The 57,671-nt window shown below is 37.5% G+C and carries 50 protein-coding genes and 1 pseudogene (2 of these 51 running past the window's edge); 12 read left to right on the top strand and 39 right to left on the bottom strand.

Annotated features, from left to right (window positions below; all coding sequences use genetic code 11):
• The 3 genes from IGJ39_RS11880 to IGJ39_RS11890 form a co-directional block, all read right to left on the bottom strand.
• Nucleotides 1-558, bottom strand: partial view of an ABC transporter ATP-binding protein gene (locus tag IGJ39_RS11880; protein ID WP_104775730.1) — the 5' portion only. Its footprint begins 483 nt before the window's first position; 558 of the gene's 1,041 nt are visible here — the first part of the coding sequence; it begins with the start codon at nucleotides 556-558; the stop codon falls past the left edge of the window.
• A 61-nt stretch (nucleotides 559-619) separates the two neighbouring features.
• Complete coding sequence (locus tag IGJ39_RS11885; RefSeq protein WP_010734275.1) at nucleotides 620-1,399, bottom strand: ABC transporter permease; 780 nt, start codon at nucleotides 1,397-1,399, stop codon at nucleotides 620-622.
• Nucleotides 1,392-2,228, bottom strand: a complete 837-nt coding sequence (locus tag IGJ39_RS11890) for an ABC transporter permease (RefSeq protein ID WP_438764810.1) — start codon at nucleotides 2,226-2,228, stop codon at nucleotides 1,392-1,394. The genes IGJ39_RS11885 and IGJ39_RS11890 overlap by 8 nt, the downstream gene beginning before the upstream one ends.
• 632 nt (nucleotides 2,229-2,860) lie before the next feature.
• On the opposite strand from IGJ39_RS11890, the gene IGJ39_RS11895 reads away from it, so the two are divergent.
• From IGJ39_RS11895 to IGJ39_RS11905, 3 genes are all read left to right on the top strand, one after another.
• Nucleotides 2,861-3,247: a hypothetical protein gene (locus IGJ39_RS11895; RefSeq protein WP_410300884.1), complete on the top strand. Its 387-nt coding sequence runs from the start codon at nucleotides 2,861-2,863 to the stop codon at nucleotides 3,245-3,247.
• 211 nt (nucleotides 3,248-3,458) lie between these two features.
• Nucleotides 3,459-4,310, top strand: a complete 852-nt coding sequence (locus tag IGJ39_RS11900; protein ID WP_438764812.1) for a hypothetical protein — start codon at nucleotides 3,459-3,461, stop codon at nucleotides 4,308-4,310.
• 1,334 nt (nucleotides 4,311-5,644) lie between these two features.
• Nucleotides 5,645-6,280 (top strand): ATP-binding cassette domain-containing protein, encoded by a 636-nt coding sequence (locus IGJ39_RS11905; RefSeq protein WP_019722312.1) that lies wholly within the window; start codon nucleotides 5,645-5,647, stop codon nucleotides 6,278-6,280.
• 87 nt (nucleotides 6,281-6,367) lie between these two features.
• Here the strand turns inward: IGJ39_RS11905 and IGJ39_RS11910 are convergent, their stop codons facing one another.
• Complete coding sequence (locus IGJ39_RS11910) at nucleotides 6,368-7,216, bottom strand: alpha/beta fold hydrolase (protein ID WP_438765042.1); 849 nt, start codon at nucleotides 7,214-7,216, stop codon at nucleotides 6,368-6,370.
• A 125-nt stretch (nucleotides 7,217-7,341) separates the two neighbouring features.
• Nucleotides 7,342-7,887 carry a transcription termination/antitermination protein NusG gene (nusG, locus tag IGJ39_RS11915; RefSeq protein ID WP_010734272.1) on the bottom strand — a complete coding sequence of 182 codons (546 nt, stop codon included), beginning with the start codon at nucleotides 7,885-7,887 and terminating at the stop codon, nucleotides 7,342-7,344.
• A 373-nt stretch (nucleotides 7,888-8,260) separates the two neighbouring features.
• On the opposite strand from nusG, the gene IGJ39_RS11920 reads away from it, so the two are divergent.
• Nucleotides 8,261-8,422 carry a hypothetical protein gene (locus IGJ39_RS11920; protein ID WP_181055182.1) on the top strand — a complete coding sequence of 54 codons (162 nt, stop codon included), beginning with the start codon at nucleotides 8,261-8,263 and terminating at the stop codon, nucleotides 8,420-8,422.
• A gap of 143 nt (nucleotides 8,423-8,565) precedes the next feature.
• Here IGJ39_RS11920 and IGJ39_RS11925 read toward each other — a convergent pair whose 3' ends face one another.
• The 3 genes from IGJ39_RS11925 to rpmG all read right to left on the bottom strand — a co-directional run bounded on the left by IGJ39_RS11925 (nucleotide 8,566) and on the right by rpmG (nucleotide 9,975).
• Nucleotides 8,566-9,459, bottom strand: coding sequence for a helix-turn-helix domain-containing protein (locus IGJ39_RS11925; RefSeq protein WP_438764815.1), 894 nt, complete (start codon nucleotides 9,457-9,459; stop codon nucleotides 8,566-8,568).
• Between the two features lie 175 nt (nucleotides 9,460-9,634).
• Nucleotides 9,635-9,805 carry a preprotein translocase subunit SecE gene (gene secE, locus IGJ39_RS11930; protein WP_438764817.1) on the bottom strand — a complete coding sequence of 57 codons (171 nt, stop codon included), beginning with the start codon at nucleotides 9,803-9,805 and terminating at the stop codon, nucleotides 9,635-9,637.
• A 17-nt stretch (nucleotides 9,806-9,822) separates the two neighbouring features.
• A complete protein-coding gene (gene rpmG / locus IGJ39_RS11935) occupies nucleotides 9,823-9,975 on the bottom strand; it encodes a 50S ribosomal protein L33 (protein ID WP_005878997.1) in 153 nt (50 codons plus the stop codon).
• A gap of 158 nt (nucleotides 9,976-10,133) precedes the next feature.
• Here rpmG and cbpA point away from each other — a divergent pair, with 158 nt between their 5' ends.
• Nucleotides 10,134-10,778: a cyclic di-AMP binding protein CbpA gene (cbpA, locus tag IGJ39_RS11940; protein WP_010734268.1), complete on the top strand. Its 645-nt coding sequence runs from the start codon at nucleotides 10,134-10,136 to the stop codon at nucleotides 10,776-10,778.
• Between the two features lie 124 nt (nucleotides 10,779-10,902).
• On the opposite strand, the gene IGJ39_RS11945 is transcribed toward cbpA, so the two are convergent.
• Nucleotides 10,903-11,406 (bottom strand): QueT transporter family protein, encoded by a 504-nt coding sequence (locus tag IGJ39_RS11945; RefSeq protein WP_019722317.1) that lies wholly within the window; start codon nucleotides 11,404-11,406, stop codon nucleotides 10,903-10,905.
• Nucleotides 11,407-12,108: 702 nt separating this feature from the next.
• On the opposite strand from IGJ39_RS11945, the gene IGJ39_RS11950 reads away from it, so the two are divergent.
• Nucleotides 12,109-13,113: a diacylglycerol/lipid kinase family protein gene (locus tag IGJ39_RS11950; RefSeq protein WP_438764819.1), complete on the top strand. Its 1,005-nt coding sequence runs from the start codon at nucleotides 12,109-12,111 to the stop codon at nucleotides 13,111-13,113.
• Between the two features lie 342 nt (nucleotides 13,114-13,455).
• Here the strand turns inward: IGJ39_RS11950 and recD2 are convergent.
• The 4 genes and pseudogenes from recD2 to IGJ39_RS11970 all read right to left on the bottom strand — a co-directional run.
• Nucleotides 13,456-15,778 (bottom strand): annotated as a pseudogene (recD2, locus tag IGJ39_RS11955) (SF1B family DNA helicase RecD2); the annotation flags it as partial.
• An 18-nt stretch (nucleotides 15,779-15,796) separates the two neighbouring features.
• Nucleotides 15,797-16,450 (bottom strand): histidine phosphatase family protein, encoded by a 654-nt coding sequence (locus IGJ39_RS11960; protein ID WP_438764821.1) that lies wholly within the window; start codon nucleotides 16,448-16,450, stop codon nucleotides 15,797-15,799.
• 326 nt (nucleotides 16,451-16,776) lie between these two features.
• Nucleotides 16,777-17,280 carry a tRNA (cytidine(34)-2'-O)-methyltransferase gene (locus IGJ39_RS11965; protein WP_010734263.1) on the bottom strand — a complete coding sequence of 168 codons (504 nt, stop codon included), beginning with the start codon at nucleotides 17,278-17,280 and terminating at the stop codon, nucleotides 16,777-16,779.
• Between the two features lie 229 nt (nucleotides 17,281-17,509).
• Nucleotides 17,510-18,367, bottom strand: coding sequence for a methyltransferase domain-containing protein (locus IGJ39_RS11970; RefSeq protein ID WP_041684305.1), 858 nt, complete (start codon nucleotides 18,365-18,367; stop codon nucleotides 17,510-17,512).
• A gap of 193 nt (nucleotides 18,368-18,560) precedes the next feature.
• Here IGJ39_RS11970 and IGJ39_RS11975 point away from each other — a divergent pair, with 193 nt between their 5' ends.
• Nucleotides 18,561-19,202 (top strand): copper homeostasis protein CutC, encoded by a 642-nt coding sequence (locus tag IGJ39_RS11975; protein WP_438764823.1) that lies wholly within the window; start codon nucleotides 18,561-18,563, stop codon nucleotides 19,200-19,202.
• Nucleotides 19,203-19,267: 65 nt separating this feature from the next.
• Here IGJ39_RS11975 and mgtE read toward each other — a convergent pair whose 3' ends face one another.
• From mgtE to IGJ39_RS11995, 4 genes are read right to left on the bottom strand one after another with little or no spacing between them, the layout of a single operon-like run.
• Nucleotides 19,268-20,629, bottom strand: coding sequence for a magnesium transporter (gene mgtE / locus IGJ39_RS11980; protein ID WP_010734260.1), 1,362 nt, complete (start codon nucleotides 20,627-20,629; stop codon nucleotides 19,268-19,270).
• 17 nt (nucleotides 20,630-20,646) lie between these two features.
• Nucleotides 20,647-21,546: an RluA family pseudouridine synthase gene (locus IGJ39_RS11985; protein ID WP_438764825.1), complete on the bottom strand. Its 900-nt coding sequence runs from the start codon at nucleotides 21,544-21,546 to the stop codon at nucleotides 20,647-20,649.
• A 2-nt stretch (nucleotides 21,547-21,548) separates the two neighbouring features.
• Nucleotides 21,549-22,346, bottom strand: coding sequence for an NAD kinase (locus IGJ39_RS11990; RefSeq protein ID WP_010734258.1), 798 nt, complete (start codon nucleotides 22,344-22,346; stop codon nucleotides 21,549-21,551).
• Entirely contained in the window at nucleotides 22,324-23,028 is a 705-nt protein-coding gene (locus IGJ39_RS11995; protein WP_019722324.1) for a GTP pyrophosphokinase, read from the bottom strand. Before IGJ39_RS11995 ends, IGJ39_RS11990 begins: the two co-directional genes overlap by 23 nt.
• A 130-nt stretch (nucleotides 23,029-23,158) precedes the next feature.
• On the opposite strand from IGJ39_RS11995, the gene IGJ39_RS12000 reads away from it, so the two are divergent.
• Together IGJ39_RS12000 and IGJ39_RS12005 are read left to right on the top strand one after the other, a co-directional pair.
• Nucleotides 23,159-23,734 carry a CYTH domain-containing protein gene (locus IGJ39_RS12000; RefSeq protein WP_438764827.1) on the top strand — a complete coding sequence of 192 codons (576 nt, stop codon included), beginning with the start codon at nucleotides 23,159-23,161 and terminating at the stop codon, nucleotides 23,732-23,734.
• A 114-nt stretch (nucleotides 23,735-23,848) separates the two neighbouring features.
• The gene (locus IGJ39_RS12005) at nucleotides 23,849-24,517 is read left to right on the top strand and encodes a DsbA family protein (protein ID WP_065096657.1); all 669 of its coding nucleotides are present in this window, start codon (nucleotides 23,849-23,851) and stop codon (nucleotides 24,515-24,517) included.
• A 100-nt stretch (nucleotides 24,518-24,617) separates the two neighbouring features.
• On the opposite strand, the gene IGJ39_RS12010 is transcribed toward IGJ39_RS12005, so the two are convergent.
• The 14 genes from IGJ39_RS12010 to spxA all read right to left on the bottom strand — a co-directional run bounded on the left by IGJ39_RS12010 (nucleotide 24,618) and on the right by spxA (nucleotide 41,327).
• On the bottom strand, nucleotides 24,618-25,217 hold the full coding sequence (locus IGJ39_RS12010) for an RICIN domain-containing protein (RefSeq protein WP_195273336.1): 600 nt from the start codon (nucleotides 25,215-25,217) through the stop codon (nucleotides 24,618-24,620).
• A gap of 74 nt (nucleotides 25,218-25,291) precedes the next feature.
• Nucleotides 25,292-25,885: an RICIN domain-containing protein gene (locus IGJ39_RS12015; protein ID WP_065096655.1), complete on the bottom strand. Its 594-nt coding sequence runs from the start codon at nucleotides 25,883-25,885 to the stop codon at nucleotides 25,292-25,294.
• 360 nt (nucleotides 25,886-26,245) lie between these two features.
• Nucleotides 26,246-26,527 (bottom strand): hypothetical protein, encoded by a 282-nt coding sequence (locus IGJ39_RS12020; RefSeq protein WP_438764830.1) that lies wholly within the window; start codon nucleotides 26,525-26,527, stop codon nucleotides 26,246-26,248.
• A gap of 353 nt (nucleotides 26,528-26,880) precedes the next feature.
• Nucleotides 26,881-27,828, bottom strand: coding sequence for a transketolase family protein (locus IGJ39_RS12025; RefSeq protein ID WP_438764832.1), 948 nt, complete (start codon nucleotides 27,826-27,828; stop codon nucleotides 26,881-26,883).
• A gap of 3 nt (nucleotides 27,829-27,831) precedes the next feature.
• Nucleotides 27,832-28,689, bottom strand: a complete 858-nt coding sequence (locus IGJ39_RS12030) for a transketolase (protein WP_438764834.1) — start codon at nucleotides 28,687-28,689, stop codon at nucleotides 27,832-27,834.
• Between the two features lie 12 nt (nucleotides 28,690-28,701).
• Nucleotides 28,702-30,066: a PTS ascorbate transporter subunit IIC gene (locus tag IGJ39_RS12035; RefSeq protein WP_104775740.1), complete on the bottom strand. Its 1,365-nt coding sequence runs from the start codon at nucleotides 30,064-30,066 to the stop codon at nucleotides 28,702-28,704.
• Between the two features lie 27 nt (nucleotides 30,067-30,093).
• Nucleotides 30,094-30,375 (bottom strand): PTS sugar transporter subunit IIB, encoded by a 282-nt coding sequence (locus IGJ39_RS12040; protein ID WP_010734248.1) that lies wholly within the window; start codon nucleotides 30,373-30,375, stop codon nucleotides 30,094-30,096.
• Entirely contained in the window at nucleotides 30,372-32,411 is a 2,040-nt protein-coding gene (locus IGJ39_RS12045; RefSeq protein ID WP_438764836.1) for a BglG family transcription antiterminator, read from the bottom strand. The genes IGJ39_RS12040 and IGJ39_RS12045 overlap by 4 nt, the downstream gene beginning before the upstream one ends.
• A gap of 295 nt (nucleotides 32,412-32,706) precedes the next feature.
• Nucleotides 32,707-34,179, bottom strand: coding sequence for a ribosomal protection-like ABC-F family protein (gene abc-f / locus IGJ39_RS12050; protein ID WP_019724354.1), 1,473 nt, complete (start codon nucleotides 34,177-34,179; stop codon nucleotides 32,707-32,709).
• 376 nt (nucleotides 34,180-34,555) lie between these two features.
• Nucleotides 34,556-35,584 carry a zinc-binding dehydrogenase gene (locus IGJ39_RS12055; RefSeq protein WP_019724355.1) on the bottom strand — a complete coding sequence of 343 codons (1,029 nt, stop codon included), beginning with the start codon at nucleotides 35,582-35,584 and terminating at the stop codon, nucleotides 34,556-34,558.
• A 1,472-nt stretch (nucleotides 35,585-37,056) separates the two neighbouring features.
• Nucleotides 37,057-38,868 (bottom strand): oligoendopeptidase F, encoded by a 1,812-nt coding sequence (pepF, locus tag IGJ39_RS12060; RefSeq protein WP_019723014.1) that lies wholly within the window; start codon nucleotides 38,866-38,868, stop codon nucleotides 37,057-37,059.
• Between the two features lie 130 nt (nucleotides 38,869-38,998).
• Complete coding sequence (locus IGJ39_RS12065; RefSeq protein ID WP_019723015.1) at nucleotides 38,999-39,994, bottom strand: competence protein CoiA; 996 nt, start codon at nucleotides 39,992-39,994, stop codon at nucleotides 38,999-39,001.
• 121 nt (nucleotides 39,995-40,115) lie between these two features.
• Nucleotides 40,116-40,766 carry an adaptor protein MecA gene (locus IGJ39_RS12070; protein WP_010734242.1) on the bottom strand — a complete coding sequence of 217 codons (651 nt, stop codon included), beginning with the start codon at nucleotides 40,764-40,766 and terminating at the stop codon, nucleotides 40,116-40,118.
• A 162-nt stretch (nucleotides 40,767-40,928) separates the two neighbouring features.
• Nucleotides 40,929-41,327 carry a transcriptional regulator SpxA gene (gene spxA / locus IGJ39_RS12075; RefSeq protein ID WP_019723016.1) on the bottom strand — a complete coding sequence of 133 codons (399 nt, stop codon included), beginning with the start codon at nucleotides 41,325-41,327 and terminating at the stop codon, nucleotides 40,929-40,931.
• A gap of 753 nt (nucleotides 41,328-42,080) precedes the next feature.
• On the opposite strand from spxA, the gene IGJ39_RS12080 reads away from it, so the two are divergent.
• Nucleotides 42,081-42,803, top strand: a complete 723-nt coding sequence (locus IGJ39_RS12080; RefSeq protein ID WP_010734240.1) for an HAD family hydrolase — start codon at nucleotides 42,081-42,083, stop codon at nucleotides 42,801-42,803.
• 136 nt (nucleotides 42,804-42,939) lie between these two features.
• Here the strand turns inward: IGJ39_RS12080 and IGJ39_RS12085 are convergent, their stop codons facing one another.
• From IGJ39_RS12085 to IGJ39_RS12100, 4 genes are all read right to left on the bottom strand, one after another.
• A complete protein-coding gene (locus IGJ39_RS12085) occupies nucleotides 42,940-46,134 on the bottom strand; it encodes a DEAD/DEAH box helicase (RefSeq protein WP_019723017.1) in 3,195 nt (1,064 codons plus the stop codon).
• Nucleotides 46,135-46,152: 18 nt separating this feature from the next.
• Entirely contained in the window at nucleotides 46,153-49,284 is a 3,132-nt protein-coding gene (locus IGJ39_RS12090) for an AAA family ATPase (RefSeq protein ID WP_019723018.1), read from the bottom strand.
• Between the two features lie 6 nt (nucleotides 49,285-49,290).
• Entirely contained in the window at nucleotides 49,291-50,409 is a 1,119-nt protein-coding gene (locus IGJ39_RS12095; protein ID WP_019723019.1) for an exonuclease SbcCD subunit D, read from the bottom strand.
• Between the two features lie 163 nt (nucleotides 50,410-50,572).
• On the bottom strand, nucleotides 50,573-51,208 hold the full coding sequence (locus IGJ39_RS12100) for a lysophospholipid acyltransferase family protein (protein ID WP_010734236.1): 636 nt from the start codon (nucleotides 51,206-51,208) through the stop codon (nucleotides 50,573-50,575).
• A 131-nt stretch (nucleotides 51,209-51,339) separates the two neighbouring features.
• On the opposite strand from IGJ39_RS12100, the gene IGJ39_RS12105 reads away from it, so the two are divergent.
• Nucleotides 51,340-52,074 (top strand): tRNA1(Val) (adenine(37)-N6)-methyltransferase, encoded by a 735-nt coding sequence (locus IGJ39_RS12105; protein ID WP_019723020.1) that lies wholly within the window; start codon nucleotides 51,340-51,342, stop codon nucleotides 52,072-52,074.
• Entirely contained in the window at nucleotides 52,064-52,351 is a 288-nt protein-coding gene (locus IGJ39_RS12110) for a GIY-YIG nuclease family protein (RefSeq protein WP_019723021.1), read from the top strand. The genes IGJ39_RS12105 and IGJ39_RS12110 overlap by 11 nt, the downstream gene beginning before the upstream one ends.
• Nucleotides 52,352-52,472: 121 nt before the next feature.
• On the opposite strand, the gene IGJ39_RS12115 is transcribed toward IGJ39_RS12110, so the two are convergent.
• From IGJ39_RS12115 to aspS, 4 genes are all read right to left on the bottom strand, one after another.
• Nucleotides 52,473-54,404 (bottom strand): acyltransferase family protein, encoded by a 1,932-nt coding sequence (locus IGJ39_RS12115; RefSeq protein WP_195475558.1) that lies wholly within the window; start codon nucleotides 54,402-54,404, stop codon nucleotides 52,473-52,475.
• A 314-nt stretch (nucleotides 54,405-54,718) separates the two neighbouring features.
• On the bottom strand, nucleotides 54,719-54,901 hold the full coding sequence (locus IGJ39_RS12120; protein ID WP_019723871.1) for a hypothetical protein: 183 nt from the start codon (nucleotides 54,899-54,901) through the stop codon (nucleotides 54,719-54,721).
• Between the two features lie 184 nt (nucleotides 54,902-55,085).
• Nucleotides 55,086-55,961: a YitT family protein gene (locus tag IGJ39_RS12125; RefSeq protein WP_019723872.1), complete on the bottom strand. Its 876-nt coding sequence runs from the start codon at nucleotides 55,959-55,961 to the stop codon at nucleotides 55,086-55,088.
• A 207-nt stretch (nucleotides 55,962-56,168) separates the two neighbouring features.
• On the bottom strand, nucleotides 56,169-57,671 hold the 3' portion of the coding sequence (gene aspS, locus IGJ39_RS12130; protein ID WP_019723873.1) for an aspartate--tRNA ligase. Its footprint extends 264 nt past the window's final position; the window shows 1,503 of its 1,767 coding nt (coding positions 265-1,767); the start codon falls outside the window, past its right edge; the stop codon is at nucleotides 56,169-56,171.

The raw sequence follows: 57,671 nt of genomic DNA on the forward strand, positions 1-57,671 counted from the left end.
GATACCAAGTTGTTGTTGGATACGTTTGATCTCGATCCGCATTTGGACACGTAGTTTCGCATCTAGATTACTTAATGGTTCGTCTAGGAGTAGTAACTTAGGTTCAATAACCAATGCTCGAGCCAAAGCCACTCGTTGACGTTGCCCACCTGACAGTTGTTTCGGGTAACGATCACCCAACTGTTCCAAGCCACAGATTGCTAACATATCTGCTACTTTCTTGGCGATATCCGTTTTATTTTCTTTGCGCAATTTCAAACCGAAAGCGACATTCTCAGCAATCGTCAAGTGAGGAAACAGCGCATAGCTCTGAAATACCATACCAAAATTACGTTTATGCACAGGAACTTTCACTAATTCTTGATCTTCCAAAACAAAAGAGCCATCGTTCGGCGAAATCAATCCAGCAATCACACGTAGCGTCGTTGTTTTACCGCAACCACTAGGTCCTAGCAAAGAAACTAGCTCTCCTTTTTCCATTGAAATAGACAAATCTTCTAATATATTTTGTTTTCCGTCATAACTCACACGGATATTGTTCAAATTTACAAAACTCACGGTTCTCCCCCTCATAGTTTCCAGTCATTCTCTAGTACTGTTCGATTTCTTCATTCAACAGTTAAGCGATCGAAGCCAATCCTAACGTTTTCTCAATAATAAACATCAAGAAAACGGTTAATACCATGATCATCACTGAAATCGCCGACACAGTCGGATCATACGTATATTCAATGTAGCTCAATAATGAAGTGGGCAACATCGTTACTCCTGGTCCAGATAAAAACATTGAAACTGGTACATTATTGAATGAGTTGACAAAAGCCAGCATAAACGCCGCAAATATTCCAGAAGAAACATTTGGTAAGACGACTTGCATAAAAGCGCGGGTTTTTGTACAACCCAACGTCCAAGCAACTTCTTCTATTGAAAAATCTAATTGCTCCATACTTGAACCTACGACGCGAATGATATACGGGAGGCTGATCAAAAAATGACCAATCAACAAAGCTTGGATCACCGGCAAGTTAAACTTGATCACGATGTATTGGAACAAGGAGTAGCCGACAACGATACCCGGAATCATCGTTGGTGACAAAAAGAAATTTTTAAAAAGCTGTTTACTCTTCATGTGGTAACGAGAAAGTGCGTAAGAAGTCGGCACGCCTACTAATAAAGCTAACAGAGTAGCCCCTACGCCAATACTTAAACTCAATTTAAAGCTATTCATAAATGTTTCAGAACTTAGTGCTTTCTTGTACCATTCTAATGAGAATCCATCAATCGGAAATTGTATCGTCGATGATTGTCCAAAAGACGTTACAACAATAATCACTAATGGTAAAAACAAAAACGCAAAAACTAATACTGCGATGATCGTCATCCCTTTTTGCTTACGCATGATTCATTCCCCTCCGATCTAAACGTGCAGCAATCATATTCAATCCTTTATTCACGATCAGAGTCGTGATGATCATGATCAATGCAATGACACTTGCTGAAGTCCAATCACCTAAAGTCGATGCTTTCTGGTATAAGAAAGTCGCCATCATCATATTTTGGTTCCCACCTAAAAGTTGTGGTGTCGTATAAGCCGTCAACGTGCCTGTAAATACTAAAATACTGCCAACGATCACTCCAGGTATACAAAGCGGCATGACAATTTTATAGAACGTTTTAAACGGACTCGCACCTAACGTTTCGGCAGCTTCCAGTGTTTCTTTCTCAATATTTTCCATCACGCCAACAAGTGTCATGACCATGGTAGGTAAGAATAAATAGACAGACCCGATAATAATTGCAAACTCCGTATATAGTAAGGCGATGGGTTGTTCGATCAGTCCTATGCGAATCAAGAAATTATTGATTACTCCTGTCCTTCCTAAAATGTTGATCCAAGCAAAACTACGGATGACTGAATTGGTCAATAATGGAAACATCGTCATTGCCATCAATAAACTTTTCCACTTTTTACCCACACCTGCAATAAAATAAGCAGTTGGAATACCTAAAACGGCAGAAATCAACGTCACAATGACAGAAACGCGAATTGTTCGAAGAAAAATCTTCAAATTGAAATCATCTGTCAAAAAACTGGTGTAAGCACTTAGACTAGCACCTGTTTCAGTAAAAATAGTTGGCCATATAATATTGACCAATGGCAAAATCATAAAAAATAGTAATAAGATCGTTCCTGGCGCAATGATCAAATACGGAACATTCTTCCTCATTGTTCTCCCCCTCATTCGTGTTCTGTCCCATTATAAGAAAAAATACGAACATTTTCAAGAAAACTTTGTAATATATTCAGAAAAAAACTCAAGTTATATGAAATAACTCATGGAAAACCTGTCTTTATCCGTTTTATTCAAAAACATTCACACTCACTTTACTTGTTTTTTAGTAGTTCATGTTTATTAGACGAACGATTATTATCAAATAATGCGAATTAACTATCAAAAGCGTCGAGAAATACCTCTCAACTGAAAGAGAAAATCAACTTTCCATAAAACCAAAAAGAGCAATTACCGAACATTCATCTAAAAACGTTCGTTAATTGCTCTTTTTATTCGACTCAACTATTCCATAAAAAATGACTAACTTCTCGATCCACTTCTGTCCCAATCTCGTGAGGCATGTCATTAATCATTTGAGCTATTCATTATTCCAGAATTTTAAATTCATTTATAAAACAACAACCAGATTTACCAATAGCGATCCATTAAAACTAACATATCAATAATAAACACATGTTATAACGATTAAAAAAAACAAAAAAACATAATGGAAAGGTTTACATTTTTATATTGATATGATATATTTTTTTTGGATATATCCTAAAAAATAACTGGAGGTCAAGAACATGATTCTATCAAAGAAAAAACAACTATTACTAGTCACAATGACAAGTATTTTAGGAATTTTGCTTTTAGGTGGTACAAAACGAGTTGAAGCTGAATCTTTTGGAGGAACAACTGCATATACGTATACAGCAGTATCCGCAAATGTAACCAAAACTTCATCAAGTGCTACTACATACGTTAATTGGAATAGTTCCAACCAAAAAAGTCACAAACAATGGTTCGCTCTTTATCAGAATGGATCAAGAAAAGGACAAGGATTATTTAATTATCTTACAAATTCTGCATTTCCTGGGAATGGTTCAGCAGGTTCAACTGTCCATTTAGCTTCACAAAGAGAAAACATCATTGACCCTACAACTTACATTTCAGGAACATGGACCCCTTAAAGATGATGGTAAAGAATCCGTGCCAAAATAACTTCGCTATTTTTTTCTCTTAGGATCAAATAAATAGCGAGAATAGAGATGCCTTCTTTAAATAAGGCGTAATCTCAGACATTCAAAGAGAAATTTTTGGAGATTACGTCCTATTTATAGAGGCTGAACACTTTTACACCGTCTTCTTGTCACATACCGATTGAAAAAAGGAGATGTATGTTTGAATAATTTTTGGAGATTAAATAAATACCACATTTCACTTAGTTTAGTCATATTTTTCATAATGGTATTCTCTATTTTAAATGAATATATTTCAAATGCCTTTCTTTATGTAACAAACTTAGGATTTAGACAAGAAATGAATCAAGGTCAAGCCTTTATTAATGTTTTTGATTTCTTTTGGACAAGTTTAACAGAGTCTGTTTGGTCTTTTGATTATAGCTTGATTTTTGGAACGAATTTATTTCAAATGTTCATCCCTTTAGTAGCTTCTATTGGAACAGCAATATTTGCTCAAAAATGGCAAACTATTTATAAATTTGAAATTTATCATGTTTTAAATTTTAGAAATTTTGTTTATAAGAAAATATTATCAACGGCTACAAAAATAGCATTGGCAACATTTTTTGGTTTCTTTATCTATTACTTATTTTGCTTTATTGCATTACATGATTCTATCAACGATACTGTGACACGTCCAATGTTTGAAGATATTTTCGGATCCAATTTTTATGTCAATCATAGGTTTTTGCAGTCTTTTCTAGAAGGAGTTGTTCGTTTTTTCTGGATTCCATTTATATATACTATCTTCGGTACTTCTATCTCATTGATCGTTTCAGAAGCAAAAATATATTTATTAGCAGCACCTTTATATTACTATAGCATGTCGGCTATCGGTACAGGGATGACAGCTTTTTCTGAAGATATTTCGTTGTATTTTAATCCTACAGTGATTATGGCGTCTGGTGATTATTATACATTTAACACATATCTTCTGTTGCTTGCAAACTCTATCCCATTATTTATTGGTATAGTATTGATTTACGGAAGGAGTCAGAATGTTGAATTATAAGTTTTTGATTTATCCGACTATTTCTTCTTTAATAATAATTTTATTTGTCAGTTTTATGCCTAAAACCATCATCACTACAGGATGGATTTTTTCTAATTTCCTATCAATGTCAGTAATACTTACGATATCCTTTTTTTATTTATTTGAAAAACATAGTTTTATTCAAATGGAAGTGGTGAAATGCGAGAGTATTTTTCGTTTTTTTCGGTATAAGTTGGCTGTATTATTTAATCGTAATGTCATTTACACGGCGATACTCTCTATCACATTTACAACATTAAGTTACATTAAAGTTGGCAATGCGGACTTCAAAATAATTTCAATCTATTCTCTTGCGTTGATCTTATTATTATCCTTATCAGGGTATCTTATGTTAGTAACATCCTTTTCCTTCAAAAATATATGGGCACCGTACATTACTATTATTATGATATATAGTTTTTATTTTTATGCGTTTGTAAATATAAATTTATCCCCCTACTTTAACCCTTTTATTTCGTACATAACAAGTTTCAGCGAATTTCAAGGATATGGAACTGAACCTACCTATTTTAGTCATTTTGGAATAATTGGTTTTCTATTCTCAAATTTACTTTTTTGGGGACTTGGACATCTTATTTTTCATATCAAAGTTCGGAAGATCGATCTATGACAAAAAAAATAGTATGTTATACAATTGTTTATTCATTAGAAGTGATCTATATTATCTATATTTTTTCTAGCAATATCGCTTTACAGGAAGTATTCAGCATGATTACTTTTAATTCATCTGTCTATAAGAAGTTCTTGATCGAATTAATAAATCCTAAACTCATTGTTTTTTATCTTTTAGTGAATATATTTACCTTATTATTCACTATAGATAATTTGACATCTTCAGCTTCGATGTATTCCATGATTTTATATAGAAATAAAAAATCAGGATTTTTTTTACTAAGGATAAAACATATTTTTTCTGTACTTTTATTAAATAGCGCAATTCAATTTATAAGCTTTTTTAGTACTTTATTTTTTTGGGGATATATATATGGCCTATCTTCAGACATCAATATTGTAACTTTTACTATCCTATTTTTTAAATATTTCACTATACTATTTATATTCCTAATTTACTATGATTACTTTAAGCTAAAATCAAATAATATATTTATTCTTCCAGTGTCAACTTTTTTATTATTATCAGTTTTGATAGTAGATTTACTTTTAAATTTTGGATTGATTAGTATCTCAGATAGTATAATAGAAAATTTATTGTACTTGCTTTGTGATTTAACGATACTAGGTATTTCTATGACGATTTTGAATCTTAGATTTAAGAAAAGAGATGAATTTTATTGATTGAATTAATTAATCTGGGAAAACAGTATAAGCAAAAAATTTTATTTCAAGATGTGAATGTTATCTTCAATGAAGGAAAAAAATCTTTTATTAAAGGAATAAATGGTTCAGGAAAAAGTGTACTTATGAAGCTCATTGTAGGATACTCTACCCCAACAAAGGGGATGGTCAAAGTTGCTGGAAAAATAATAGGCGTAGATCAAGATTTTATACCTGATGCTGGAGTTTTCATTAACGCACCTGATTTTATTAAAAGTTGGACTGGTGCAGAAAATTTGTTGTATTTAGCAAATATCCGCAAAGTAGCTAATGAAAAAAAAATTCGTTTTTTAGCAAGTCAATTGAATCTAGAAAAAGATCTGAATAAAAAGTATAAACATTATTCACTTGGTATGAAACAAAAATTAAGAATCATTCAAGCGCTTATGGATGAACCTACCTATTTAATTCTAGACGAACCTTTTGATGCTCTTGATAAAAACAGTCGAGAAAATGTGTTGAATTTGTTAGATAATTACCTTAGTGAAAATGCTCAAAGAATTCTAATTTTTTCTAGTCATAACGATATGATGGAAGACTTTGCGGATCATATCTACGAACTTGAAAATCAAACGCTACTTCAAATAAAATGAAGAAATAAATTTATATAGCATACTCCCTATTGGATTTAAAAAAATCTGATATTATTAGTGGATCATCTGAATTCAGCCTTTTCTTCTTCAATCAATACCCCAAAGAAATCGACTAACTTCTCGATCCACTTCTTCATTTTCATGAAGCATACTATGTGAAGCACCTTCACCCTCTTCGACCTTTTCCATTACAGGGTTACCATGTTGTTTCAATAAGGCATAAACTGCCAATGCACTATTCAGCGGAACAGTTCCGTCACTTAGCTCTACTTCACTCAACTGCCCTGCAACTAATAAAAATTGTGTGTCGGTAGGGAGATTTCCTATCATTGTTTGATAATCTTGATACCTTGAAGACACCACTGTTGGCCCATTTTCGAGTAAATCAGCTAAATTCTGACCGCTATCATCCACAAAATCATTGAAAGGTGCGCCTAGTGCTACAAACTTTTCAACTTGCGGTAAAGTTGTTTCTTGGCCATACGTGACTAGATAACGGAGGCCGCTGACTCCACCCATTGAATGTCCGACAATGTTTACCTTGTTGATTTGATCAGTTGTCTGCAAATAAACCAGACATGCACGAATCCATTCTGCTTGGTTCCACTCATTATTTTCATTGTCTTCGAAAAGTACTTGGATCATCGGATTGGTTGTTTCTTTTGATAAAGCACCTTGGGCTTGAACGTTTCCATTGATATCTACAATCAATGTCAATTCTTGCTGCCCTTTGCTTTCCGTTTCTAACCGATCGATCATTCCTTTGAACGAATTCACTGTCCCTTTATATCCGTGAACAAATAAGGTAGGTATAGTTCCTTTTTCCACTGGTTTCACTTGGCTTGTCACCGTTGTTTCCGTGGAGGCAGTTTCTTTTTGGCTCTTGTTTTCTTGCGTTTGGCAACCAGATAGGATTAGCAGTACCAGCAACACCATGCGACTTAGCACCCGATTAAAATTTACTTTATTTTGTTTTATCACTTTTCTCACTCCTTTCATTTAAAACAAAAAAGAGCTGAGATGACTAGGCATCCCAACTCCTCCATTATTCTGATCACTGTTTAGTCGATCTTGTCTACTTGATCAAAATCAAGCTCTGTACTTGTTTCACGACCGAACATGTCAATGTTTACTTTTAGTTTTTCTTTTTCTTCATCGACTTCTGTCACTTGACCTTCTAATCCAGCAAAAGCTCCTTCGATGATCTTAACAACTTCGCCAACTTCTACTTTCAGTTCGTTTTGACGTAAACTCATACCGATTGAACGTAAGATATGATTTACTTCTTCCGGTAATAAAGGTGCAGGCTTACTTCCTGCTCCGTGAGAACCAACAAAACCTGTAACGCCCGGTGTATTACGGACAACATACCATGAAGCATCTGACATGATCATTTCTACTAAGACATATCCAGGGAATGTTTTATGAACGATTTCTTTTTCTTTCCCATTTTTTACTTCAGTTTCTGTTTCTTCAGGAACAACGACACGGAAAATAAAATCAGCCATTTTCATACTTTGCGCACGTGACTCGATATTTGCTTTTACTTTGTTTTCGTATCCAGAGTATGTATGCAATACATACCAATTTTTTTCAAAAGATTCCATTGAAGGCTCCTCATTTCATTTGTAAAATAAAAAAACCTCAGTTCCCCGAAGCTTTTCCTCTCTTTGATTATAGCACCGTTTGATGGTTTTTACTAGTGACTTATTTTTTGTACTCAAGTGATCGTAAAATTGTTATTTATTCTTATTTTGACAAAAAACTTATATGATCAACTGTTTTTTTAAGAATAATTTTAAACAAAAAAACTCATTTTATAAAGAGAGGGCAATAAAAATATTTTTGTTTTTTGTTATTCTATAAAAAGACCTATGAAAATACATACCCAAGTCAATATTATTTATTCCTACAACGTACAATTATAGTCGTAAGGAATCTTATTGAGCTTTATAGAAATTTACGAGAGGAGGTATCCCGATGGAAACAATAAGACAACTCATTGCAACGATTTTTGATTGGTTAGATTCTCTCGCACTGATTCTCTCCTGTATCACTGTTTTCTTTTTAAGCTTAAAAGTCTCGTCCTTGGAAAAAGAAGTAAAGATACTAAAGGATACTTATGAAAACCATTCCAAATAATAGTCACATTGCATGATTCAAATCAGTACATATCTACATTTCCAGATAGTCCGAACAGTTCAAACTCTCCCTTAATAAGCCAACAAAAAACGAAAAGATAGCAAACTTTTTGGTTTTTGTTGGCTTCTAAGAAATTTTTTACCTCATATGTTAAAAATATGTTCAATCTCGTATTGTGCTTCAAATCTATGTAAATCAGCTAAAAATTCATTCTTCAACTTGCTCGTTCCAATCAATTCTAATCCCTTAATAAAATCCTTTATTTTTTTCCTGACAGCCTCTCCTTCGATGTGCGCAAGTAAAAGTTGATAAAACCGGTGATATATTTCAGTTTCTCGCTGAAAAATAATTCTGCGTCGAGTCTCAAATAGTTTTTCCAAATAATACTTAGCTAATTTTAGCTCTTCTCTTTCAATCATCAGTAAAAACACATTATTATAAATACCTGATAATATAGAATGGAAAACCTCAAAATCTCCTTTTTTCATCACATTTTTTTCTACTTCTTTCAACCGCTGCTTGATGTAACTTGTTTCAAATAAATAGAGGAGAGAGGCAAAGGTAGTCATTTCAAATCTTCCCCACTCATCGATTTTTTCCAGATAATCGGATAATCTTTCGAGATAACTCGTATCTTTTTTATTTAATTTTTTTATCCCATCGATCTGCTCATACCACTTGTAAGTTTTAACAACAAGATAATTTCTCATGACGACTAAATCATCTGAGTGTTCTAATTCTTGTGCTAGTTTTTTTAATTGATAACTAATTGCACCGTTACGTTGTTCTAAATTACGGAACATTTTTTTTAAACTCATATTTTTATTAGAGACCCTGTCACCATCAAGATAAAACATGAATTCATCGATCGTCATATTCAATCGTTCTAATAATTCTAAAAAGACTAATAATGGTAAATGATTTTTCCCATTCTCATATTTAGCTAACGTTTCCCGCGAAACAATTCCATGGGCTAATTTTTTTTGAGAGAGGCCTCTATCCACACGCATTTTTTTTAATAATTCATGAACTTCCATCGTTCCCTCCTTACTTATCAATTAATGGATTAGTTGTTTGTTAAATTATTCACAATAAATTCTTTCTATTGCCACACCTTTTATTTTAATAACTAAGTGACATATAAAAAAATAGAGCTTCCAATTGATTGATAATCATGGATAGCTCGCCTTTTATTTAGATAAACTTATTGAATTATTTCAAGATCCATGCAAACAGACTTTGAATCGCTGTATCCATCACGAAAAACATTAGTCCGAAGATGATCGATGTTTCGAGAACGACTAGTGTATCTTTACGTAATTGTTTTTTACTTGACCAAGTTACTTGTTTCATTTCATCTTTTACACTTTTAAGAAATTTCATCGTACGCCTCCTCCTTGTTATTTTGTCTCTTTATGTAATGTGTATTGATTACAATATTTACAAAATTTGTTGATTTCCAAACGCTCGCCGCTTTTTCCTTCACTAATCGACTTAGTATAGTTTCGAGAACCACAAACGGAACATGCTAATGCCGCTTTTTTCTTTGCCATCCGTTTCCCCTCCTCACTGAAAACCAAATTTATACCATACTACATTATCATGTAAATTATTTTATGTCAATTAGTGATCGTACGCTCTACTGTTTTTATTTTAGTTATGATATGATTACTTAAAGGATTTTAAAAATGAACAATCTGGAGGTATGACTATGCTATTAAAAACTCTTGTTTACAAGAAAAAAGATTTGACTACCGTCTCTGAGACAAGCAACTTGGAAGAAGCACTAGAAATTTTAGAAACATCCGGTTACCGTTGTGTACCGATTCTTGATACTTCCGGGAATATTTTCCGTGGGAATATTTATAAAATGCACATCTATCGTCACAAAGCAAATGGCGGCGATATGACTTTACCAGTCACTCATCTATTGAAAAACGCAACAAAATTCATTTATTTAGATACTTCTTTCTTTAAAGTATTCTTTACGATCAAAGAGCTTCCATACATTGCTGTACTTGATAGCCAAAACCATTTCTATGGGATTTTGACACACAGTACCTTACTTGGTATGTTGTCTCAGTCTTGGAGCGTAGAACAAGGAAGCTACGTCTTGACGATTGCTTCGACAGGTAAACAAGGTGACTTAGCGGCGATTTCAAAGATCATCGCAAAATATAGTAGCATTGCTAGTTGTATCACTTTGGATATCGAAAAAGATGAATACATCCGTCGTACCTTGATCACTCTACCAGCTCATACAGAAAAAAGTGTCTGTGATTCGATCGTCAATCACTTAGAAAAGAAAAATTACAAAGTGATCGAAATTGAAAATTTACAAGATACTGATAAATAAAAACCTATTTAGTGGTTGATATTTACTAACTATTTTTCGAAAAATCATATTTCAAAAAAGCCAGAAATCCCAAAATCATTTAAGAGTTTTGGAGTTCCTGGCTTTTTTACTCGATTAAAAACAATCATACACGATCGTTGAATTTCACTGCTTGGTCTAAATAATACATCAATGGCGCAGAAACAGCCATCACGATAAATTCACTTAACGCAAGTGTACCATACGTTGTCCAAAACGCTTGACCGCCAGTTGGTACTAACATATAAGCAATCATAAACATACTGATTGTAAAGAACGCTGTATTTAATGCTAAGCGCACTTTGACATTTTTCACTTTATTTTGGATAAGTGCCGTTAGTCCTAATGCAAGTAGTGTTTGACCACCACCGAAAATCACATCCATGACACCAAAACCATAAATGGCATTATAAACGATCACGCCACCTAAGACACCCCATAATAATTTTCGATTGAATACAACTAAATGATTCAAACTTTCTGAAATACGAAATTGGATTGGCCCCGAAGACACAGGTGCTACCAAAATCGTTAACGCTAGATATAAGGCCATGATCAGCCCATTAATAACGACTACCATCAGTCGTTGCCTACTCTTTGTTCTCTCCATATTCTATTCCTCATTTCTCCTAGTTTTGTTAATGCGGGATGGTCGACGAACCGCAAGGCGTATTATAACATAACAATTCTAGATTACAACCTTCCCTCTATACACCCATTTCAGCATTTTTACCTTAACCTGAAAAGATTGTTATAAAAAATAAAAGAAATAAAAACAAGTAAGATACCTTGAGTAGTTAGCGCAAGACCTTATTGAACAGCATCCTTGAGAGATTGAGGCTTGATAGATAAAGGAATCGCACTCTTCTTATCAAAAAAATGAGTATCGCTGTTGACTAATACTCCCCAGACAATTCTTTGTTTCTATCTTTTACCTACGTTTTTTCGTTTGTTCTTTATTGTATTTTCTAACTTAACTTCTTTTTCATTTTCCCAAACCTCTGCTATAATAACCAAGATTGTAATTCTTTTGACAATAATGACGAGATGCTTTGTTGAACCTTCAGTGGTTGACTCTATTATTCAACCACTGCTTACTCAGGGTGAGACGATTTAGTAAAGCATCGTTGATCTATTTACATGACTAAAACCACAAGTATTCACAGCTGTTGATTAAATCTGACACTGCTTGCTCTCCTTTTGACTATGTCGTCTTGCTATCGTATGTTAATGAGAACTCATGAAGGAGCCCGACAAGACTTGTTATCTCAACTCAAGTACGCGATACTTTGGTGCATTCCAGGAGGAAAAAATGAATTTTCATTATCACCTATTAATCAACCAAGCTGCTGGTAGCGGAAACGGAAAGAAAACAGCGGATAAGATTTTACCAATTTTGGATCAAAAGAATCTTTCCTATACGGTTCACTATAGTGAATACAAAGGACACGATACACTTATAGCCGAACGCTTAGCCAAAGAAACCCTCATTGAATGGGGAGAGGATATAAATGCTGATACTATCGGATGGTACCCACTTCTCATCGTTATTGGTGGAGATGGTACACTACATCAAGTTCTAAATACGTTTCATCATTTATGCGTCTCGTTTCCTGTCGGTTTCATACCAGCTGGTTCAGGCAATGACTTTGCTCGTGGGATTGGGTTAAGTAGAGATCCAGAAAAAGCTTTAGAAACGATTTTAGCAACCAAAGAACCACAAAAAATAAATGTGTTGCATTATGAAGAAAAAGTAAACGATCGCGAAGGGCTGGCACTCAATAATTTTGGGATTGGTTTAGATGCAGCAATCGTTCATACTACGAATCATTCCAATGCAAAAAAACGATTGAATAAGTATAATTTAGGCTCGCTTTCTTATATTTTTTCTTTACTATATGTTCTTTTCTCACAAAAAGGCTTTCCGATTCTTGTAGATATTGGTGGGAAACGTGTGAATTTTAAAAAAGCCTTTCTATGTACGGCAACTAATCATCCTTATTTTGGTGGAGGAGTATCGATTGTTCCTACTGCAGATGTGACCAAGCCAACTATCGACTTCGTGGTTGTCGAACGAGTAAATCTATTTAAAATCGTTTGGTTGCTTCTTTTATTATTACAGAAGAAACAAATGCACTCGAAGTATTTCCATCACTATACAACAAGCAAACTTCGAATTGTTTCTACTATTCCCCAATATGGTCAAGAAGATGGGGAAGATTTAGAAAAACAATCGTTTGATTTACAACTAACAAATAACACACAGTTATTGTGGTGTGAAAAAATAGTAATGAGGGAGGAACAGCCAATCTCTTGATCCATGTATGCTTTTCTGGTGGATCGTCTACCTTTCCAATGAAAAGCCACCCGAAACGCTAGCGTTTTGGGTGGCTTTTTTTGGCTGATGCTTCATACTTCCAACTGATGTTGCCTGTTTATGGTCGGATGTTTTCCATACCAATCATTGGATCAATCCATTGCTGTTCCACAGCTTCGGTTGTGAGAATGTAATTATCAGGTAATTTTGGCGTTTCAGCTTCTTTCACTTCATTTTTTTCTTCTTCGATGGCAAAAAGCGAAACTTCCTGCGCTTGGTCAGTTGCCTCTTTACGGTCCTCTATTTGTTTTGTTGGCTCAGACACTTGTTCAATGGCTGCCGAATACGTTCCTTCTTCAAATGGATCATCACCTGTCAAGGAATCTTCATAAGCGGTTAATTTCGTACGCAGATTAAGAGTCATTTCATTATCTTCGATCCGCTTCTTCAGTGTCGTCAATCGAACAGCGGATTCGTTTTTTGCACATGTCAAATATGCTTGCTCTTCCCCTAACAAAATCAATAATTCCTTACTACGAGTAACCGCTGTATACAACAGATTCCTTTGGAGCATTCGTTGGTATTGATGAACCATCGGCAAAATCACCATCTTAAACTCGCTACCTTGGGATTTATGGATCGAGCAACAATAAGACAGGGTGATCTTATTCCATTCATTTCGTTTGTAACTCACTTCATTGGCATCAAATTGGATGACGAGTTCGTCCACCTTATCTTCCGAATCTTTTGCTAAAACAATTCCCGTGATTACCCCCATGTCACCATTGAACACATTTAATTCTGGCGTATTGACCAAATGGAGTACTTTATCCCCGATTCGATAAACTGTATCATTCCAGTGAACTTCTTTCCGATTCCCACCGCCTGGATTGAAAATATTTTGCATCATTTTATTCAAGGCATCGATACCAGCTGCACCGCGATACATCGGTGCCAACACCTGAATATCTTGTGCAGTAAATCCTTTGTTTTTCGCCTTTTCCACGATTTTAGAAATCAATGGTTCGATTTGATACGCATCACTTGCAAAGAAAGAGCGATCCTTTTGATTTTTCGTAAAATCTGCTGGCAATCTTCCTTCTTTGATCTCATGAGCCAAAGGAATGATACTTGAGCCATCGCCTTGACGATAGATCTGATTCAATTCGATTTTAGGGATTTGATCGATTTCTAATAGATCATGCAAGACTTGCCCAGGACCTACTGATGGTAGCTGATCCTTGTCCCCTACTAAGATCACTTGCATATTCGTAGGGATCGCCTTGAACAGTGTATTGGCCAACCATGTATCAACCATCGACATTTCATCGACGATCAATAAGCCACCGTCTAATTCCTTCGTACTGATTGAAGGGGTTTTCTCACGACCATTCAAACCTAAAAGCCGGTGGATCGTACTAGCTGGCAAGCCAGTCGTTTCATTCATCCGTTTAGCAGCCCGTCCTGTAGGTGCAGCTAAGAGGATCGGAAAAATCTCTTGTGTATATTTCGTCGGATCAAGATCTAAGCCGTTTAACTCTGCAAACAGATGAACGATGCCATTGATCACTGTAGTTTTTCCAGTTCCTGGACCACCAGTCAAGATAAATAGTGGTGAGCGAATCGCTTCAGAAATCGCTTCTTCTTGTGAATCCCCATACTGGATACCAAACATTTTCTCAATTCGTCGAATATTCTTTTTAATTTCTTTTGGTTCGTACTTGATTTCCTTTTTTCGACTCAACAAGCGTTGGATCGAATTGCCAATCCCCCATTCAGAAAAATACAAACTATTTTCATATAGATTCGTTTCTTCTTGTTGGATCTTTCCCTCTTCCACTAACTGAATAATGACAGTCGCTACTTGATCCGGTTCGATTTCGATTGGACGACTTGATTCCAAGATTTTGATCGTCTGCTGCAATAAAGATTCAGCAGGCACATAGGTATCACCGGTTTGGATCGCCTGTTGGAAAATCTGGTGCAAGATCGCTGCTCTGATGCGTCGTGGCGAGTCAGCAGCAATGCCGATCTGTTCCGCTAAGTTATCTGCACGTTTAAAGCCGATTCCTTCAATCTCTTCGACTAATTGGTAAGGATTTTCTTGAATGATATCCAACGCTTCATTTTTGTAAGCTTGATAGATACTAAAGGCTAATTGACTCCCAAATCCGTAACGGTTCAACCCCATGATCACTTGATCCATTCCATGATTCAAACGGATCGTTTCAGCAATCATTTCTCTTTTTGGCTTCGTTAAACCTGAAATCTGTTGCAATTGCGCAGGATCTTCGATGATTTTTTCAATCGCATCTTCACCAAGCAGTTCCACGATTTTCTCTGCGGTTTTTTTTCCGATACCGGGAAACTTGTCACTTGATAGGTAGTTGACGATCCCGTTGGCTGTCGTCGGCTTTTCCTGTTCGTAACGCTCTACCTTCAACTGTCTGCCATATTTAGGATGATCAACTAGCTCACCATAAAAACGATACACTTCGTTCTCTTGGATATCGCCAAAACTACCAGTTGCGACAATTTCTTTTTCCCGATAATCAACACTTGTTTCACTGACTTGGATGAGCAATACTTTATAAAAATTACTAGGATTTTGAAAAAAGATAGCGGCAACTGTGCCGACAAAATAAGGCATTTCTTCTGGCTCCATCGAGGCCGCCTCCTTTATTTATAGTAAAGGCTCTGGCTGTCCATTACCTAAAAAATCCACCTGATTCCATACTTTAAGGTCATATGGTAACAGATTGTTTGGTTCTCCTGTTTCTAAAATCGTCAAGCTACTATTGAATAACCCCCCCATTTCTCGTAACTGACTTAATTCTTTACCAGTCATCCACTGGATCGCAGCAGTTAAAGAGGCACCATGCCCTACAAATAGAATAGGCCCTTGATGTTGACAGACTGCATCCGCAACAACGGCTTCGATCCGCGTGATTGCTTCGGTGATCGGCTCTCCTTCAAAAGGTGTTGGATCATATTTATCTAAATGATTTCGTAAATTAGGTAAGTTCTCTGGAAATTTTTTGTACATCTCTTCGATCGACTGTCCTTCCAGTTTTCCTAAACCTAATTCTCTTAATTTATCTGTATAAATGATCTCTGTCGGATGGTACAATTCTTGATTGATCCCTTTTGCTGTATCTTTTGCACGTTTTGCTGTACTGCAATAAATAGCTTCAAAAGGAACAGACTTGACCATTTGGCCGAATGTCTTGATCTCCTCATAGCTTTGAGGTAACAACGGTGAGTCTCCTTGGCTTCCTTGAAAGCGTCTTTCAAGATTCCATTCCGTTTTACCATGTCTTGTAAAGTATAGTTCCATAGATGTTAGACTCCTCACTCCGTACTTGTATATATATACTATCATATAGGATTTTCCCGTTGGACCGTGTAGAAAAGCTTGTTTCTAAAAAATAGAGGCTTTCGCCAATTGAATATCGCTAAAAATCGACTGTAAAAAAACTGTGCTATCCTTTATGTAGTCTTGTTTTCGATCAGCGATGTTCACGAAATATACTTCATCCACACCCTCGATCAAGGAAATGCAAAAGGAAGCTCCTACTCCATCAAAACGAAGGTTGAGCAGCAAGAGAAACTATTTTCTCAACTTCGTCTTCTCAATAGGAGCGAAACCTCTCTTTACAACCTTTAGTCTAGCTTATCATTTTCGTAATGATGTGTTAACTCTAAATTTGGGAAACCTTGTTGACGCAATGCCTCATACACGATCATTGCCGCTGTATTCGATAGATTCAATGAACGGACGTGTGTATCATTCATAGGGATACGTAAGCATTTTTCTTCATGCTCGCGCATAAAGGGTTCCGGTAATCCAGTTGTTTCTTTCCCAAACAAAAAGAAATGCTCTTCGCCATCTGCAAAGTTTTCATCACTGTATACTTTATTCGCAAATTTGGAGATCAAATGTAACTTTCTATCGCCTAAGTAAGCCATAAATGCTGGTAGATCTGCATGATACGTGATATCCACATCATGCCAATAATCAAGCCCCGCTCGTTTCAGCTGTTTATCATCTGTTGAAAATCCTAGTGGTTCGATCAAGTGTAACGGTGTGTTGGTCGCTGCACATGTTCGTGCAATGTTTCCTGTGTTTGCTGGAATCAAAGGTTCAAATAAAACGATGTGGTTCATACTATTCATCCTCTCATGTATATGTGAAATCCATTTTAGACTAAATCTTGATTTTTGCATAAAAAAAAACGTATCAACTCGGTGTCAGTCACTGCGAGTCGTTACGTTAGTGAAGCTCTTTTCACTATCTTTTATCAGAACAGGAACCTGATAAAAACCAATGAAAAAACAACTTGTTGCTACTATATCACCATTAAACGCTTTTTGCAACCTTAACTCTATAATATTCTTATTGGAATCGTTTTCTCTTATTTCCTTTTAACAATTCTACGTCAATTGTAATTTTTCTAAGGGGTTCTTCCATCAGAGCCTCTTTTATTTCTTTTGCTACTTGCCATTCTAATGGCGACATTGCCAAGAGATCACGGCGATTTTCTTCAGGAATCGTAAATTCATACGTCACACGTTGACGTTCCACTGACGCCATTGATTCCATGAATTTGTCAACAACACGTTCGTTAGAATAATGATGTTTTTCTGGCTGATCTGGATAAAAAGCTTGGCGTAATTCTTTTAAATAGCCTGATTGTGGAACGACTTTTAATACCATACCGTCATCTGCAAGTACTCGCTGAAACTCTTGATAGTGAGAAGGCGAGAAAATATTCAATATCGTCGAAAATTGTTGATCCGCAAAAGGCAAATTCGTTAAATCCGCGACACACCAAAATGCTTGCATCGGCTGTTCAGTGGCTGCATAGACACCTTCTTTCGCGATATCAAAGCCAATTGCTTGTTTTAATGGTTGTAATTGATCGATGGCCGCCAAAAAGCTCCCTTCTCCACAACCGACATCTAGGACAGTCGCATCACTTGGTAGATGCTTAGCTAACTGTTCGATCAATGGTTGATACATACCTGATTGGATCATTCGTCTTCTTGGAGCAAACATACCTTGATCATATTCGGTTTTGATTGCGTGAGATAAAAAATACAACGTTCCCTTTTTAGATAAATCAAAACGATGATTCTTTTGGCAAATAAGCCCATTCGTGGTCGATAAAAAGGATGCTTGACATAACGGGCAACGGAACATTTGGGCATTCTCTGATAAAAATAGTCGACTCTGGTCTATTTTCTTTAACATAGTGATTATTCATTCCTTTAAAATACGTAGTGAGATAGTCATATAAAGATAAAAAACTTTCTTTAAAAACATTCGTTATCCGATGTTGCCTATCATGCTATCCCCTTCATCTTACCGTTTGAAGAGCGCTTTAGCAACTGTAAAAACTATGGTATAATTTCAACAAAAGTAGACATTATAAAGGAGCAAGAATATGATCAAAGAATTTTGTGCGGAGAATTATACATCGATCCCGTTAGCCATCGCAAATGGAGCCAATCGGATTGAATTATGTGACAACCTAGCAGTAGGTGGCACTACACCAAGTACTGGTGTCATTGAAGAAGTATTGAGCTACGCTAATGAAAAAAGTGTACCTGTGATGACGATCATCCGACCACGTGGTGGCGATTTTGTTTATAATGATATCGAATTGAAAATCATGCACACTGACTTGATTGAAGCCAAAAAACTAGGAACTGATGGTGTAGTGATCGGTTGCTTGACTCCTTCTGGTTGGTTAGATGAAGAAGCACTGGAAGTCTTGATCGACTCCGCAGAAGGCTTACAGATCACCTTCCACATGGCGTTTGATGCGATTCCTCAAGAACGTCAATACGAAGCCATCGATTGGTTGGTTGAACATGGCGTTCATCGTATCTTGACACATGGCGGTGTTGCCGATACAAACATCGAAGACAATTTTGCGCACTTAAAACAGTTGATCGCTCATGCAGACGGACGAATCATCATTTTACCTGGTGGTGGTATTACTTCAGATAATGCACAAGTAGTTGCGGATGCTTTAGACGTACACGAAGTCCACGGTACCAAAATCGTTCCTTTATCTGAATAAACAAAAATAAGCGAAACGACTCTTGTCTGAGATAAGAATCGTTTCGCTTATTTTACTCTATTTTCTTACATAAAATACCCCATAAACAACGAAGCGATATTGAAATAGATCAATACACTGGTCAAGTCACTCAAGGTCGTAATAAATGGCCCACTTGCAACGGCAGGGTCAAAGCCTAAACGATCCATCAACATCGGGATCAAACTTCCCGCAAGATTTGCCACTGTGATCGCAAATAGCATCGCAATACCGATAACAAAGCCTAGAATAAAGTTCTGTTTCCAAAATCCTACGATCAAGAAGATCGTTAGACCAGTTACAGCACCAGTCACTAAACCTGTCAGCACTTCTGCCACGATCAAGCGAACAAATCCTTGGTCTTTTTCATCTGAAATCGCTAAGCGACGTACAGCGACCGCTAACGATTGTGTACCGGCGTTTCCAGCCGTCCCTGTGATCAAAGAAATAAAGACAGCTAAAATACTTGCTTCACTGACCAATTCTTCATAATGACTGATCAAAGAGGCAGTCGACATACCTAAAAATAATAAAGTGATCAACCAAGGTAAGCGTCGAGAAGCTGATTTCACTGGATTCTCATTGATTTCTTCGACGTTGACCCCCGCTAGTCCAGAATAGTCACTCGCTGCTTCATCATCGATAACGTCGATGATATCATCAACAGTCACGATCCCTAATAAATGATCATCATAATCCGTGACAGGCAACGCAAGAAAGTCGTAGTCACGGAAAGTTTGCGCCACGTCTTCTTGGTCGTCGCCTACGTGAACAGACAGTACCCGTTCACTCATCAAATCAGAGATCATCGCATCATCATCATTGACGATCAAATCACGCAACGAGATAACCCCAACAAGTTGATTGTCCTGATTGACTACATAAATGTAATAGATCGTTTCTGCCACATCTGCTTCATTTTTCAAGACATACATCGCCGAACGAACGGTTTGGTTCGCAACGATCGAAATAAATTCGGTCGTCATGATCGCCCCAGCCGTTTCATCTTCATAATGCAAGAGGTCTTTGATCTCGCTCGCATCTTCTGCTGCCATCAAGCTAAGATATTTCGCCACTTGTTTCTTATCTAATGTATTCAACAAATCGACCGCGTTATCGGTATACATCTCTGAGAGCATTTCCGCAGCATAACTAGGACGCATTTCTGCTAAATATTCCTTCATATATTCGTTATCTTCTTCAATGACATCGAACATATCCGCCAATTCCTTTGGCGAAAGATAGGTATAAATCTGTTGACGATCTGCTTCCTTAAGGGATTGATAGAATTGCCCCTGTTCGTAGATATGCATCTCCAAGAAGTTATTTCTAAAATCTTGAATATTGTTTTCTCTTAGATCTTGAGCTAACTGGGCAAATCTTTCCTCTAATTCTTGATTTTCGTCCAAACCAATCTCACCTCACCTTAATCTTCAAATCGTTTCACTATTGTTGCCATATCTTTTGCTAAAGGCTGTTTGAATGCTAATAATTTTTCTGTAAACGGATGATAGAACTGTAAGTCATAACAATGCAACGCCTGTCTAGCTATGTCTTGATCCATCCTTCCCCCATACATGTCATCGCCTAAAAGAGGACACCCGATCGCAGAAAAATGCACTCTGATCTGATGCGTGCGCCCCGTATGCAATTGGATATCAACGAGTGCAATCTCTGCTGATCTGTTTTCTAACCAGTATTCCGTTTGCGCACTTTTCCCCGTAGAAGAAACTTTACGTTTTAATAATGATGTCATATCACGAGCAATTGGTAAATCGATCTGCCCATGCGCTTTCAACGTAGCCACATCGCCACTGACCAAGGCTTGATATTTTTTGACGAACTTCTTTTCGCGAAGTTGTACGTCCAATTTGGCATGCGCAAAACCATGCTTTGCAAAAAGCATCAATCCTGAAGTATCTCGATCTAGTCTAGTCACTACGTGGATCACCTGATTTTCATAGTCTTGTTGTTTATAATAAGCTTTCACTCGATTCGCCATCGTACCATTAGGATGGTATTGTGCCGGTATCGAGGATACTCCAGCTGGTTTATTGACGACTAAGAGATGTTCATCTTCATAAACGATCTCGATCGGTGTTTCGTCTAAAAGAACCGTTTCATGCTCGCCTTCTGCTGGAATCACAATGGTTACCTTATCATTTTGAGCCAAAGAAAACAAGACGTTCTCAACCTGTTCATTGACCATGATCGTGCCGCCTTGAAACTTGATTTTTGCTAGTAGCCCTTTGGAGATCCCTTTTTCTTTTAAAAAATATTTTACTTGTTGCGCTTGCTCTTTTTCATAGATCCATGTAAACTCCATTGCTAAACCTCACCAATAAAGGCATCTTTCACACGGTGCCAAAAATGCATATGTCGATAAGAAGCAAAGTGGATTCTTTCTTCTGCAATCCGATAATAAATGGCTCGTATATTATTTTTTGAAACGTCCAATTGATCAATCGTCACCAAATAATCTGCGGTATTCTCTAAACGAATTTCCACCCATTCATCTTGAGCAATGACCATCGGCGCACCTAGCGTACGAAAAACACGGTTATTCAATGAAGCAATCTCTGCTAATTGAAATGCATTGATACTTGGATGGATCACAGCCCCACCAACACTCTTATTATAAGCAGTCGATCCGGTAGGCGTAGATAATGCCAAACCATCACCACGGAAGCTTTCAAATAGTTCGTTTTTGATATACACATCTGCTACCATCGTTCGGTTAGAACGCTTGATTGTCGACTCGTTCAAAGCAAAAAAATGTTGATCAGGCTTATCATCTAAATAGCTGATTCGAACGTCCAGCAACGGGTAGCTGACACTTTGCTCACGATTAGTTTTCAGGCTATCGACTAGTTCTTCTAATTCATAGTCCCGCCAGTCCGTATAAAAGCCTAGATGCCCTGTATGGACGCCTAAAAAACGCACATCGTTCAAAGCATGGCTAAATTGATGGAACGCTGCTAATAGCGTCCCATCCCCACCAACTGAAATCACTAACTCTGGCTGTTGATCGTCGATTTTGATATTTGCTTGAGCCAAAAGATTTTTCAATCGTTCGGTGACTGCTAATGTTTTTGGTTCCTTGTTATGAACGATCGCTACCTTCATCTTTTGCCTCCTCATGTTTATTCTCTTGATTGATCAATGAGCGATAATAGGCATCTTCAGATTTGCCTCTGCCATGTGAGAATAACCGTTGTGCTTCTTGGATTTCTTCACGGATATTCGACATTTCTTCGTCGAGTTGATACGCGGCTTCCGCTGCACGTTGTAATCGTTCACTCATTTCTTCCGGAAATACACCTTGATATTTATAATTCAACGAATGTTCGATCGTTGCCCAAAAGTTCATCGCTAACGTTCGAATTTGAATTTCTGCTAAGATTTTCTTTTCACCACTGATCAATTGGACTGGATATTCGATCACTAAATGATACGAGCGATACCCACTCGCTTTTTTATTGGTGATATAATCTCGCTCTTGTAATACTTTCATGTCTTTTCGGTTACGGATGATCTCAACCACCTGATGGATATCTTCTACAAATTGACACATGATTCTTAGCCCAGCAATGTCTGACATTTCTTCCTCTAAACGCGCCATTGGGATATGACGCAATTGAGACTTGGTAACGATGCTTTCTACCGGTTTGACCCGCCCCGTCACAAACTCGATTGGGACATGGCGATTTTGTTCTCTAAATTGTTTACGTATTCCTCTTAGTTTTACTTTTAATTCTGATACTGTTTGTTCGTAAGGTGCTAAAAACTCTTCCCAGTCTCGTTCCATAATCTATACCTCTACTTTGTTAACATTCATAGATATTCTAACATATAAACATAGTTTTTTTGCACCTTCTGTCTTTGAAGTTGACCAAAAACAAAAAATTAGGCAAAATAAAAGAAAAGGGGCGAAGCCAATGACTGAAATGTTAGAGATCGAATTTAAAACATTGCTAACTAAGGAAGATTACACGCGTTTGCTTTCGCACTATCAACTTACAACGGAATCCTTCCATATCCAAACCAATATTTATTATGACACGCCTGATTTCCAATTAAAACAGCGTGGTTGTGGGTTACGTATCCGCTTATTAGATACCTATGCGGAGTACACATTAAAAACACCAACTACAGAAGGAAAATTGGAAACAACAGACACCTATACGCTCCAAGAAGCCACTAAAATGATCGAGGATCAGACGCTACCACGAACGGGTGCTGTTTTTCAAAAACTTCATGAGCTATCAATTGATTCCAAGCAATTATTCAAAATTGGCGAACTGACGACTAAGCGTGTTGAATTTCCTATTGGTGAAGGCTTGTTAGCCATTGACGAAAGTTTGGGGGAACACCTTCACGACTATGAATTAGAATTAGAAGTCACTGATGCTGCCAGTGGAAAAGTAGCATTTGAGCGCTTCCTTCAACGTCAAGGAATTCCTTATCATCCTTCAAAAAATAAAATCCAACGAATGTTTGAGGCCAAAAATTAGAACTCTATCATTTTCATAAGGCTCATGAGTTCATTTTTTCGGGATTTTCTGGTAAGTTATACGTTGTGAATATTATTCATGATTTGCATAGAATCTAATTTGGGGGAGATTCGTATGATCGAAATCTATTTTTTTGTTAATCCATTGGGGAAAAACTGCTTTCATTTAGAGCAACAGCTCGTTCAATTTATTGATGAGGAATATGGAGAGAAGCCGAAAGACAAAGTACAATTTCGTTTTCTACCACTAGTTAACTTGCAGACAATCGGGGATGTCATGCAGACTAACGGGATTTCTCAAACTAATCTTGAAGAGCGCAACAAACTATTTTCCATTACTTATTCAGCCGCATTAGATTGCAAAGCTGCGCATTTTCAAGGAAAGAAAAAAGGAAGACAATTTCTTAGCCGTTTACAAGAAGCAGTCAGTTGTAAAAAAATTCCATATTCTCAACAGCTTTCTGAATCGATTTTTTCAGAAATTGGAGATCTAAATATGTTCAAAGAAGATCGCCAATCTGAATTTGTCAAAGAAGCATTTTTCTCAGACCAAAAAATGGCCCGTGAAATGGGAATAAAGAAACATCCATCTGCTGTTGTTTATAATTATAATCGTGAACAAAATTTTGGAGTATTAGTTGAAGGCATGAACAGTGTTCGCCAAATTATGGCGATCTGTCAAGGAAAAGAAGACAGCTATCAGCTGTTTGAAAGCCATCCATTGCAAGCAACGAATCCACAACTTCATTCCGGAAATAGCCATTTATCTTTGCTTTCAAATTAAATCATAGATGTGTGTATCACACAAAATAAAAAGACACAAAACAAGGTAAACTGTTTTATGTCTTTTTTACTATTTTTTTAAATCAAATATATGTTTATGGTTAAACATTTCCTACAACATGAATACGGAACCTTTGACTTGATGTACCACGTCCCTCTCCTTCGGTAGCAACTAATTTCTGACCTTGTGAAGGAGTGCCATTTTCAATATCCAGTACTTTACCTGTTTCAATATTTTGTAATACAAAAAGTCCATCACCTAAAAGATCATCTACACCTACTTTATACAATCGCCAATTTGAATTTAGACCTGTCGTTGCAATTCTTGGATTTCCTTTGCTATCAAAAGATTTTTCAGATACAGATAAGGATGCTGATTTGATAAATCCGTTGAACTGATGAGCATCAGTTGAGAGAGTGTACGTCTCAGTAGCAAAATTATAAAACATATTCCATTTTTGATTCCATGAGGTAGCATTACTGTACATAATCACTTGGTCTAAATTACTTTGATCCCAATCCAATACCCTCCCTCTATTCATTTCACTTTGAATCGTTACAACTTTGTTGTTAAAGTAGTTAGCAACATTAGATCCTGGTATATTTTCTTCTATGCCTGCCGAGACAGTCTGACTTCCTCCGATTACTCCTAATGTCGTTATTACAAACGCTCCTACCATTAATTTTGTGAACACTTTCATTTTTTATTCCCCTTTTTGTTTTTTGTCTTTTTTTTGTTTTTCTTCAATTTAAATGAAATAAAGCTAGCTAAGGATCAAAGGTTGCCCACTACTCTAAGAACAAATCGTTGACTAGCAGTTCCAGTACCTTGTCCTTCACGTGCCACTAGGCCTTTCGTGTCGTACGGGCTACCATTTTCCAGATCTAATACTTTACCTGATTCAGCATTTTTTAAAACATAAACACCCGCACCCACAGCATCGCCTACTCTGTAAAGTTTCCAATTTACTTTTAATCCAGTCGTAGCAATCTTTGGATTTCCTTTACTGTCAAAAACTTTGTCAGATACAGCCAATTCTGCTGATCTGATATAGCCATTGATCTGGTGAGGATCAGTTGAGATAGTATATGTATCAGCACTAGAATCATAAAACATATTCCATTTTTGATTCCATGAGCCAGTATTATTGTACATGATTACTTGGTCAAGATTAGATTGATCCCAATCCAACGCCCTGTCCAAATCCATTGCACTTTCAATTCTCACCACTTTATTTTTAAAGGCGTCCGCAACATTAGAACCTGGTATGGTTTGATCCAAATCTGCCGAGACTGTTTGACTTCCTCCGACTACTCCTAATGCCGTTGCTACAAATGCTCCTACCATTAATTTTGTGAACACTTTCATTTTTTGTTCTCCTTTTTGTTTTTTGTTTGATACAAATCGATTTGTTGAACACAGTATGCCATGTTTTTATTTAGTAAATTTATTTTGAGTGGTAATACAACACTATTTATTTTTTATTTAATAAGTGCGTTAATTATAATAAAAAGCGCTTGTTTTATAGGCTATTTTTGCTTTTTCACGCACAATAAAAAGTAAATTTACTATGAATCTTTTTATGTTTTTTTATTTTTATTATTAAACATAAAAATATATTGTTTGCCAACTGTATAAAAAAGAGAATCGTCGGCTATTTGAAACACCTACAATTCTCTAATTACTTCTATTAAGTTATAAATAATACACACTGCCGGACTAACTTCCTTAAACAGCAGAATGACTCGACTTTCTTTTTTTATTCACAACAACGAGTAAAAGCAAGCAGATAAGAAGACTAATGATTCTCAGTGCAGGAGTAAATAATAGGAAGATCATCAAATTGGCAAACCCTTGAACGACGGCAGAATCCGATTGATACAATTGATCCAATGGCTCTGCAAACACGCTCACATGCTTATAAACATACGCAGTAAATAAATACATAGCAACACCTAATCCTACTATAAGGATATTTTTTGTTGATTTCGACAATTTCTGTTCCTCCATCTAATATTTATTGATCGGGTTTCTCTTTTTGTTTCCATAATCGGTCAATAAAATTTTTTTATGCTCTAACCAGAAATCCATTTTACCTCTAAATAACAAAATCAAAAAATATATGTACATGTTTCGTTCTAATTAGAAAACCTATAGTTGGTAATGAATCATCTCCTTATCCTCGTCCTTTATTGTTAATCAACACCCCTTCATCTCCTCACATTTATAACATAAGACAACATGTTTATCCTATACAAATCCATTGTACTACTAATGGATCGTCAACTCAAAAAAGGAGTAAAAAAGGGTTGCCCCTTCGTTACTCCTTTTCGATTGCAAATAATCGTAGTCAATACGCTGACTTATTCCATCATTTGCTTTTTAATCCCCGCAACATCCAACCCAAATTCTTGTTGTAAGAAATCTGGTGTGCCAACTTGACCAAAACGTTCATTGACACCGATTCGTTTCAGAGGAACGCCAATCCCTTCTTCTGCAAGAACTTCAGCGACTGAACTACCTAAGCCGCCAGTGATCGAATGATTCTCGATGGTTATGATTTTTTTCTTGCCAATTGCTTCACTGCGGATCAACTCTCGATCAATCGGTTTGATGGTAAACATATCGATCACTTCACAGCTGATTCCTTCTTCCATCAATTGTTCGGCGACTTGTAATGTTTCAGAAACGAGTTGCCCTGTTGCAATCAGCAGATAATCCGTCCCTTTACGCAAAACGTTTCCTTTGCCTAATACAAATGTGGAACCTTTCTCATAAACAGGCGTGACGCCTTTACGATTTCCTCGTACATAATGGATTCCTGACATTTGATGAAATTCTTTGATGATCCATGCCATTTGTACGTCATCTGCCGCATCACATACTACGGAATGAGGGATGGCTTTCATTAAGGCCACGTCCTCCCAAGTCGTATGAGTTCCCCCATTGTGCCCTGCAGCAAATCCCGGATCTGAACCATAAATATTGATGGTATTCTCGCCGTAGCCACCTGAAATAAACAGTTGATCAAATACCCGGCGTGTCGCAAATGGACCAAAAGTATGGATAAATGGTGTGTACCCCGTCAAACTTAATCCTGCTGCGACGCCAACCATATTTGCTTCGGCAATCCCCATATTGATAAAGCGGTCAGGGTGTTCCTTTCCAATCGCTGTCCAACCACTTGCAGAACCTAGATCAGCATCTAACGCAATAACTTTCTCGTCTTTTTCCATCAATTCATTGATGGTTTCCACGACACAAGTTCGTAATTCTTTTTCGATCGCTGTCGATTTAGTTAAATGGAACATCCCTTATCGCATCCTCTCGATTTTTTCTTCTAATGTTCGGATTGCTTGATCTGCTGCTTGATTGACTTGTTCCGTATTGAATTTTACGGAATGATTCGCGTCTAAAGTTTCAAAATATGGAACCCCTTGTCCCTTCACGCTATCAAGTACAAGACAGACTGCTTGATCAGTCACTTCTTTACATTTGGTGATTGCAGCATCAATCGCTTGTATATCGGAACCTTTTACTTTTAAGCTATAGAAACCGAATGCTTCCATTTTTTTCTGTAAATCGAACGGGTCAAGGATGTCCTTTGTTTCTCCATCTAATTGCTTTTTATTATCATCGATGATCACGATACAATGATTTAATTTAAAATGAGCAATATATTGGAATGCTTCCCAACACTGGCCTTCATTCAACTCTCCATCTCCCACGATCAAGTACACATAGTTGTCTTTGTTAGCCTGCTTAAAACCTGTAGCGATCCCCGCAGCTATTGAAGTCCCTTGACCTAAAGAACCTGTAGTTGCATCAACACCAGGTGTTTTTTGGCGATCCGGATGAGAAGGCAGTCTTGTTCCACCTTCATTGATCGTCAGTAACCATTCTTTGTCAAAATAACCAACATTTGCTAAAGCACTGTATAACCCAGCTCCTGCGTGTCCTTTAGATAAGACCAACCGATCGCGTTCTTCCCATTGTGGATTTTTAGGATCGACCTTCATCTGCTTACCGTATAAGACGGCTAACAACTCAACGATCGAAAATGAACCACCTAAATGCCCTTGCCCCATATGTTTGATACTGATCAATGTATCTAATCGTATTTTAGTTGCTAATAATTCCAGTTCTTTTAGCTGCTCTTCCTTGATGGTCAAAATGATACCCCCTTACTCTGCGACTGTATCTGATTTTTTACTTTTCTTTAAAAGTGTCAAACCGATCAAAACAGCAAGTACAGCGACCACACCAGAAATAACTGCAATTTGTCCGCCCATATTTGCTAAGTTTCCTAAAAAGATTCCTGAAACACCATAATCTGTATCTGAGAAAGTCGAACCTTGGAACCCAAGATCGCCCATTACTGGCATCAACAAGATCGGCATGAAGCTAATGATGATCCCGTGGATAAAGGAACCGATGACCGCGCCACGTACGCCCCCAGTGGCATTTCCATAAACACCGGCTGTCGCGCCACAGAAGAAATGAGGAACTACGCCAGGAATGATCACTGTTGTCCCTGTAAAGACCATGATCACTAAACTAACTAATCCACCAACAAAACTTGTTAAAAAGCCAATCAATACGGCATTTGGTGCATAAGGGAACACGATTGGACAATCCAACGCTGGAATCGAATTCGGTACTAATTTTTCAGAAATTCCTTTAAATGCAGGAACGATTTCAGCTAAAATCAAACGTACACCGGCTAAGATCACAAAAACGCCTGCGGCAAATGAACCCGCTTGTTGTAACGCATAAATAATATAATTCGTGCCATCGCTCAATGTGGTAGTAATATAGTCACTTCCGGCAAACAACGCAACGATCACATAGACGATTGCCATCGTAATCGTGATACTTACTGTTGAGTCACGTAAAAAAGCTAACCCTTTAGGAAAATTGATGTCTTCTGTTGATTTTTCTTTATTTCCAACATATTTACCGATCAAGCCACTCAATGCGTAGCCAAAGTTCCCTGTATGACCTAAAGCTACAGAGTCATTTTTTGTGATTTGACGTGTAAACGGTTGTGCGATTGCTGGAAAAATCGTATTACAGATGCCTAGTGCTAACCCACCGAATAAAACCAGACTAAACGTACTCATTCCTGTTACACTTAAAATGACTGCAATCATACATGCCATGTATAACGTTGCATGCCCTGTCAAATAAATGTATTTGTATCGAGTGATTCTCGCAATCAAAATATTGAATGCCATCCCCGCTAACATAATAAGTGCTGTATATGTTCCATAGGTAGTTAGAGCTAACGCTACGATCGCTTCGTTATTAGGAACAACTCCTTGCATATTGAATGCGACTTGAAACATTTCTCCAAATGGCGCCAACGAACTTTCTATGACCCCTGCACCAGCTGTCACAACCAGAAATCCTACAAAGGTCTTGATTCCGCCTTTAACAGTCGTTGCCACATCTTTTTTCTGCAACATATTCCCCAATACAGCAATCAATGCCACTAAGATTGCTGGTGTACTCGCAATATCGATCAATAGATCTAAAATACTATTCATTTATTTTTCCTCCCCCAAAAAAATTTTTTATAGTAATCCTTTTTGTCTACATGTCTCCGCTACTTTTTCTTTCAATTCATCTAGATCGATGATACTCTCCAACACGACGATTTCACCTAAATGTTGTGCGCTATCTGCTAAATCTCTACCGATAAAAAAGACATCTGCTAATTCTGGTGCTGCACTTCCTAGATCGTAATGAGCAACTTCCACTCCACTTACCCCTAGATCATTTAATACTGAATTGATATTCATCTCCACCATAAAACTTGATCCTAATCCTGAACCACATACTGCTGCAAATTTCATTTTTCATCTTCCCCTTCTTTGATCACATGAATGATTTCTTCTACATCTTTCGCTTCGAGTAATGACGCTAAACGTTCTTTATTCGACAAAATTTTCGTCAAGCTAGCTAAAGCTTTCAAGTGCATCTCGTTGTCCACTGCTGCTAAACAGATAAATAATTGGATGGGATGTTTTTCATCGTCGCTCAATAAGACTGGATCAGTTACCTTCAGTAATGACATCCCAATTTCTTTTACTCCATCTTCTGGTCGTGCATGAGGCAAAGCAATTCCTTTTCCAATATGGATAAAGGGCCCATGTTCAATGACCTTTTCGATCATCGCCCCCACATACTTTTCTTCGATTTTATTGGTCGTTAGCAAAGGCTGAGCTGCCTCGGTGATGGCTTCTTGCCATGTCAGTTGTTTGTCCGTAAATTGTATGGTCTCTTTTGTTAATAATTCTGATAACATCGGCCGTAGATCTTCCCTTCTGTTCAATTCTTTGTTTATTTTTCTCTCGACGATCTGTCGCAGTTTCCTCTTTGTCATTCCCTCTTTCAAATCAATATATGGAAAAATCACTTCCAAAATTTCTTCGATCGAATGCACGCCTCTTTCTGAAACATAAAATGCTTGTTGGACCTTTTTAACTAATTCATTTTTTTCTAAAGGAGTCATGATGGGTTTCACAACATAACTGGTCACCGGTGTTTTTAGTGGGACACTGGAAAACACCATATCAATGTCTTCCGAAAAACGAAGCATCTGATATTCTTCTGTTGATCGTGCCGGCAAAAATTCGATTTGTGGAAATAGCTCTTGTAATTCCGATTCCATGATCAAGCCAGAGCTGATGCCACTCGGGCAGACGATCATCGCCTTTAATCGTTGGTAATGATGTCGCTCCTTTTGTTTTCTGATCTCTCCACCAAATAAAATCGTAAAATAACCAATTTCTGTATCCGGGATCTCGCCAACTAATTGTTTGAGCGGATAAAGCGCTAAACGAGTCAATTCAAATAATTCTCGATATTGGGTTTTGATTTCATCGATCAACACATTATTCAATGTGAATCGATAGCGGATACGAAAATAAGCGGGAACAAGATGATAAAAGAAATTCATCAATAATTTCCGATAGTCAACAAACCGGACAGCGGATAAACGTTCCATCTCATGGATAACCTCTCTTGCACATTCCAATAAAAATTCTACAGAGTGATCCTCGATATCGCCTTGTAAGACAGTCTTTAACAGCACAGTCAAATAGCACTCTTCTTCTACTTGATTTTTGATTTGACCAAAATCTGTTAAAAATTTTTTGCTTGCTTGATAGACATTCAAAGAGGTCAGCATCTCTTTGTCTTTTTCAGTTAGAAAAACTGCTTTTTTTGTGATCCGTGACAATAAAAAACTAATAAAATACAACATTTCCTCAAAACGACTAGGAACGATGATTAAATCAAATTCCTCTAAAATACGAAGCAGGCGGTCTCTCACCACAACATAATTCGTTCTAGAAATGCCATAGATCCCTTCAAAAAGTAACCAGTGGCCGTTCTTGGTATCTGTTAGTACTCCCACAGTTGAATAAGCTACGCGGCGAACATCAAGTTCAGCGCCATCTATGTAGAAGCCTTTTTTTCTCGAATAAATCAGGCGAATGTCTTCCTCTTGGAGTTTCATTCTTAAATTTCTGACATCTTTTAAAACTGTATTCTTACTTACATTGAATAATTCTTGAAAATAATAAACAGATAAGTCATCAACCATCGAAAAAGCAAGAAGGTAGATCATGGCTTGTCTTTCCTCTTCAGAAAAATATAGTTCCTGTTTTGACACTTCGAAGAGGACTTCAGACCATCGTCGTTGAATCGCCTCTGGAACCAGTATCTCCTCTCCAGAGATATTTATTTTTTGCCCTAGCTTTTTTTCACAAAAATGATTGATTTTTGTTAATTCTATTTTTAGAGTCTCTTCCTCCAAGTTCGTCAGTTTTATCAATTTTTGTCTGTTCGTTTCCTCAAACAGATAACTCAAGCGGTAATTGATCATCCCCGTCCCCCCATTTCAACTATAATGACTTTTTACTGGAAACGCTATCACACTTCAGCCCAATTTGACTCGTGCTTTTTCCATTTTGATGGACCGAACAGAGTCAACGACGCAGCCGTGTATTAAAATTAAAATAAAAAAAGTAAGTCACCAGAAAAAAATCTTGCAAAAAGAAACAGCGAAATCCCAAAATAGGAAAAACGATTTCCGGATTTCACTGCTTATTTCAGTTGCCTATTTTGGCACTCCCTTTAACTCTCACTTAGCAACAATAGCAAGCTCGTTTTACGCTGATTCAATCTCGTCGAATCAGTTTTCGATCCTTTATTTCATAGACTTGATCTGCCACTTGTTGAACAAAATAAGGGTCATGCGAGGTAAACAAAACAGTTCCATGATATTGTTTCAAAAAATACTCTAGCGCATTCATTGTCCGCAGATCAATAAAATTAGTCGGTTCATCTAGAATCAATACGTTGGAAGGCTTAGCAAACAAGGTTGCTAGTGACAGCCGTGTAGCTTCTCCTCCACTTAACGAACAAACTGATTGTTGGATAGCCTCCGGTGAAAAGCTTAAATGGTGTAGCATACTTCGGATCAAACTTTCTGGATATTCGGTCTGACGCATCAAATACTGTAGGACGGTCAGATCCTCAACATAGTGATAATCCCTTTGCTCATAGACAGCAAAAGTAACTTTGGGACTAAGCTTCACTCCATTTTTTTGCTGTAAGATGTGTCGTAATAAACTAGATTTCCCACTGCCATTCGCTCCAATAATCGCGATATTTTTCCCTAGTGCGAAGGCAAAGTTAACTTTATCAAGCAGGATTTTTTCATCATAATGGATCGTCACTGATTCACCTATGACTGGGAACTTATTGTGTAAAACAGTTGTTTCTGACTGCGGGAAATCAATCGGATGCTTTTTTTGTACTCTTGCGACTTCCGTTAATTTTTCTAAACGTTTCTCCATTGACTTCGCCGCTTTCATTATCCCTTTTTGACCACTTTCTTTTTGTTTTGTTCCTGACAAACGATCAGGTTTCCGACTGTTTTTATTACTTCTGCTTTTTTGATTGGAAGATTGTGCCATTTTTTTGGCTTGTTGCTCTTTTTTGATCATGCTGTTTTCTAATTTTTTACGTTCTCTCAAATAGTCATCATGCGCTCTTTCTTGAGCAATTACTTCTTGTTCTTTTTGCTTTAGATAATCATCATAATTCCCTGTATATTCTTTGATCGTATGTCCCGATACTTCCCATATTTTGTCAGCTAATTCATTGAGAAATAAGCGATCATGGCTAACAAAAACTAAGGTTCCATAATAATACCGAAGTTCTTCAATCAACATTTGCACGCTTCGTTGATCTAAATGAGTGGTTGGTTCATCTAACAACAAACCTGTCGTGTACGTAGATAATACTTGTGCCAAACGATATTTCGTTTCTTCACCACCACTAAAGGGAGCCATTTGATTGGGAACTCGGAAACGGCTGAGTAACTCAAAATCGATTTCTTCGACTAGATGCTGACCAACGGTATCGATCTGTGCAAAATATTTAAAATCAATCCTTCGATCTACTCTTCCTTTTTCTGGTAGGATTTCTCCAGCTAATAATTTAAGTAACGTCGATTTCCCGCTACCATTATCTCCGACGATACCGATCCGCGCATTCTCATAAATCGCTTGCTCATTGATTGTTAATACTTCTTTTCCGTTATACATAATCTCAATCTCTTTTAATAGCATTGCTAATGCTTCCATTGTTTGCACTCCTTTTGTGCAAATGAACATCCTTCTAACGGAAACGCAAAAAAGAAGCAGCCTGTGAAAGACTGCTTCTTCAAGAATTTTGTCCATACTAAAAAAGCATAGAAAAAAAGCAAAGTTCCCGTGAATTGTCATTTACAAGTTGTTTTTAAACGATTCAATTAATTGTTTAAAAATACTTGATCCAAATAAAACAACCACATGGCACATCGCTCCTTTTCTCTAATTACATTTATTTTATCATGATTGAAACCGTTTGACAAACGATTTTAAAAGCGTGACAGACATCAAATTTCTGAAAAACCATCCTTCAATTCTTGAAGGATGGAGAAAAGAATGATTTCCTCTCACTAGACGAACGGGGGAACCATCACATAACTAATAATGATTTGATTGCTTTTCGTTCATCCATTGCCTCATAAGCAGCTTGAACTTGATCTAACTCGAATTGTTGCGTAAAGACTTTACCTGGTTCGATTTTATTTGATAAGACTGCTTCTAATAGTGAAGCTCGGTCGTGAGTCGTCACAGCCGCAATCCCTCCACGTAAGCCGATATTACGATAAAACAAAGCGTTCGTATCCAACTCATCTACGTGAGGAACCCCCACACGTCCAACAACTGCACCTGGTCGACCAACTTTCACTGCCGTTTCAACCGCTTGTTGCGTCCCTACACACTCTAACACTGCATCCGCGCCGGCACCTGTTAATTTCATGACCTCAGCGATTGCTTCTTCTCCACGAGCCGCAATGATATCCGTTGCTCCAAATGTCAAAGCTAGCTGTTGACGGTCTTCATGTCGACTCATCGCAATGATTTTTGATGCGCCTAACAATTTTGCACCAATGACTCCGCATAAACCTACAGCACCGTCTCCGATCACAACGACTGTATCTCCTTCTTTCACCTCAGCACTCACTGCTGCATGATAGCCCGTTGCCATAACATCCGCCAACGTAACAAAGGAATTTAACATATCATCGGAATAATCTTCTGGTTTACCAGGGATTTTTACTAACCCCCAATTCGCATTGCGATAACGAATATACTCTGCCTGATACCCTGTTGAACCTGAAGTATCTGATAAGCAATCACCATCAAACCCAGCTAAACAAGCCTCACATTCCCCACAACCATGGGTAAAAGGCACAATAACAAAATCACCCGGTTCAACATTTGTAACATCTTCTGCTACCTCTTCTACGATACCAATCGCTTCATGTCCCGCAGCAGATCCTGCTTCTTTTTTAGAGATACCACGATACCACCATAAATCAGATCCGCAGACACTTGCACGTACCACACGAATGATTGCTTCGTTCTCTCGATTCAATTCTGGCTTAGGCATTTCTTTGATAGCCATTTTCCCTGGTTCTAAAAATACTGTTGCTTTCATCGCTTCCACTCCTTAGATTAATTGCTTCTAGTATATCCCCTTGAGTCAACTCCAAGTCAAATAAAAACAATTATAGCCAGTCTTTTTCCAATAAGCCGGAAGAAAATGAACTCGCTTTTATATACTCGTTATGGTATCATAACTCTGAAAAGAGAGCGTTGTATCAACAACTCTCTCTTCAGATAGCACCGTTTTACTGGTGGCTAGCTTGGTTAGTTACAGAAAATAACCGTTAAACTCGCCAAAGTTTAAGGAGCGGTTATTTTTTGTTGTCTTTGTCGCTGACGATCAAGACCAATGTTGCAAATGACAATGCAAACATCAATGCCTCAAACACAGACATGCTTATTCCTTTCTAGGAGAAAGCCACAGATCAACATAGGCATCACCTCTTTTCTTAAGGCTAGCCACCGCATCAACTTTACTATCCCTGTCAGTATACTATAAACCGAAAATCTAAACCTTAATTTTTAGATTTTTTTGTTATTTATTGTATTGCTATTTTAACCTCTTCTGCTCCTATATCAGAACAGAAGAAATTGAACTCGCTTTTATGCAGCAACTATGATATCATTACTTTGAAAAGAGGAGCTGCATCACAGCTCCCCTTCAGATAGTATCGTTCAAAACAATGGTTAGCTTAATATTGATTCAAAAAATAACCGTTAAACTGTCCAGAGTTTAAGGAGCGGTTATTTTTTGTTGTCTTTGTCGCTGACGATCAAGACCAATGTTGCAAATGACAATGCAAACATCAATGCCTCAAACACAGACATGCTTATTCCTTTCTAGGAGAAAGCCACAGATCAACATGGGCATCACCTCTTTTCTTAAGGCTAGCCACCGCATCAACTTACTATCCCTGTCAGTATACTATAAACCGAAAATCTAAACCTTAATTTTTAGATTTTTTTGTTATTTATTATATTGCTATTTTAACCTCTTCTGCTCCTATATCAGAACAAAAGAAAATGAACTCGCTTTTATATCCTCGATATGGTATCATGACTTTGAAAAGAGAGCGTTGCATCAACAACTCTCTCTCCAGATAGCACCGTTTTACTGGTGGCTAGTTTATTTCATTTACAAAAAATAACCGTTAAACTGGCCAAAGTTTAAGTGGCGGTTATTTTTTGTTGTCTTTGTCGCTGACGATCAAGACCAATGTTGCAAATGATAATGCAAACATCAATGCCTCAAACACAGACATGCTTATTCCTTTCTAGGAGAAAGCCACAGATCAACATAGGCATCACCTCTTTTCTTAAGGCTAGCCACCGCATCAACTTTACTATCCCTGTCAGTATACTATAAACCGAAAATCCAAACCTTAATTTTTGAATTCTCATGTTATTTTTAACAGTAAAAACCGGAAAAGTGTTGAGTGAGAAACTCACAAACTTTTCCGGTTTTTGGCAGGATCAGAACGGACCTAGAAAGATCCAATCAATAGATCACTCAACACATGATTTCTATAATTCTTCCACTAATGCTTCTAATTCATTTAATCGTTGTTCAAACACGGCCATTGCATCTTCAATATAAGCTGCTTGGGTCATGTCCACACCAGCTTTCTTCATTACTTCTACTGGATAATCGCTGTTTCCTGCTTTTAGATACGTTAGGTAAGCATCTAATGCGCCTGGTTCTTTCTCCCAGATTTTCTTCGCTAAAGCAGATGCAGCAGAAAATCCTGTTGAGTATTGATAGACATAATAATTATAGTAGAAATGTGGGATACGCGCCCATTCATCTTTGATTTCTGGATCTTTTTCAACAGCTGGACCATAATACTTAGCATTTAATTCGCCATAGCTTTCACTTAGGTACTCACTCGTCAAAGGTGTTCCTTTTGCATCTTCTTGATGCATGAAGTGTTCAAACTCTGCAAATTGTGTTTGACGGAAAATTGTTCCTTTAAAACCATCTAAATAATGATTCAAGACATAGGCACGAACCCGAGGGTCTTCTTCGGTCGCTAATAAATGTTCGGTCAAAATATTTTCATTTGTTGTTGACGCAATCTCAGCTAAAAAGATTGAATAATCGCCGTAGACGAAAGGTTGGTTCGAACGTGTGAAATAGCTGTGGACACTATGTCCCATTTCATGGACCAAGGTGAACAGTTGATCCAACGTATCATGCCAGTTCATCAAAATGTAAGGGTTGGTATCATAACTACCAGAAGAATAAGCGCCACTGCGTTTCCCTTTATTCTCGACTACATCGATCCAACGGTTTGAAAATGCTTCTTTTACGACAGCCAGATATTCTTCTCCCATTGGCGCAAGTGATTCGATGGCTTTTTCTACTGCTTCTTCATACGTGAATGTGATTGGTGCTTCTCCTAATACCGGAGTATACAGATCATACATATGCAATGTATCTACGTTTAATAGGCGTTTACGTAGTTCCATATATCGATGCAATAATGGCAAATGTTTGTTCACAACAGTAACTAAAGTATCATACACACTTTCAGGAATATGGTTATTGCTTAGTGCAGCTTCTCTGGCAGAAGCGTATCGACGTGCTTTGGCTTTGAAGTTGTGCCCTTTGATATGCGTCCCAAGTGTGGAAGCAAAAGTGTTTCTAAATTGTGCATATACGCTGTATAGTCCTTTGAACGCCGCTTCACGTACTTCACGATTGGTACTTTCTAATAATTGACCATATACACCATGCGATAATTGGATCTTTTCACCATTCTCGCCAGTGATTGTTGGGAACTCTAAATCAGCATTATTCAATACTGCAAAGGTACCACTTGAAGCACCAAAGATTTCTCCGGCTCCAGCAAGTAATGCTTCTTGATCTGCTGACAAGATGTGTGCGCGGTTATCAACCATTTGTTTGACATAATGACGATAAACTTCTAATTTTGGTTCTTCTTCAAAATATTGCCAAATTTGCTCATCAGAAAGTTGCAATACTTCTGGCTCATACCAAGCAATTGCTTCACTCACTTTTGAAAGTAAACTTCCAGCACGAGCATACAATGCTTGATATGTCGTATTTGTCGTATCTTGGTCATTTTTTAAATGGGAATAGACATAAATAAGCTCAACTTTACGATACATTGTTAAGACAAATTCAAGCGCCTCCAAAAATGCTGTTGCTCCATTACCTAATGTTCCTTTATAATGCTCAGAATTTTTTAATTCTTCAGTCAATTCTTCGTACTTTTTATTAAATTCTTGATCGCTTGAAAAGATTGGTGTTAGGTCCCATGTCAATTTTTCAGGCAAATCTTCTCTATTTGGTAACTTCGTTGTTTCGCTCATCTGTTCCACTCCTTTTGTTCATCTTTGCAACTATGCTTTTCTGAATAAAAAATAATAGTTACTTTTTACTTACTCTTTTGAGTTTATCATAACTCTTTCATGTTTTGTATATGGAATTCTTCTCTGATTATTATTTTTGTACGAAACGTTTACACTCTTCATAAAACAATCGATAAATTTTTTGTTCATCAATCAAAGGAAATAACCACTCATTTTTATATTCCTTGATTTCCTGATACCATTTATCGAAAGAACTTGTTTTCTTATCATTCTCTTTGCATTTCATCTGTGAAAACAGCAACCGATAAAAGAATACTTGTTCAGAAAAAAAGCAAAAGAAATCACTTCCTTCATAGATCCACGATTCAAGATAAAGCACATGCTTCTTTCTTAGATAGCACTGTTCTTGTACTCCTAATACTTTTTTATTTTTTCGAATGATTTGTTTTGCTAACCAGTCTTTTGTTTTCACGGAAGAAGAACTTGGTATTTTTCGCAATGAGCCACTTTCGACTTCTAATATTGTTAATAGCTCTTTCTCAAAAAAGGACCAAGAAGATTGTTCAAACCTGATTTTCCCCGATAAGTCTGTGAAGATCTGACTATATAAGTAAACCTTTTGCGTAGACCAGTCGATTTGCCAAAAGTGGAGCTGTCGTAAATCGTCGTAGTAGCAAAACTTTTTTTCTAATCTTAAGCGATCGTTCCTTTTGAAAAATTTCATTCCTAATAGCCACCAAACAACATACCCATTTGCTTTGTAATTGATCGTCCTTTCGATCATTCGCTCATAAGACAATGGAGAACATTGGATCTCAAACGCATGATGACCAACCAAGATATCCGGACGTTGCATCAGTTGTGATAGATACCCTTCCATTTCTACTCTTGGATAGCTTTTTTTCAACCATCGGAAACATTGTCTTTTTAGATTAAGATGCTCTTCAGATTCCGCCTCACTAAATACTTGGCAGTCCGAAGTATCATGATGGAAAAAATGGGCGATCCTCTTCATTCCTCTTTTTAAAAACACTTGATTCCCACAGTTTGGACAATAGTAGTCGCACTCTTTTGTTGCATCAGTTGCTAAAAAAATAGACCCTTCTTTGTCTTTGGCGAGTAACATCGACTCACTTCCTTTCATTAGATAAATACGCCAACGAAAAAAAGGTCTCAACAAATGTTGAGACCCTCGACAAAGCATACCTAGCAATGTCAACTATCGCTATGTTAGCTTATCCTATGCTTTATTCAAAATAAAATTTTACTCGTTCCAGAGCATTACGTTCCATCAATTGCTGCCCATATTCATTCAATGCTTCAGCTGTTCGTGTACTTTTCTCAGCGAATTCTAAAATACGTGCATATTGATTTTCAACATCGGTTTGATTTAGATTTTCCATCCAAAAGTGAACAACTAAATAATAACGTTCTTCTAATTGGTATAGATCTGTCCAAGCTGATTCTAACTGAACATCATTGGCAAGCTGGATCACTTGCTCAAAGTCATTGAATACAAAGATTGCTCGTTGTTCACTTGCAGTAGTTGATTCTGTTAAGTCGCTTTCCTCTTCATTTGCAAGCATTTGACCTTGAAGAAACTCACTAACATCTGCGCTATTCAACGTCGATTCATTGTTTTGACCGATCTCTTCGTCTGGCATATTCTTACTGATAAACAGCTCTAGGCCATCCCCTTTTGGCAAAACTTGGAAAGTGACAGCTTCGCTACTTTGGAACTCCTCTTCAATATCCACTTCTTCTAAGATACTATAAAAAAAGTTTTCAATTTCTCTGTGGTTACCTAATAAATCTAAAAATGAGACCCCACGTTCTTCTAGGTCATCATGACCAATCATTACACGAATCGTATTCTCATTGATATGTTCCATTTCCATATGCTACACCTCACTTTATCCCAACTATCCATATAGATTAATTGTAGCGAAATAAGAATAAATGTAAAGAAAAAATCATTAAGTCCTAAAAAAACACAATTTATTTTTAATAAAAAAAACTTAGAAAGACATCACATCCTCCTAAGTTTCATTCTGTGTTTTCTATAAACCAGCCATTAGCTGGGCTTGACGTAATTCTAATTGACGAACATCTCGTGGTAAGAAACGACGAATTTCATCTTCATTAAAGCCGACTTGTAGACGTTTGTTATCGATCATAATTGGTCTACGTAACAAACCAGGATTGTTTTGTACAAGCTCTAAAAGTTCTTGTAATGGTAACTCATCAAGATCCATGTTTAATTTTTGGAAAACTTTTGAACGGGTAGAAATAATTTCTTCTGTTCCGTCTTCCGTCATTTGTAAAATTGCTTTTAATTCAGAGCTATTAAGAGGTTCTGAAAAAATATTTCGCTCTACAAATGGAATCTGATGCTCTTGCAACCACGCACGAGCCTTTCTGCAGGAAGTACAACTTGGGGAAGTATATAGTGTTAACAACGTGCATCACTCCTTTTTGTGATTATAGCCACATTTTTGTAACAGAAGATCCTGAATATCTTCCATCTGTTTCTATTATACCTAATCAACATTTAAATAGCTAGCTTTTTTTTAAATTATTTTTTAAAAAAATGAAAGTTATCTAAGATAGATATACAGTTAAACCAAGGTTTCTACTTAATTCTGAGTAAAAAAATTAGAGTTTTCAAATACTTTCACAATACAAAAAACACATAACACAGCACAAAAATCTGTACTAGTCTTTTTGAAAACTTTAAAAATGATAGCGTTTTTTTCACGTGTAATGTTTTTTATTTATTTAATAACATAAAATTTTAAAAACTCAGAAAATAAAAAAAACTAAAAAAATGTTGATTTTAACGCCACTATAAAATTGAAGTAGCAGATGCGTTCAACGGAAAAGTTAAAACCTACTAGCCAGCTTGCTAGTTAACGTTATTTTATATTTTGCTAATTTTATTTTTTCTGTATTAAAAAAACAAGTTATCTTTTGTTTTATTTATTTTTACTATTATAATCCATTTGACAAAGTGGAAAATAGATTTGTTGATTTCTTTATAATAAAATTAATTATTTTTAGTTAAAAAAACTAAAATACACAAACCTTATTCTGTCAACTAATAAGAAATATAGTAATAAAAACCTTTAAATCTCAACGTTTTTATCACCTTTTTTTTGATACAATAAGCGAGGATTTGTGAAAAGATAGAATATTGAAAGGCGTGTAATAATTTGATTAAATCAGTTGTATTTGATGTTGACGATACAATGTATGATCAGCAACAACCATTTAAGAATTCAGTTCAAAGCGTGGTACCTCAAGTAGCAGAAGAAGATATGCATGGATTATATATCCGTTTCCGCCATCACAGCGATGAGAATTTCCCAAAAGTCATGGCTGGAGAATGGACACTTGATTATATGCGTGCACACCGCATTAGTCAGTCCTTGATCGATCTAGGTTATTCACCTATCTCTGATGAAAAATGCTTAGTTTTCCAAGAAGTCTACGAAGAGGAACTAGCAAATATCTCTCTTCATCCTGAAGTAAAAAAAACACTTGATTTTCTTAAAGAAAAAAATATTCCATTAGGGATCATCACCAATGGACCAACTGATCATCAAACAAAAAAATTAAATCAACTTCAATTAACAAATTGGATTCCTGCTGATTGTATGCTAGTTTCTCAAGCAACTGGCTTTCAAAAACCAGAAAAGGAAATCTTCCAATTAGCCGAGAAAACTTTCAATATGTCACCTAATGAAACACTATACGTTGGCGATAATTACGAAAACGATGTGTTAGGTGCTAAGAGTGCCAATTGGCAGACGTTATGGTTCAATCACCGCAAACGTTCCATCAACGAGCGTCCGGTGTGTGATGTAGAGATCAACGAGTTCGATCAACTGCTATCCGCTATAAAAACTGCTGTAGGAGAAGCTCAGCTTGTCTGATCAAATAAGCATCTGCGAATAAATAAACAAGAAAAACCAAGGAAGATCACTGCGCAGATTTGCGTGGCTATCTTCCTTGGCTTATTTACTGTTTCCTGTATAAGAGAGTAATTACTCAATAAATGATCTTTACGTTTTACTCATCATTTTCACCAATACTTAGAATCAAACGAATATCGTCTTCTGTTAGTTTCGTCAATTGTTCTTCGTTTCCTTGGATTACTTTTTGGAACAATTCTCGTTTTTCTTGCTGTAAGGAATCCATTCGTTCTTCGATTGTTCCTTCAGCAATCATTCGCCATACTTCAACAACATTTTTTTGTCCAATACGATGGGCTCTTCCAGCAGCTTGTTCTTCGATCGCTGGGTTCCACCATAAATCATAAAGGATGACTGTATCTGCGCCAGTTAGATTTAACCCAGTCCCTCCTGCTTTAAGTGAAATAAGAAAGACATCTTTTTCACCCGCGTTGAAAGCATCGACCATGGTTAAACGATCTTGTGCCTTTGTACTTCCTCGTAAATAAAAGGTACTTAGCCCTAATTCAGCTAATTCCTCTTGAAGGATCGTCAGCATACCCGTAAATTGGGAGAACAACAAGACACGACGGTTATTTTCTTTTGCAGCTAGTAATAAATCTTTTACTTGTTCTAACTTACCTGATCCACCTTGGTAGTCTTCTACAAACAAGCGAGGATCACAACAAATTTGACGTAAACGTGTCAGTCCTGCCAAGATGCCGATCCGATTCTTTTTGAACGACTCTGAATCCATAGCTGATACTTCTTCACGCATTTGTCTTAAATAAGCAAGGTACACTGTTTTTTGTTCTTCCGTCAACGCAGAATAAAGATTCATTTCAGTTTTTTCTGGTAAATCTTTGAGAACTGTTTGCTTATCTCGTCTTAAAACAAAAGGTCGGATCATTTGCGCGATTTCATCTGTCGTCAACTCTCTAAAACGTGTCCGATTAGGAAAGAATCCCGGCATGATCGTAGCAAATAGTGACCATAGTTCTTCAAGGCTATTTTCGATTGGTGTCCCACTTAAAGCAAAGCGCTGTGGAATATGCAACTCTCGTAAAGCTTGAGCAGTCTTTGTGCTGCTATTTTTCACCATTTGCGCTTCATCTAAGACTAAATAATTAATCGTCGATGATTGATATTCTGAAAGATCCTGACGTAAGCTCGCATAAGAAGTAACACGAATATCTACTTTTTCAGCTAACAAAGTTTCTCGCTCTTTCTTATTGCCATTGATCACTTGGACACTTAATGAGGGTGCAAACTTTTTCACTTCGGCTTGCCAGTTATAGATCAAACTCGCCGGTGCTACGATCAAGGCGTCCAATGCACCTTTTTCTTCTTTCTCCGAAAGCAGAAAAGCAATAGTCTGCAACGTTTTCCCTAGACCCATTTCATCAGCTAAAATGCCACCAAATTGATAATGACCTAACATTTTCAACCATTGGAAGCCTTGCTTCTGATAGTCTCTAAGCTCTGCTTGCAAATTCTTTGGTAAAGTGGCTTTGTAATTCGTAGGATCGATCAAGTCTTGAGTCATTTGTTGGAAAGAATCGCCAAAACTAGCATTACTTCCTGTAAATTGTTCTTTGATCATCAATCCTTGATTTTTTGGCACTTGGATAACGCCATCGTCTGAACGGATCGTATCTCTGAATTGTTGTAGGATTTTGCTTGTTTGTTGGAATTCTTCTGAATCAAACGATAATACCTGTCCACTTTCTAAGGTATAAAATGAATCATTTCTTAACAAACTCTGCAAAACATGGTCGATTTCATGCTCGTTGATTCCTGTCACATCAAAGCGGATATCTAGCCATGATCCTGTTTCTTCTACTTCGATCTGTGGTTGGTGTTTTTGTGCATCTAGATATAATTCCCGTAATTTTTTTCCTATACGGACTTCTCCAAATTGACGAAAAACAGCTAATTCTGTCCGGAAAAACTGATACAATGCTTCACCTTCAGGTAATGGACGTTCGTAGCCCGTTTTATTTTTCCGGTAACGGTACATACGAAACAAATCAAGGACCCGCTGTTCTTGCGCCGTATCTTTCAATATTTCGGTAGTTTGCTCAGCAAGCGTTTCATGTCGTTCATCTGTGGAGAACACAACATCTCCATATACAAAATCGATCCTTGCTTGAATTTGCCCTTTCATTTTTTTAAAAACAAAGACAAACTCTACTGGAATATCTGCGACTTCTGCTGTCACTTCATCATCAATAGCAACGGTTCCTATCTGATCTAAAAGCGGTAAAATTTCTTTAAATAAAGAAGACAATTCTTTTTTATGAAAGGCAACTTCTGGCTCTTCAAAACGTTTCATCAGTTGTTTCCAAGTCAAATAGATCGTCTGTTGCTGTTTAGTCAAATGATAGATAGTACCTTGTCTGATCCCCCACTGATAGTGAGACAAGAACAAATCAAAGTCACTTACGGCAATCAATTGATACTGTATTTCTCTCTTCTTGACTTGAAAACTTAGCGGTTTCGTATCGTCTGAAAACTGGATGCCATGATAAGTTTGATCATTGATCTGTAGTTTCAAACGTGTCGATTGATTCATACGCTCTAACAAAGATTTCGATTGATCGATTGGCAAAAGTAAGTAACGCTTGTCTAATTTCCCTTTTACCAAGACACCGTTTGCGCCTAATAATGTTTGTGTCTGTGCAATACCTGCGAATAGCTCCATTAGTTGTTGATCTTCTTGTTGGAAAACTCGGTGCTCTAAACGGAATTGATACTGTTTATTGACCGTATAGTTTTCTTCTTCTGTATACGCCTGTAGAAATTCATAAATATTTTTTACGATGTATGTCTTCTTAGGTGTTTCTAGAAAGCCCACACGTAGATAAACCGCCAAAATAGAAAGTTCTGGATGGTATTGATTGGTTTCGATCTGTTCGACATGATAGTCGATCACTAAGGGTTGCAAGGATTTAGTAGAAGTCTTCCCTTTTAATCGGGCAAATCCTTTTGTCAATAGCTCTCCTTCACTGGTCTTTTTCGTTGGTTCGATCATTTTTTGATCTTTCTGCATGATACGAGAAAGTTGTTTCGATCGTAAATAAAGTTCTACTGCAACAGTGTGCTTGCAATAATGATGTTCTTCCCAGTATGGGCATTGACAGTAGTCGTTTTCTTTTGCTGTACCATCTAAATCAACTAAATACAGCTCACTACCTAAAACCTCTGCATGCCACACATTGTCTTCTTGATCTGGGACAACCGATAACACACGGTCTTCTTGCAAATATTGACGCCCTCTTGCAATGACTTTTTCCGGAATACTCCATTTCATTGTTATCAATCTCCCTTCTTAACCAAAATGGTAGCGTATTTCACTCTGTCCACTACCTTTTGTATCAATTCGTATTTGTTGCAAGACACGTTCTTTCAACTCACGTACATGGCTGATGATCCCGATCATCCTGCCTTCACTTTCAACGGTTTCTAATGCTTCCATTGCCATTTCCAAGGCTTCTTCATCCAGTGAACCAAACCCTTCGTCAATAAACAATGCTTCGATCGTGATTCCACCAGCTTGCGCTTGAATCACTTCTGCCAAGGCTAAAGCTAATGATAATGCAGCAATAAAGCTTTCGCCTCCGGATAAAGTATGCGATCCTCTGGTCGTTCCTGCTTCATCATCGTACACGTTGATCTCCAGGCCAGTCTTTCCGCGGTAGCTACCAACTTCTTCATCTAATTCAAACTGATAGCGGCTTTTGGTCAATCGTATCAGATGTTCATTAGCGACTTGCAAGACTCCTTGTAAATAAACTTGCAAGACATAACGTTCAATGCTTGTTTTTTTAGGATTTTCGCCATTCATCGTCTGTGATAATTGTTGCAACTGGATCAATTCATCTAGTTGTTCCTGACTATTTTGATAACTTGTAGTAAATTCCATGATCACTTTCTGATTGGTTTTATACTCTTGTTGTAAGTGATAGATCAATTGTTGCTGCTCTTCAATGTGTTGTTTGATTTTTTCGATTCGTTCACTCAACACTGTCAAATCTTGGGATTTTTCATCATAAGTGACATGTTCCAATTGTTCTAAGCGAGTGGAAAGAACCAACTGTTTCGTTTGATACTCCTTGATCGTTGTTTTTCTATTTTCGTATGTGACTGTTTCTTTTAACAACGCTGCTATTGCTTCTTGCGAAGAAAAATCAGTGTGTTGCGCCAAGAAACTAGAGATTTTCCGTTGTTCTTTTTCATATTGAGCAGTTGTCTTTTCGATTTGTTCAGTCAACGCTTCGATTTTAGTCGTCAAAACAGCTGATTCTTGCTGGAGTTTCTCACCTTGGGCCATTTGCTCTTCCAATTCTTGCTTGCTCTTGCTCGACTGTTCGGCTAATTGTTCAGCTTCTTTTACTAAAGTATCAAGGTCTTCTGCTCCTAATTGTTGACTCAATCCTGCCATCTCACCTTGGAGTCGTTGGATTTTTTCATTATGGAGCATTTGTTGAGCTTTGATCTGTTCACTTTGTTCTTTGTTGCTGGCTAGTTCTTCCATGACCCTTACTTGTGCTTCTTCTGCTTTTTTGATTTCCTTTAAACGAGCATTGAGGGTTTTCTCTATTTCCGCCAACCCTTGAACAATATCTTCTTGGACATCTATTTGGAAGGTGGCTTTTAACTCTGTGTTCAAGTAAATTGCTTGTTGATCCAACTGTTGACTCGTTTCCACTTGTTGCTGGCTTAAGCGAGCAAGCTGTTGGTTGATTTCTTCGATTTCTGCTTCTTTTCGACCAATTTCTTGATGCGTTTTTTCGATCGATTGTTCTGCTTGGACCATTTTTTCTTCAAGCACAGCTAAGTTTTCCTGCACTGATTCACGATTATCCGGTGTCAATGGATGCTCCGTTGCACCACATACTGGGCAAGGTTCACCAGGTATCAATAGGGTTTGTAAATAAGTAATTTGTTGCTTTGCCCAGTCGCTTTTACATTGATTGAACTCGTGCGTTTGTTGTTCAAGTAATCGTTGTTTTTCTGCCAATTGCTCTGTTGATTGTTCAAAGTACTGATGATTTTTTACTAGTTCTTTGTCAAGGTGATCAAGGTGTTGCTGTTGTTCACAGTAACGTTCCCCTTCTAAACGTAAACGTTCATAAACCAACTGTTTTTCTTGTAGTTCCCCTTGGGTTGCTAAAACGGTTTGACTCGTTTGTTGTCTTTCTTGAAGGATCAATTGCTGATCTGCCAGTTGTTGGATTTCTTGCTGTAACTCACTGACTTTTTTTTCCATTACGGAAAGTTCCGATTGTTTTTCTCTGAAAGTATCGGCCACTGGGATCAATCGTTGCTTTTCTTGGAGCATTTGACTCATTTTTGCTATTTTTTGTTCGAGATTTTCTCGTACGTCCGCCTGTTCTTGCCATTTCTGTAAATCACTTGTCACCTTATTGCACGCAATAATTAGTTGCTGTTTCTCACTTTCCTGTGTGGTAAGTGATTCTTGGTATTCTTGGCTACGTTCAAGCGGGGTGCGCAATTGCTGAGCAACTTCATAATGAGAAATCCATCTTTGGTGCTCCTCGATCACTTGTTGTTGCTCATTGAGCACTTGTTGTTCTGCTAATAATTGTTGCTTTTCTTCATAAGCAGATTTTTGATTTTTCCCGTGGTAGTAATCCGTCTCGCTGATTTTTTGTTCCTCTTTCAGTTGCTCTAATACTTCTTGCTCTGAGGCGAGCCTTGTTGAAACTTGATCTTGATACTCTTTCCACTCATTGATCACTGTCTCAAAAGATTGTAGACCAGCCAGTTGCTTCTCCTCATAGGAACTAAATTGCCTTTGCAATAAGACTAATTCTTGCTCCAAATGATCCAGTTCTTTTTGCTTGTTCTTGGCTTTTTCTTTCAATTGTTCGGTGAATCGTTGAAAGAATTGTGTGCCGAATAAGTTACGTAAAACTGTTTCTTTTTCACTACTAGAGGAAATCAAGAAATTCCGAAATTCTCCTTGCGGCAGTAAGACGATCTGTGAAAATTGTTTCGCATCTAAATTCAATAGTTCTTTGATTTCTTGATCGACTTCACTACGTTTTGTTAATTGTCGAATTTCTTTTCCTTTTTCATCAAAGATCGTTAAACTGACTTTTGCCGCCTGTTTTCTCATGCCCTCACCCTTGCGTTTAGCTAACAATTGTTCAGGCTTACGTTCGACTTCATAACGCAACTGTTGATGTTCAAACGAAAAAAAGACACTCGTTTCGTCTTCTGGTGTCGCAAATAATGACCGCATCTCTTTGCCAGACCGCAACCTTCCAGATGTTTCTCCAAAAAGCGCATAAGTCATGCCATCAAAAATCGTTGTTTTGCCAGCCCCTGTTTTTCCTGTAATCAAAAACAAGGCCGCTTGGGTCAATTTTGAGAAATCAATCGTTTCATCGATAAAAGGGCCAAAATTTTTCAATCGTAACGTCTGTGGTTTCATACTTGATCATTCCGTTTCTGTGAGTTCTTGCAACGTTTCTTCTAACCAGCTCATTTGTTGTTCTGTCATCGGTTCATCCACCATTTCGGTAAAGAATGTTTCCGCGAGTTTCTTTGGTTGCTTGATTTCAAGTGTCTGTCGTTTGCTTGTGGAACGATGCCGTCCATTGACACGTTCGACACCAAGTATTCGAGGATAGATTGCTCGTAGTTGGTTCATCATGTTAGGAATAACTGCGCGATCTTTTAAATAAATCTGCAAATAATTTTCTCGGTTGATCGTATGGTAAAAACTTGGGTCTAATAATTCTTTAAAACTAGCAGTTACTTCAGCGATATCATACAAAGGTGTGATTTCTTGAAAATCCAACACCAAGGTGTCAGTTAGATCAACGATCCAAACACCTTTTTTCTGATTGATCTCTGAAAGTGAGAATTTAAGTGGCGAACCACTGTATCTAGCATTTTCTTGTTGCAAGGCTGCTTGATTATGGAGATGGCCTAAAGCGACATAATCAAATGGCTCCAATAAACTACCTGGAATCGCATCTAGTCCGCCCACTTCGATTTTTGTTTCTGAATCTGACTTCTTGCTCCCTGTCACAAAAAAGTGGCTGACCAGCACCTGTTTTTTTTCAGGATCAAAAGCGAGTTGCATCTGGTCAACTACTTTTTCCATTGCTTGTTGGACCGTGCGGATCGTATCATCTTCAAAATAACTTCTAGCAGAGATTGGTTCAAAATAAGGCAATAAGAAAAATTGAGTATTTTGATAGTCGATAGGTTGGAAAGCTTCAGCAAATCGGGTGTGTAAAAAGAATTTTGTTTGGCTGAACCATTCAGTTCCAGCAGATAATCGAACACTGCTATCATGGTTTCCTGAGATAGCGAAAATCGGGAATTTTTCGTTCAGGTTCCAGTCAATCATCAATCGATTGAATATCTCTACGGCTTCTACGGCCGGAATACTTCGATCATAGAGATCACCTGCAATAACGATCGCATCCACTTTTTCCTTTTTCGCAATCGTTAAAATCTCAGATAGTACATGTTCTTGCTCTTTAAGTAAATCGTAGCCCTGCAATTTTTTCCCTATATGCCAATCAGCTGTATGTAAAAAACGCATCTCATCACCTCAAAAAAATATCCTTCTTACTATTATAACACTTCCATCAAGGACATGACAGCTAGAATCACTTACAAAAAGGGAGTTTTATAACAAAAAAAGCGATAAAGAAGCGGTGTCTTAGACAATCCGTTTCTTTTATCGCTCATCGAATAAAGAACAATTATTCTGTTTCATTCTTTTTTATGATCTCATATTTAAAATCAGGATTTACTTCCTTGTCTAGTTTATCAAATGCGGCTTGTGTGCGTCGCTCGATTTCTGCCATTCCTTCCTTGTCAGTTTTTTTGATATCTGACAAGTCGATCGGTTCACCAAAGCGAACAATCACTCGTTTGCGTTTGAATAGATCACCTAACGTGAGAGGTCCTTGATACACAGCTGGAACGATTTTTACTTTGGCCATTTTGGCAATTAACGCCATTCCACCTTTCAACTCAGTCGCATGTCTTGTCCCACTTGGAAACATGATCAATCCTAGATCGGTTGATTTTAGAATCTTGACAGGTGTCTTGATCACACTTGGTCCCGGATTGTCTCTTTTGACTGGAAAAGCATTCGAACGTGTTAAAATGAATCGTAAAACAGGGTTTTTGAACAATTCTTCTTTCGCCATAAAACTAAACGATTTAGGTGATGCAGCAACAGCGAGATACAACGGGTCCCACCAAGTGCGGTGTGGTGCAACAAGTATGTAATTCTCGTCTTTTGGTAAGACTTCTTTATTTTCATAACGGGCATTGCCATTGATAACAGCTAAAATCACTTTAACGAGCCCGCGCATAAATCGATAAAACATATTCTCTTCCTTTCTTTGCTTCTCGTTCCTATAGTATGCCTAAAAAAGACTGATTTGACAAGTTCCCTTGGTTCTTTTGAACAAAAATAGTATACTACATACGATTAGTTTTTTCATTTGGAGGGAATTAGATGCTTCACGAACATGAACGTATTGACCAATTATATGCACAAGATATTAAGATTATCCAAAGTTCCCAAGTTTTTTCCTTTTCTTTAGATGCCGTATTGCTTGCTCATTTTGCTCGTGCGCCAAAAACCGGTCAAATCGTTGACCTTTGTTCGGGGAATGGTGCTGTCGGACTATTTTTAAGCAAACAAACACAGGCAAAGATCGATGCAATCGAACTACAGCCACGCTTAGCTGACATGGCTCGACGGAGCATTTCCTTGAATCATTTAGAACAACAAATGACCGTGCATACGATTGACTTAAAAGAAAGTTTATCGGTTGTCAGACACAACTCTTGTGACTTAGTCGTCTGTAACCCCCCTTACTTTAAAGGCTTACCTACAAACAAAAAAAATCCAAATGAGCATCTAGCAATTGCCCGACATGAGATCCATACAACGTTGGAAGAAGTGATCCAAATCTCCGGCAAGTTATTAAAAACAAATGGTCGCTTAGCTCTTGTACATCGCCCAGAACGTTTCCTAGAGATTTTGGCCCTTATGCAAACCTATCAGATTGCACCGAAACGTGTTCAGTTTGTTTATCCTAAAGTAGGCAAAGAAGCAAATATTTTATTGATTGAAGGAATCAAGCAAGGAAAAGCCGATGGTTTCAAAGTGTCTCCACCTTTATTTACCTATGATACGCAAGGTGAGTATACCCCTGAACTCCGTGAGATGCTTTATGGAGAATAACCATTACTTTTATGTGGTGCACTGCCAAGATAATACGTTCTATGGAGGATATACCACTGATTTGGCTCGTCGTTTACAAGAACATAATAATGGCACAGGTGCGAAATACACACGTTTGCAAAAAAGACGTCCTGTAAAAATGATCCATGCAGAAGGATACGCTACAAGAAGTGAAGCCACAAAAGCCGAAGCCGCGTTCAAAAAACAAACACGTCGGCAAAAAGAAACCTATTTGAAGACACACCCTTCTCTTTCTTTACCTGATCAAACGGAGTAAAAAAATTTTAGAGAAAAAGAATGCCTCAACGAAAGATTGGAGAACGATTTTCGTTGAGGCACTTTTTTATAAGAGTTATCCTACTGCTCAGGTCAAAACATTGCTGTCACAACCCCAGTTTTTATTCACTTACTTGAGTACTATCAGATAGAGTGTCGCTCGTACTAGTCGAAGCAGTCTCACTCGTTTTACTTGTCTCTGATTCTTTTGTTCCACCTAATAGTGCTTCACTGACTAGATGGATATAATTCAACATACCATCTGGATTTGGATGGACTTGATCGTCATAGAACCATTCACTGTGACCGTTACTATAACCGTACCAATCAATCACTGTCATGTTGTCATATTTCTTTTCCATTTCTGTGAGCATGGCGTTGACTTCATTTTGCCAGCGCTTCGTTGGTACGCGAACATTGACCCAGTAAACTTTACGATCCCCGATCGCGTTCATCAAGCTATCAAATTGCGCCTCAGAAAAAGAGCCATTTGTTCCTAACCCAATTAATACCGTATCTTTCAATAGATCCCTATTTTTCAATTCTTCGATATAAGGAAGGCTTGTGTAGAGTTGACGACCGACATCACCATCTACGACTACTTGCGGATATAGTTCTTTTAAATCTGCCGCAGCATCTAACATGACTGAATCACCAAATGCAGTCAGCTCTAGTTGTTGGGCTTTTTCCCCTTGCGCTTTGGTCAAATCATATTTATCCAAAATCGCTTGGTCAATAGGTGCTACATTATTGCCTTGATTATTCTGACTTTTTTCAGCTAGTTTTTTACTTTCAGCAATATTCTTTTGTAATTGCTCTTGGTCCGCTGTCACAGCATTTTTAGGTGCAGTGACGAACCCGACTAAGGCAATCGCTACGACTAAGGTTCCAGGGACCACCCATGGCTTTTTCCAACTAAAAATAGGTTTGGTGAACCAGCCTTTGACGACGCGAAACGTTTGGCTATAATCAAATCGTGCCAATGGACGTTCGATAAAGCGGTACGACAGTTCACTGATCAATAAAATCAATGTGATTTCAATGACCGTGTGTAACAACACATGATCAGCGATACCTGATACTTTCGCTTCGTAAAAAATCATTACCGGAAATTGGTACAAGTAGATCCCATAACTTCGTTTACCAATCCAACTAAAGACCGGATTCGTCAACCAGCGATTCAAGCTCGCACCGGGATGCGCTGTGACTGCCACAAGAACCATACATAAAAGACTGACTAAAAAGAACCCGCCATAATAGATAAAGCTCAAATGGTCATCTAAGAAAAAGAAAAAGAGGACCAAAATGATCAACGAACTAAAACCCGCTAAATTCAATACTTTCTTTGCTTGTTTAGGGATATTTTTCTTCAATCGCGTACTTGGCCAAACAAAAGCCAATGCACTCCCCATCCAAATCGAGAACAAGCGAGTATCTGTCCCATAATACACACGGGTAGGATCGCCATTTGGCGAGTACAACACCATCATCAAAATCGCTGAAGCAATGGCTGTGCCCATAATGACATAAAAAATATTTTTTTTCTTACGGACAAATACCATGAGTAATACAAAAATGATCGGCCAGATCAGATAGTTCTGCGCCTCTACTGCTAAGGACCAAATATGGGTAAATGGCGACTCATTTGCAAAACGATCAAAATAGGATAATCCATTATTGATCTGCCACCAGTTATTGACATAGAATAAACTGCTGAGTACAACGCCCCGAAGATTATTCAACAATCCTCGCTGGAATAGCGTAATATATGCTGATGCAGTAATAAGCAAGAAAACGAGCCCAGGATACAGTCGTTTCATTCGCCGAACGTAAAATTGCCAAATATTGATTTTTCCATTTTGTTCCCACTCTTGTCGTAAGAGATCGGTAATAAGATAACCTGAAACGACAAAAAATATCGGAACTCCGAGGTAACCACCCTTCATACTTGTTGGCAACAAGTGGTATAAAATAACCCCGATGACCGCTAATGAACGAATCCCATCGAAGCCCGTGATATACCGGCTATTTTTTAATCTTTTTTGTTTTTCCATTCAATATTCCAACTTTTCATAAACTTTTTTCATTCGTAATATACGTGCATTACCAAAAAATAGCAAGCAAAAACTTCATAAAAGTTGCCACTTTATACTATAATCCCATAGTTCATCAAAAAAGAACACATTTTTAAGTAACTTTAACAAAATTTCAAATATAACAAGTTGGCTAATTGTTGCTTGGATAGGGTTTCATTATTTTCTATTATTTTTCGTTGATGGGCGAGAAATAATTGAAAGATATCTACTCTTAACATGGATAAACATCTATGCTACTTAGTTGCAAGCACTCTGTCACTCCTTTTCTATGATCACTTTAAGATATATTCTTGCATATGTTTAGCAACCAAGCTAGGAGGAATTTTTTCTAACCAGTCTTGAACAGGTACATAGTCAAGGAAACTACCAATCGTCGTTAGGCCTACATCATCACTAGCCAATTCTACTAATCCAATTTGAATTGCATTGTGGCTATCTAAGATCAGGTTGATCATACTTCATAAATCTTATAAAAGAAGACGCCTATTGCCTGTTGAAATATCGATAGCATAAATGATTATTTTCAATTCCTTAATCGCAACAATCATTTCTGGTATTCTAGCGACAAGAAGATCAAAAAAACACAGCGATAACCATTCAAGTTATCCACTGTGTTTTATCTAACTAGTTTACTAAAATCTAAATCCCATCTTCATAAAAACGTCCGAGAATTTGAACATTTTCCGCAATACTGACAAATGCTTGCGGGTCAGAAGTTTTCATTGCTTCACGTAACAAAGGAAGCTCATAGCGAGTAACGATCGTCATTAAGACTGTTTGTTTATCGTGCTTGTACGCACCTTCTGCTTCATTGATGATCGTGATCCCACGACGCATACATTTTTGGATGGCTTCGATCACTGCTTCAGGATGTTTAGTCACGATCATGACTTGCATCTTTTTTTGTTTCGTATAGACGACATCCGTCACCTTACCACTCACAAAAATCGACAAAGCACTATAAAACATATACTGCCAGCCGAAGAGCAAGCCTGCTACGAAAACAATCAGTGCATTGAAATAAATGGAAATCGAACCGATGGATCGACCTGTTTTTTTACGGATCGTAATACTCACGATATCTAATCCGCCAGAAGACAACCCATTTTTTAATGCTAAACCAATACCAACCCCATTGACGGCACCACCGAATATCGCACAAATGATCGGATCGGTCGAAAGAATCGTTTGTGGCAAAAGATGGATACTAAGCGAGGTTAATGTCACAGTGATAAATGTAAAAATCGTAAATTTCTTTCCAAGTTTAAACCATGCTAAAAAGAATAATGGGATATTCAGCAAATACAACGTGGTTGAGACTGGAATTTCAAAACCAATCACTGATTTAGAAAGGGTCGTTAAGATTTGTGCAAGACCGGTTATCCCACTTGAATAGATGTTTCCTGGTTGATAAAAAAAGTTCAATGCAACTGAAGCAATCAGAGCATAGACGATCGACACCGAAAGTTTGGTCGTATAATCATGATACGCCCAATTTTCGAAAGTTTTTTTCATGAAAAAAGCCTCGCTTTATCTGGTATGCCCTTATTATATGATCTTTTAGAATATAATCAAGAGACTTCTTTGAAAAAAAGATTGGAAATTCCAATATAAGAGAAAAAAAGGTTGCTCCAGTGTCACTAGCACGAATCAATCGCGACTTATCAGTGACTCCTTCACAACCTCGGTATTCCTATGAAAATAACTTCTCTTTCTTATTTGTTATTCAACTTCTGTAACGTCGATGTTCAATTCAAATAATTGAAGATCAGAAACAGTACTTGGCGCATCACTCATGACATCAGCTGCTTTACCATTTTTAGGGAAAGCAATCACTTCACGGATGTTTTCTTCACCTGCAAGCAACATCACAAAGCGATCAAGTCCTAAAGCAATTCCTCCGTGTGGTGGGAAGCCATAGTCTAACGCACTTAATAAGAACCCGAATTGTTCTTCCATTTCTTCTTCAGAGAATCCTAGTGTTTTCAATACTTTCTCTTGCAATTCTCTCGTATGGATACGTAACGATCCACCACCTAATTCATAGCCGTTCAAGACGATGTCATACGCTTCTGCGTAGACTTTTGCCGGATCAGTTGCCAATAACTCGACATCGGATGCTTTAGGCATCGTAAACGGATGATGCGCGGAAACATAGCGGCCTTCTTCTGCTGAATATTCAAATTGTGGCCATTCTGTCACCCATAAGAAATTGAATTTTGATTCGTCGATCAAGTCTAATTCTTTTCCTAAGCGAGAACGAATCGCTCCAAGAGTGGCTGCAACGATTTCTTCTTTGTCTGCACCAAACAATAAAATATCCCCAACTTCAGCGTTTGTTGCTTGGATCAATGCTTCAGATGCCTCGCCCATAAATTTCGCAATAGGCCCTTTCAAACCATCTTCTTCTACTTTTAACCAAGCTAGTCCTTTTGCGCCAAACTGAGTGGCATATTGTCCAAGATTATCTAAATCTTTACGTGAATACTTGCTTGCTGCATTTTTCGCATTCAGCGCTTTGACCACTCCGCCATTTTCAAGTGCCATTTGGAAGACTTTAAATTCAACGTCTTTCACAACCGTGCTCAAGTCGATCAATTCCATGTCAAAACGTGTATCAGGTTTGTCACTTCCATAACGGCTCATTGCTTCATCATACGTCATACGAGGGAATGGCAAAGTGACTTCGATGCCACGTACGTCTTTCATCACTTTAGCAATCAAACCTTCTGTATACGTTTGGATTTCTTCAGCGGTCAAGAACGTTGTTTCGATATCGACTTGCGTAAATTCTGGTTGACGATCGCCACGTAAATCTTCATCACGGAAGCAACGAACGATTTGATAGTAACGATCAAATCCAGCATTCATCAATAATTGTTTGAATAGTTGTGGTGATTGTGGCAATGCGTAGAAATGCCCTGCATGGATACGTGAAGGAACTAAGTAATCTCTCGCGCCTTCTGGTGTTGATTTGCCCAAATAAGGTGTTTCAATATCCAAGAAATCATGGTCATCCAAGTAATGACGGATTGCTTTCGTTGTGTCGTTGCGCAATTTGATATTTTTCGTCATTTTTGGACGACGTAAATCAAGATAACGATACTTCAAACGAATCTCATCACTGATCGTTTGTTCATCCTCAATCAAGAAAGGTGGTGTTTTGGCTTGATTCAAGATAATGATTTCATCCGCGATAATCTCAAATTCACCCGTTGCCATTTT

The sequence above is a fragment of the Enterococcus sp. AZ140 genome, assembly GCF_051714405.1.
Taxonomy (GTDB): Bacteria; Bacillota; Bacilli; order Lactobacillales; family Enterococcaceae; genus Enterococcus_B; species Enterococcus_B pernyi.

Excerpts from the sequence above, each read along its gene's own strand:
- IGJ39_RS11885 (WP_010734275.1), bottom strand. The coding sequence starts at position 1,399 with ATGCGTAAGCAAAAAGGGATGACGATCATCGCAGTATTAGTTTTTGCG.
- IGJ39_RS11890 (WP_438764810.1), bottom strand. The coding sequence starts at position 2,228 with ATGAGGAAGAATGTTCCGTATTTGATCATTGCGCCAGGAACGATCTTA.
- IGJ39_RS11895 (WP_410300884.1), top strand. The coding sequence starts at position 2,861 with ATGATTCTATCAAAGAAAAAACAACTATTACTAGTCACAATGACAAGT.
- IGJ39_RS11910 (WP_438765042.1), bottom strand. The coding sequence starts at position 7,216 with ATGGTGTTGCTGGTACTGCTAATCCTATCTGGTTGCCAAACGCAAGAA.
- nusG (WP_010734272.1), bottom strand. The coding sequence starts at position 7,887 with ATGGAATCTTTTGAAAAAAATTGGTATGTATTGCATACATACTCTGGA.
- IGJ39_RS11920 (WP_181055182.1), top strand. The coding sequence starts at position 8,261 with ATGGAAACAATAAGACAACTCATTGCAACGATTTTTGATTGGTTAGAT.
- IGJ39_RS11925 (WP_438764815.1), bottom strand. The coding sequence starts at position 9,459 with ATGGAAGTTCATGAATTATTAAAAAAAATGCGTGTGGATAGAGGCCTC.
- secE (WP_438764817.1), bottom strand. The coding sequence starts at position 9,805 with ATGAAATTTCTTAAAAGTGTAAAAGATGAAATGAAACAAGTAACTTGG.
- rpmG (WP_005878997.1), bottom strand. The coding sequence starts at position 9,975 with ATGGCAAAGAAAAAAGCGGCATTAGCATGTTCCGTTTGTGGTTCTCGA.
- cbpA (WP_010734268.1), top strand. The coding sequence starts at position 10,134 with ATGCTATTAAAAACTCTTGTTTACAAGAAAAAAGATTTGACTACCGTC.
- IGJ39_RS11945 (WP_019722317.1), bottom strand. The coding sequence starts at position 11,406 with ATGGAGAGAACAAAGAGTAGGCAACGACTGATGGTAGTCGTTATTAAT.
- IGJ39_RS11950 (WP_438764819.1), top strand. The coding sequence starts at position 12,109 with ATGAATTTTCATTATCACCTATTAATCAACCAAGCTGCTGGTAGCGGA.
- IGJ39_RS11960 (WP_438764821.1), bottom strand. The coding sequence starts at position 16,450 with ATGGAACTATACTTTACAAGACATGGTAAAACGGAATGGAATCTTGAA.
- IGJ39_RS11965 (WP_010734263.1), bottom strand. The coding sequence starts at position 17,280 with ATGAACCACATCGTTTTATTTGAACCTTTGATTCCAGCAAACACAGGA.
- IGJ39_RS11970 (WP_041684305.1), bottom strand. The coding sequence starts at position 18,367 with ATGTTAAAGAAAATAGACCAGAGTCGACTATTTTTATCAGAGAATGCC.
- IGJ39_RS11975 (WP_438764823.1), top strand. The coding sequence starts at position 18,561 with ATGATCAAAGAATTTTGTGCGGAGAATTATACATCGATCCCGTTAGCC.
- IGJ39_RS11985 (WP_438764825.1), bottom strand. The coding sequence starts at position 21,546 with ATGGAGTTTACATGGATCTATGAAAAAGAGCAAGCGCAACAAGTAAAA.
- IGJ39_RS11990 (WP_010734258.1), bottom strand. The coding sequence starts at position 22,346 with ATGAAGGTAGCGATCGTTCATAACAAGGAACCAAAAACATTAGCAGTC.
- IGJ39_RS11995 (WP_019722324.1), bottom strand. The coding sequence starts at position 23,028 with ATGGAACGAGACTGGGAAGAGTTTTTAGCACCTTACGAACAAACAGTA.
- IGJ39_RS12000 (WP_438764827.1), top strand. The coding sequence starts at position 23,159 with ATGACTGAAATGTTAGAGATCGAATTTAAAACATTGCTAACTAAGGAA.
- IGJ39_RS12005 (WP_065096657.1), top strand. The coding sequence starts at position 23,849 with ATGATCGAAATCTATTTTTTTGTTAATCCATTGGGGAAAAACTGCTTT.
- IGJ39_RS12010 (WP_195273336.1), bottom strand. The coding sequence starts at position 25,217 with ATGAAAGTGTTCACAAAATTAATGGTAGGAGCGTTTGTAATAACGACA.
- IGJ39_RS12015 (WP_065096655.1), bottom strand. The coding sequence starts at position 25,885 with ATGAAAGTGTTCACAAAATTAATGGTAGGAGCATTTGTAGCAACGGCA.
- IGJ39_RS12020 (WP_438764830.1), bottom strand. The coding sequence starts at position 26,527 with ATGGAGGAACAGAAATTGTCGAAATCAACAAAAAATATCCTTATAGTA.
- IGJ39_RS12025 (WP_438764832.1), bottom strand. The coding sequence starts at position 27,828 with ATGTTCCATTTAACTAAATCGACAGCGATCGAAAAAGAATTACGAACT.
- IGJ39_RS12035 (WP_104775740.1), bottom strand. The coding sequence starts at position 30,066 with ATGAATAGTATTTTAGATCTATTGATCGATATTGCGAGTACACCAGCA.
- IGJ39_RS12040 (WP_010734248.1), bottom strand. The coding sequence starts at position 30,375 with ATGAAATTTGCAGCAGTATGTGGTTCAGGATTAGGATCAAGTTTTATG.
- IGJ39_RS12045 (WP_438764836.1), bottom strand. The coding sequence starts at position 32,411 with ATGATCAATTACCGCTTGAGTTATCTGTTTGAGGAAACGAACAGACAA.
- abc-f (WP_019724354.1), bottom strand. The coding sequence starts at position 34,179 with ATGGAAGCATTAGCAATGCTATTAAAAGAGATTGAGATTATGTATAAC.
- IGJ39_RS12055 (WP_019724355.1), bottom strand. The coding sequence starts at position 35,584 with ATGAAAGCAACAGTATTTTTAGAACCAGGGAAAATGGCTATCAAAGAA.
- pepF (WP_019723014.1), bottom strand. The coding sequence starts at position 38,868 with ATGAGCGAAACAACGAAGTTACCAAATAGAGAAGATTTGCCTGAAAAA.
- IGJ39_RS12065 (WP_019723015.1), bottom strand. The coding sequence starts at position 39,994 with ATGTTACTCGCCAAAGACAAAGAAGGGTCTATTTTTTTAGCAACTGAT.
- IGJ39_RS12070 (WP_010734242.1), bottom strand. The coding sequence starts at position 40,766 with ATGGAAATGGAACATATCAATGAGAATACGATTCGTGTAATGATTGGT.
- IGJ39_RS12085 (WP_019723017.1), bottom strand. The coding sequence starts at position 46,134 with ATGAAATGGAGTATTCCGGAAAAAGTCATTGCAAGAGGGCGTCAATAT.
- IGJ39_RS12090 (WP_019723018.1), bottom strand. The coding sequence starts at position 49,284 with ATGAAACCACAGACGTTACGATTGAAAAATTTTGGCCCTTTTATCGAT.
- IGJ39_RS12095 (WP_019723019.1), bottom strand. The coding sequence starts at position 50,409 with ATGCGTTTTTTACATACAGCTGATTGGCATATAGGGAAAAAATTGCAG.
- IGJ39_RS12100 (WP_010734236.1), bottom strand. The coding sequence starts at position 51,208 with ATGTTTTATCGATTTATGCGCGGGCTCGTTAAAGTGATTTTAGCTGTT.
- IGJ39_RS12105 (WP_019723020.1), top strand. The coding sequence starts at position 51,340 with ATGCTTCACGAACATGAACGTATTGACCAATTATATGCACAAGATATT.
- IGJ39_RS12110 (WP_019723021.1), top strand. The coding sequence starts at position 52,064 with ATGGAGAATAACCATTACTTTTATGTGGTGCACTGCCAAGATAATACG.
- IGJ39_RS12115 (WP_195475558.1), bottom strand. The coding sequence starts at position 54,404 with ATGGAAAAACAAAAAAGATTAAAAAATAGCCGGTATATCACGGGCTTC.
- IGJ39_RS12120 (WP_019723871.1), bottom strand. The coding sequence starts at position 54,901 with ATGATCAACCTGATCTTAGATAGCCACAATGCAATTCAAATTGGATTA.
- IGJ39_RS12125 (WP_019723872.1), bottom strand. The coding sequence starts at position 55,961 with ATGAAAAAAACTTTCGAAAATTGGGCGTATCATGATTATACGACCAAA.